At 33.5% G+C, this 57,661-nt stretch carries 47 protein-coding genes (1 of these 47 running past the window's edge); 31 read left to right on the top strand and 16 right to left on the bottom strand.

Translation table 11 applies throughout. The features are described 5' to 3' along the window. The 6 genes from HX049_RS09365 to HX049_RS09390 all read left to right on the top strand — a co-directional run. On the top strand, position 1 holds a 1-nt sliver of the coding sequence (locus HX049_RS09365) for a nucleotide pyrophosphohydrolase (protein ID WP_006257219.1). It extends 326 nt beyond the left edge of the window; only 1 of the gene's 327 nt is visible here; the start codon falls outside the window, past its left edge; only part of the stop codon is in view: it crosses the left edge, with 1 base visible at position 1. 7 nt (positions 2-8) lie between these two features. Further along, entirely contained in the window at positions 9-1,235 is a 1,227-nt protein-coding gene (locus HX049_RS09370) for a 3-phosphoshikimate 1-carboxyvinyltransferase (RefSeq protein ID WP_286415553.1), read from the top strand. Positions 1,236-1,369: 134 nt separating this feature from the next. Next, positions 1,370-2,419, top strand: a complete 1,050-nt coding sequence (queA, locus tag HX049_RS09375; RefSeq protein WP_006257217.1) for a tRNA preQ1(34) S-adenosylmethionine ribosyltransferase-isomerase QueA — start codon at positions 1,370-1,372, stop codon at positions 2,417-2,419. Positions 2,420-2,573: 154 nt separating this feature from the next. Beyond that, entirely contained in the window at positions 2,574-3,851 is a 1,278-nt protein-coding gene (kynU, locus tag HX049_RS09380; protein WP_286415554.1) for a kynureninase, read from the top strand. Positions 3,852-3,977: 126 nt separating this feature from the next. Continuing rightward, entirely contained in the window at positions 3,978-5,063 is a 1,086-nt protein-coding gene (locus HX049_RS09385) for an agmatinase family protein (protein WP_286415555.1), read from the top strand. A 305-nt stretch (positions 5,064-5,368) separates the two neighbouring features. Continuing rightward, a complete protein-coding gene (locus HX049_RS09390) occupies positions 5,369-6,703 on the top strand; it encodes an FAD-dependent oxidoreductase (protein ID WP_286415556.1) in 1,335 nt (444 codons plus the stop codon). 44 nt (positions 6,704-6,747) lie between these two features. On the opposite strand, the gene HX049_RS09395 is transcribed toward HX049_RS09390, so the two are convergent. Then, entirely contained in the window at positions 6,748-8,286 is a 1,539-nt protein-coding gene (locus tag HX049_RS09395) for a helicase HerA-like domain-containing protein (RefSeq protein WP_286415557.1), read from the bottom strand. Positions 8,287-8,625: 339 nt separating this feature from the next. Between HX049_RS09395 and HX049_RS09400 the strand changes: the two genes are divergently transcribed. From HX049_RS09400 to HX049_RS09435, 8 genes are all read left to right on the top strand, one after another. Then, complete coding sequence (locus HX049_RS09400; RefSeq protein WP_006257212.1) at positions 8,626-9,465, top strand: MotA/TolQ/ExbB proton channel family protein; 840 nt, start codon at positions 8,626-8,628, stop codon at positions 9,463-9,465. A gap of 82 nt (positions 9,466-9,547) precedes the next feature. After that, a complete protein-coding gene (locus HX049_RS09405) occupies positions 9,548-10,177 on the top strand; it encodes an ExbD/TolR family protein (RefSeq protein ID WP_286415558.1) in 630 nt (209 codons plus the stop codon). A gap of 18 nt (positions 10,178-10,195) precedes the next feature. Next, positions 10,196-10,735, top strand: a complete 540-nt coding sequence (locus HX049_RS09410) for an ExbD/TolR family protein (protein ID WP_006257210.1) — start codon at positions 10,196-10,198, stop codon at positions 10,733-10,735. Between the two features lie 24 nt (positions 10,736-10,759). After that, positions 10,760-11,614, top strand: a complete 855-nt coding sequence (locus HX049_RS09415; RefSeq protein WP_286415559.1) for an energy transducer TonB — start codon at positions 10,760-10,762, stop codon at positions 11,612-11,614. Between the two features lie 334 nt (positions 11,615-11,948). Further along, on the top strand, positions 11,949-12,905 hold the full coding sequence (locus tag HX049_RS09420; RefSeq protein ID WP_286415560.1) for a PstS family phosphate ABC transporter substrate-binding protein: 957 nt from the start codon (positions 11,949-11,951) through the stop codon (positions 12,903-12,905). Positions 12,906-12,937: 32 nt separating this feature from the next. Beyond that, entirely contained in the window at positions 12,938-14,593 is a 1,656-nt protein-coding gene (locus tag HX049_RS09425; protein ID WP_286415561.1) for a tetratricopeptide repeat protein, read from the top strand. A gap of 116 nt (positions 14,594-14,709) precedes the next feature. Further along, on the top strand, positions 14,710-15,342 hold the full coding sequence (locus HX049_RS09430) for a 7-carboxy-7-deazaguanine synthase QueE (protein ID WP_286415562.1): 633 nt from the start codon (positions 14,710-14,712) through the stop codon (positions 15,340-15,342). A gap of 39 nt (positions 15,343-15,381) precedes the next feature. Continuing rightward, positions 15,382-15,786, top strand: a complete 405-nt coding sequence (locus HX049_RS09435; protein WP_006257205.1) for a DUF2059 domain-containing protein — start codon at positions 15,382-15,384, stop codon at positions 15,784-15,786. A gap of 48 nt (positions 15,787-15,834) precedes the next feature. Here the strand turns inward: HX049_RS09435 and HX049_RS09440 are convergent, their stop codons facing one another. Beyond that, positions 15,835-16,545, bottom strand: a complete 711-nt coding sequence (locus HX049_RS09440; protein ID WP_286415563.1) for a class I SAM-dependent methyltransferase — start codon at positions 16,543-16,545, stop codon at positions 15,835-15,837. A gap of 63 nt (positions 16,546-16,608) precedes the next feature. Between HX049_RS09440 and HX049_RS09445 the strand changes: the two genes are divergently transcribed. After that, the gene (locus tag HX049_RS09445; RefSeq protein ID WP_286415564.1) at positions 16,609-17,106 is read left to right on the top strand and encodes a YkgJ family cysteine cluster protein; all 498 of its coding nucleotides are present in this window, start codon (positions 16,609-16,611) and stop codon (positions 17,104-17,106) included. 3 nt (positions 17,107-17,109) lie between these two features. Here the strand turns inward: HX049_RS09445 and HX049_RS09450 are convergent, their stop codons facing one another. From HX049_RS09450 to HX049_RS09480, 7 genes are all read right to left on the bottom strand, one after another. Then, positions 17,110-17,316, bottom strand: a complete 207-nt coding sequence (locus HX049_RS09450) for a hypothetical protein (RefSeq protein ID WP_041889138.1) — start codon at positions 17,314-17,316, stop codon at positions 17,110-17,112. Positions 17,317-17,426: 110 nt separating this feature from the next. Then, on the bottom strand, positions 17,427-18,188 hold the full coding sequence (locus tag HX049_RS09455) for a LytR/AlgR family response regulator transcription factor (protein ID WP_286415565.1): 762 nt from the start codon (positions 18,186-18,188) through the stop codon (positions 17,427-17,429). Positions 18,189-18,325: 137 nt separating this feature from the next. After that, positions 18,326-19,654, bottom strand: coding sequence for a RagB/SusD family nutrient uptake outer membrane protein (locus tag HX049_RS09460; RefSeq protein WP_286415566.1), 1,329 nt, complete (start codon positions 19,652-19,654; stop codon positions 18,326-18,328). Between the two features lie 12 nt (positions 19,655-19,666). Further along, positions 19,667-23,029, bottom strand: coding sequence for a SusC/RagA family TonB-linked outer membrane protein (locus tag HX049_RS09465; protein ID WP_286415567.1), 3,363 nt, complete (start codon positions 23,027-23,029; stop codon positions 19,667-19,669). A 33-nt stretch (positions 23,030-23,062) separates the two neighbouring features. Beyond that, complete coding sequence (locus HX049_RS09470) at positions 23,063-25,654, bottom strand: zinc-dependent metalloprotease (RefSeq protein ID WP_286415569.1); 2,592 nt, start codon at positions 25,652-25,654, stop codon at positions 23,063-23,065. Between the two features lie 105 nt (positions 25,655-25,759). Further along, positions 25,760-27,271: a histidine kinase gene (locus HX049_RS09475; protein WP_286415570.1), complete on the bottom strand. Its 1,512-nt coding sequence runs from the start codon at positions 27,269-27,271 to the stop codon at positions 25,760-25,762. Between the two features lie 58 nt (positions 27,272-27,329). Continuing rightward, positions 27,330-28,547, bottom strand: coding sequence for an exo-beta-N-acetylmuramidase NamZ family protein (locus tag HX049_RS09480; protein ID WP_286415571.1), 1,218 nt, complete (start codon positions 28,545-28,547; stop codon positions 27,330-27,332). Positions 28,548-28,554: 7 nt separating this feature from the next. Between HX049_RS09480 and HX049_RS09485 the strand changes: the two genes are divergently transcribed. Beyond that, positions 28,555-29,790 (top strand): ABC transporter permease, encoded by a 1,236-nt coding sequence (locus tag HX049_RS09485; RefSeq protein WP_286415572.1) that lies wholly within the window; start codon positions 28,555-28,557, stop codon positions 29,788-29,790. A 236-nt stretch (positions 29,791-30,026) separates the two neighbouring features. Here HX049_RS09485 and HX049_RS09490 read toward each other — a convergent pair whose 3' ends face one another. After that, on the bottom strand, positions 30,027-30,386 hold the full coding sequence (locus HX049_RS09490; protein ID WP_286415573.1) for a winged helix-turn-helix transcriptional regulator: 360 nt from the start codon (positions 30,384-30,386) through the stop codon (positions 30,027-30,029). An 87-nt stretch (positions 30,387-30,473) separates the two neighbouring features. Here HX049_RS09490 and HX049_RS09495 point away from each other — a divergent pair, with 87 nt between their 5' ends. Continuing rightward, positions 30,474-31,853: an MFS transporter gene (locus HX049_RS09495; RefSeq protein WP_286415574.1), complete on the top strand. Its 1,380-nt coding sequence runs from the start codon at positions 30,474-30,476 to the stop codon at positions 31,851-31,853. A gap of 14 nt (positions 31,854-31,867) precedes the next feature. On the opposite strand, the gene HX049_RS09500 is transcribed toward HX049_RS09495, so the two are convergent. After that, entirely contained in the window at positions 31,868-32,479 is a 612-nt protein-coding gene (locus HX049_RS09500) for a DJ-1/PfpI family protein (protein WP_286415575.1), read from the bottom strand. 101 nt (positions 32,480-32,580) lie between these two features. Further along, entirely contained in the window at positions 32,581-33,585 is a 1,005-nt protein-coding gene (locus HX049_RS09505) for a GlxA family transcriptional regulator (protein ID WP_286415576.1), read from the bottom strand. 270 nt (positions 33,586-33,855) lie between these two features. On the opposite strand from HX049_RS09505, the gene HX049_RS09510 reads away from it, so the two are divergent. The 10 genes from HX049_RS09510 to HX049_RS09555 all read left to right on the top strand — a co-directional run bounded on the left by HX049_RS09510 (position 33,856) and on the right by HX049_RS09555 (position 50,220). Beyond that, positions 33,856-36,684, top strand: coding sequence for a TonB-dependent receptor (locus HX049_RS09510; RefSeq protein ID WP_286415577.1), 2,829 nt, complete (start codon positions 33,856-33,858; stop codon positions 36,682-36,684). Positions 36,685-36,696: 12 nt separating this feature from the next. Beyond that, positions 36,697-37,920 carry a DUF4876 domain-containing protein gene (locus HX049_RS09515; RefSeq protein WP_286415578.1) on the top strand — a complete coding sequence of 408 codons (1,224 nt, stop codon included), beginning with the start codon at positions 36,697-36,699 and terminating at the stop codon, positions 37,918-37,920. Between the two features lie 10 nt (positions 37,921-37,930). Next, positions 37,931-39,448, top strand: a complete 1,518-nt coding sequence (locus tag HX049_RS09520) for a DUF6850 family outer membrane beta-barrel protein (RefSeq protein WP_286415579.1) — start codon at positions 37,931-37,933, stop codon at positions 39,446-39,448. Positions 39,449-39,464: 16 nt separating this feature from the next. Beyond that, positions 39,465-40,595 carry a cytochrome-c peroxidase gene (locus tag HX049_RS09525; protein ID WP_286415580.1) on the top strand — a complete coding sequence of 377 codons (1,131 nt, stop codon included), beginning with the start codon at positions 39,465-39,467 and terminating at the stop codon, positions 40,593-40,595. A 305-nt stretch (positions 40,596-40,900) separates the two neighbouring features. Further along, on the top strand, positions 40,901-43,642 hold the full coding sequence (locus tag HX049_RS09530; protein WP_286415581.1) for a TonB-dependent receptor plug domain-containing protein: 2,742 nt from the start codon (positions 40,901-40,903) through the stop codon (positions 43,640-43,642). A 4-nt stretch (positions 43,643-43,646) separates the two neighbouring features. Next, a complete protein-coding gene (locus HX049_RS09535) occupies positions 43,647-44,879 on the top strand; it encodes a DUF4876 domain-containing protein (protein ID WP_286415582.1) in 1,233 nt (410 codons plus the stop codon). Between the two features lie 12 nt (positions 44,880-44,891). After that, a complete protein-coding gene (locus HX049_RS09540; protein ID WP_286415583.1) occupies positions 44,892-46,421 on the top strand; it encodes a DUF6850 family outer membrane beta-barrel protein in 1,530 nt (509 codons plus the stop codon). Between the two features lie 28 nt (positions 46,422-46,449). After that, positions 46,450-47,595 (top strand): cytochrome-c peroxidase, encoded by a 1,146-nt coding sequence (locus HX049_RS09545; protein ID WP_286415584.1) that lies wholly within the window; start codon positions 46,450-46,452, stop codon positions 47,593-47,595. A 243-nt stretch (positions 47,596-47,838) separates the two neighbouring features. Then, on the top strand, positions 47,839-49,584 hold the full coding sequence (locus HX049_RS09550; protein WP_286415585.1) for a nuclease-related domain-containing DEAD/DEAH box helicase: 1,746 nt from the start codon (positions 47,839-47,841) through the stop codon (positions 49,582-49,584). 201 nt (positions 49,585-49,785) lie between these two features. Next, entirely contained in the window at positions 49,786-50,220 is a 435-nt protein-coding gene (locus HX049_RS09555; protein ID WP_286415587.1) for an FKBP-type peptidyl-prolyl cis-trans isomerase, read from the top strand. A 224-nt stretch (positions 50,221-50,444) separates the two neighbouring features. Here HX049_RS09555 and HX049_RS09560 read toward each other — a convergent pair whose 3' ends face one another. Then, positions 50,445-51,320 carry a helix-turn-helix domain-containing protein gene (locus tag HX049_RS09560; RefSeq protein ID WP_286415588.1) on the bottom strand — a complete coding sequence of 292 codons (876 nt, stop codon included), beginning with the start codon at positions 51,318-51,320 and terminating at the stop codon, positions 50,445-50,447. A gap of 525 nt (positions 51,321-51,845) precedes the next feature. Between HX049_RS09560 and HX049_RS09565 the strand changes: the two genes are divergently transcribed. Then, entirely contained in the window at positions 51,846-52,160 is a 315-nt protein-coding gene (locus HX049_RS09565; protein ID WP_286415589.1) for a winged helix-turn-helix transcriptional regulator, read from the top strand. Here HX049_RS09565 and HX049_RS09570 read toward each other — a convergent pair. Next, positions 52,146-52,673: a GNAT family N-acetyltransferase gene (locus HX049_RS09570; RefSeq protein WP_286415590.1), complete on the bottom strand. Its 528-nt coding sequence runs from the start codon at positions 52,671-52,673 to the stop codon at positions 52,146-52,148. The two genes, HX049_RS09565 and HX049_RS09570, sit on opposite strands and share 15 nt — an antisense overlap. 263 nt (positions 52,674-52,936) lie before the next feature. Between HX049_RS09570 and brnQ the strand changes: the two genes are divergently transcribed. Then, complete coding sequence (gene brnQ / locus HX049_RS09575; protein ID WP_286415591.1) at positions 52,937-54,262, top strand: branched-chain amino acid transport system II carrier protein; 1,326 nt, start codon at positions 52,937-52,939, stop codon at positions 54,260-54,262. Between the two features lie 55 nt (positions 54,263-54,317). On the opposite strand, the gene HX049_RS09580 is transcribed toward brnQ, so the two are convergent. Continuing rightward, on the bottom strand, positions 54,318-55,259 hold the full coding sequence (locus tag HX049_RS09580) for an MBL fold metallo-hydrolase (RefSeq protein WP_286415592.1): 942 nt from the start codon (positions 55,257-55,259) through the stop codon (positions 54,318-54,320). Positions 55,260-55,370: 111 nt separating this feature from the next. Next, the gene (locus HX049_RS09585) at positions 55,371-55,712 is read right to left on the bottom strand and encodes a cupin domain-containing protein (RefSeq protein ID WP_286415595.1); all 342 of its coding nucleotides are present in this window, start codon (positions 55,710-55,712) and stop codon (positions 55,371-55,373) included. Between the two features lie 177 nt (positions 55,713-55,889). Between HX049_RS09585 and HX049_RS09590 the strand changes: the two genes are divergently transcribed. Both HX049_RS09590 and HX049_RS09595 read left to right on the top strand, forming a co-directional pair. After that, positions 55,890-56,885 carry an LLM class flavin-dependent oxidoreductase gene (locus HX049_RS09590; RefSeq protein ID WP_286415593.1) on the top strand — a complete coding sequence of 332 codons (996 nt, stop codon included), beginning with the start codon at positions 55,890-55,892 and terminating at the stop codon, positions 56,883-56,885. A 49-nt stretch (positions 56,886-56,934) separates the two neighbouring features. Beyond that, a complete protein-coding gene (locus HX049_RS09595) occupies positions 56,935-57,477 on the top strand; it encodes a hypothetical protein (protein ID WP_286415594.1) in 543 nt (180 codons plus the stop codon). Positions 57,478-57,661 lie beyond the last annotated feature (184 nt).

Consider the following 57,661-nt stretch of genomic DNA (forward strand, 5'->3'; position numbering starts at 1 on the left):
GAGAATACGTGAATATTAAGCTGTTAAAAAGTAAAGTAGAGCATGACAAGACACTTGTTATCTCTGGTAGTAAATCTGAAAGCAATAGACTGTTAATATTGCAGGAGTTGTTTCCATCTTTAACGATAGGGAATGTATCTGATTCTGATGATGTATGTGCCATGCAGGGTGCGTTAGTATCTACGGGCGATGTAGTAGATATACATCACGCTGGGACTACTATGCGATTTTTGACAGCTTATTATTCGTTGTGTAGTACTCGCGAGCTTACTCTGACAGGGAGTAGTCGTATGCAAGAAAGACCTATCGGTGTATTAGTGGAAGCACTAAGACAGTTAGGGGCTGATATCACATATAGTAAGAAAGAGGGATATCCTCCACTTAATATAAAAGGACAAATCTCAGTAGGAGGTAAGGTAGAATTACCTGCGGATGTGAGTAGTCAATATATAACAGCACTACTATTAGTAGGAACTAGGTTAGAGAAGGGAATAGAACTACACCTGGTGGGTAATATTACTTCTCGTCCTTATATAGAGATGACTCTACAGTTGTTAAGCCAATTAGGGGTAGAGAGTACTTTTAATGGGAATATCATTAGTGTAAAACCTTTAGTCAAGGCTATTACAGAACAGTTTACAGTAGAATCAGATTGGTCATCTGCCTCTTACTTCTATTCTTTTGTAGCACTGTCACCTATAGGAACCACTATGCAACTGAAGAGTTATAAAGAGGATAGCTTACAAGGGGATAGTCAAGTAAGTCAACTGTATAGTATATTAGGTGTAGAGACTACATACTTAGAAGATTATACTATAAAATTAGAAAAAGTAAGGGAGACAGACTCTGCGTTTAAAGCAGACTTGATAGAGACTCCTGACTTGGCACAGACTATAGCTGTGACTTGTTTTGGTTTAGGCATTCGTTGTGAAATGACGGGGCTACATACTTTAAAAATAAAAGAGACAGATCGCTTAGTAGCTTTATATAATGAGCTAACTAAATTAGGTGGTGAGATTGATATTACAGAAGAATCTATTGTTATTCATCCTTCTGGAGGGATGAGAGAAGGAATAGAGATTGAGACTTATCAAGACCATAGAATGGCTATGGCTTTTGCTCCATTAGCTCTGAAAGGAGAGATAACTATTTTAGAAGCAGAGGTTGTAACTAAGTCATTTATAAATTACTGGGATTGTTTGGCTGAAATCGGTGTAAATATTGTTAAAAAATAGAGCTGTAAAATTAAATATGGCTAAATACTTGACAACCCCTACTCTGAGGTTGTATATTTGTACTCAATTTGGACATCTATACTCTTAGATTTCCAAATTAGTTTAGTATTATTTTCTAACAAAACACATATTCAATGAAGTTATCAAACTTTAATTTTGATTTGCCTGAAGAATTATTGGCAGAGTTTCCAGCAGAGAACAGAGATGAGGCACGCCTAATGGTAGTAGATCGTAAAACTGGAACGATAGAGCACAAATTATTCAAGGATTTAATTGACTATTTTGACGAGGGAGATGTGATGGTGTTAAATAACACGAAAGTATTTCCTGCACGTTTATACGGTAATAAAGAAAAAACAGGTGCGAGAATTGAAGTATTCTTGTTGCGTGAGTTAAATGCTGAACAACGTTTATGGGATGTATTAGTAGACCCAGCTCGTAAAATACGTATCGGTAATAAATTATACTTCGGAGATGATGATTCATTAGTAGCTGAAGTAATTGATAATACAACTTCTAGAGGAAGAACTTTACGTTTCTTATACGATGGTTCTTACGAAGAGTTTAGATTTAAATTACAAGAATTAGGAGAAACTCCGATTCCTAAGTACATTAATCGTGAAGTAGTGCCAGAAGATGCTGAGCGTTACCAAACTATCTATGCTACTGAAGAAGGAGCTGTAGCTGCACCAACAGCAGGATTACACTTCTCTAAACACTTATTAAAACGTTTAGAGATAAAAGGTGTTGAATTTGCTAATGTAACATTGCATATCGGTTTAGGTACTTTTAATCCAGTAGAGGTAGAAGATTTGTCTAAACACAAGATGGATTCAGAAGAGATGTTTGTGAATCAAGAAGCTTGTGATATTGTAAATGCAGCTAAAGAGAGAAAGAATAGAGTATGTGCTATCGGTACGACAAGTATGCGTGCATTAGAGAGTTCTGTTTCTTCTAGTCAAACGTTAAACCCATTCGTGGGATGGACGAATAAATTTATCTTCCCTCCTTATGATTTCAGTATTGCTGATTGTATGGTGACTAACTTCCACATGCCTAAATCAACATTATTAATGATGATCTCTGCATTCTGTGGACATGACTTAATGATGAAAGCTTATAAAGAAGCGGTAGAAGAGAAATATAAATTCTACTCTTACGGAGACGCAATGTTGATTCTGTAATAGATCAATCAAAATAAATTAGAAAGCCTTTGAGATTCTCAAAGGCTTTTTTTGTGAATAGGATGGATTGGACTTTTATCTTATGTTTAGGAATTTATTTGTTTAAAAAGAAGTAAATTTACAGTTAATACTTAATAAGAAATACTCCTATATAATGACTTTTGAAAATACACTTGCTTATGCAAAGAGCTTAGATGAAAAAGATCCTTTAGCTAAGTACAGAGATGAGTTTAACTTTCCAGAGGTAAATGGAAAACAGGTTATCTATTTTACAGGTAATTCACTTGGACTACAACCTAAGAGAGCTGTAGAGTATGTCAATGAAGTAATGAAGGATTGGGGGGCGTTAGCTGTAGAAGGACACTTCTATGCAGAGAAACCATGGTGGGATTATCACGAACGTTTAAGTGAACCATTGAGTAGAATAGTAGGAGCTAAGTCGTCAGAAATTACTGTGATGAATACCTTGACAGTTAACCTTCACTTATTGATGACTACTTTTTATCGCCCTACGGCTAGTAAGTATAAGATTATATGTGAGGAGAAAGCATTTCCGAGTGATCAATATCTGATACAGTCTCAAGTAAGGTTACATGGACTAGATCCTAAAGAAACTATTATAGAGTTGAAGAAAAGACCTGGAGAACATAACTTTAGACTAGAGGATATATTAGAAAAGATAGATGAAGTAGGAGAAGAGATCGCTTTAGTGTTAATAGGAGGGCTTAACTATTATACAGGTCAAGTGTTCGATATCAAAACTATTACAGCTCATGCTCATCAATATGGAGCTAAGGTAGGATGGGATTTAGCTCATGCTGCTGGTAATATAGCGTTGAAGTTGCACGAGTGGAATGTGGATTTCGCTGCATGGTGTAGTTATAAGTATATGAATGCTGGGCCAGGTAGTGTATCAGGCTGTTTCATTCATGAACGCTATCATACAGATAAAGATTTGATTCGATTAGCAGGATGGTGGGGACATAATAAAGAACGTCGTTTTTTGATGGAGAAAAAATTTGATGCAGTAGAGAGTGCACATGGATGGCAGATTAGTAATCCTTCTATTCTTAGCTTAGCTCCTTATTTAGCATCTATAGAGATGTTCGATGAAGTGGGAATGGAGGCTTTGATAACAAAACAGAGAGAGATTACTGCTTACCTTGAGTTTATAATGGAGGATGTGGCTAAAGCTGTTAATGCTAATTATGAATTAATCACGCCTAAAAAAGAAACCGAAAGAGGAAGTCAACTTTCTGTTTTTCTTCATGGAAAGGGGAAAGATCTGTTTTCGTATTTAATGAATGAAGGAGTAATTGTAGATTGGAGAGAGCCTAATGTGGTTAGGCTAGCACCAGTTCCTTTCTATACTTCTTATGAAGATATATATCGTTTTGGAGAAATTCTAAAAAAGGCAGATAGTCTTTTTTAGACTATTAGTATGATATATTTACAAGTATAGAAAAGAAGATAAGGAGAGAATAGTTATTTAATAGAATTTAATTTGCCTGATTTGTCTATCGTTTAAATTAAATTACATTTGCAAAAAAAAAATACGATGTCAACTAAACAAAATAAGATAGATAATTTCGATCCATCTCAGCCAGGATTAGCAGATGCGACAATATATGGATTGCCTTTTACAGCAGAGGAAAGTGAGATTATAGTGGTACCAGCACCATGGGAAGTAACAGTAAGTTATGGAGCAGGGGCGTCAGAAGGACCAGAAGCTATATTAGAAGCTTCTTATCAAGTAGACTTATTACACCAACAATATCCTGATTTATGGAAATTGGGAATTTATATAGATGAAGCTCCAGAACATTGGGCAACAGATAGTGCGAAGTATAAAGAAATGGCTCAGCCAATCATTGAAGCACTTGAGAATGGTGAGAATATTGCAGACTTACCAGAGTTACAAAAAGATTTAGATGCAATCAATGCAGTATGTGATAAATTTCACAAAGAAGTAGAAGAGAAAGTATCTTATTGGATGGCAAAAGGAAAACGCGTAGTATTATTAGGAGGAGATCACAGTACACCGTTTGGATATTACAATGCTTTGGCAAAACATCACGATTCTTTCGGTATTTTACACTTTGATGCGCATATGGATTTAAGAGATGCTTATGAAGGGTTTACTTATTCTCATGCGTCTATTATGTTCAATACTTTAAAATTACCTCAAGTAAAAACAATTGTGCAAGTAGGTATTCGTGATTTCTGTGAGCAAGAAGTAGCAACAGTAGTAGAAGCTAATGGACGAGTATTAGTACATACTGATGCAGATTTGAAGAAAGACGAGTTTGAAGGAATGAGCTGGAAAGATAAATGTGATCAAATTATCGCTTCATTACCAGAGAAAGTAGCAATCAGTTTTGATATTGATGCTTTATTAGCTTGGTATTGTCCAAATACAGGAACACCTGTACCAGGGGGATTGACTTATGAGCAAGCAACTTATATGATTACACGTTTATCAGAATCTAATAAGTTAATTATAGGAATGGATTTAGTAGAGGTAGCACCAGGAGAGGATGATTGGGATGGTAATGTTGGAGCTAGATTATTGTTCCATATGTGTGGAGCATTTGCAAAATCACAAAGCTTAGCAGTAGGACAAAAGATAGAGTTTAAGAAATAAACAAAAATAAAGAGTCTCGCGAGACTCTTTATTTTTTTATAGGTTTGTCACAAAAGAATATATTATACAAAGAAAGTATAGTGGCAGCAAATAGCAATATAGAGACTAAAATATGTTCTATATTGAAGACGATGTAAAAGAGATACCACCCTGTTAAAAGAAGTATCACTAGGATCCATATTAAATCTTTCATAGGGAATCTGTTAGTTGTGTTGTTGCTTAAATATACTTAGAATATTAGAGTTAAAATATAAGTAATCAAAGAATTTGTATTTTAATTTGTTAAAAATAAATTAGTTAGCGTCATGGTAAAAGATGTCTCAATAGTTGGTAGTGGATTAGTAGGTGTGGTGTTGGCAATCAGCTTAAAAAAGAAAGGCTATATAGTAACAGTATATGATAAGAGTGAGGATATTCGAAATATAGATTTTAGAGGGAGGTCTATTAATTTAGCTTTATCAGATCGAGGGTGGCGTATATTAAAAGAATTAGGAATAGAAGATGAGGTAAGGGAACTAGGTATTCCAATGTCTGAAAGAGCAATCCATACTGAGGATGGTAATGTCAAATATCAACCTTATAGTATAAAAGGAGACTCAATATGGGCAATATCAAGAGGAGGGTTAAATAAAGATTTGATTTCTATTGCAGAAAGAGAAGGAGTGGTATTTAAGTTTGATACTCCTATCTGGGATGTTAATCTAAAAGAAGGGGTCTTGTATACAGCAGAGAAAGAGAGTGATCAGTGGAATGAGATTAAAACTGATTTGATCTTTGGGGCTGATGGTGCGTATTCTAGAGTCAGAGCTAAAATGCAGAAGCAAAGTCGATTTGAATATCAACAATCCTATCTACATTTAGGATATAAAGAACTTCGTATAGAGGCAATGCCTAATGGGGAACATCAGTTATCTAAGAACGCATTTCATATTTGGCCAAGAAAAGATTTTATGTTTATTGCTTTAGCGAATGTTGACGGTTCTTTTACTTGTACATTGTTTATGCCATATGAGGGGGAAGTCTCTTTTAAGACTGTTCAAACAGATGAGGAGATTAGAAAGTTCTTTGGTGCTTATTTTAATGATGTAGGTGCTTTGATACCAAATTATTTAGAGCAATTTAAAGAGAACCCAGTGAATTCATTGGTAACCATGAAGTGTTTTCCTTGGGTGTCTGAAGATAAGGTTGCTCTTATCGGTGATGCCGCACATGCAGTAGTTCCTTTTTATGGGCAAGGATTAAATGCGGGATTGGAAGATGTATATGTGCTAAATCAAATAATAAATCAGGTAGGAAATAATAGTTGGTTTGATGTACTAAAAAAATACCAAGAAGAAAGAAAGCCTAATGGAGATGCTATAGCAGAACTGTCCTATCGCAACTTTAGAGAGATGAGTGAAGATACGGCCGATGATATGTTTTTGTTAAGAAAAAAGATTGAGGCAAAATTTGCAGCTGAATATCCTAGTCTATGGTTGCCTTTATACGATAGAGTTACATTTAGTACAGAAAGTTACGTATCAGCTTTAGCAGAAGGAGATAGACAGGCAGGTATTATGGATGAGGTAATGAAAATGGACGGAATCATACACAAATGGGATAGTGAAGAAGTGATGAATAAGATAAAGTCTCTTTTATAATATAATGAAGAAGGGTATATGTGATCACATATACCCTTTTGAATTTATTTACGTTTACCCTTAGAGTTCCCTCCTGATAATATTTTATTTAAGATACCAAAAGCACCTCTTATAAAAGTAGCGCTAGTTACAACTTTAATAATTCCTTTTGTAACATCGCTATTTCCTTGTTGTGTTTTAGTAGTGCTTGTTTTTGTAGTCGTTTCTTTTACCTTTTGTTCTTCTTGTTTTAGAGCTTCTAGTTTTGCATTTAATATTTCATAAGCACTTTCTCTGTCAAAATACTCATTGTATTTTTTAGCAAGAGAAGATTTGGTTATAAGGTCATTTATTTCTTGATCAGATAAGATATCCATTCTACTCATAGGTGCACGCATAGTACATACTGCAAGTGGGGTAGGGATACCTTTTTCGTTTAGAGCAGTGACTAAAGCTTCTCCTGTTCCCATAGAAGTAATAATCTCATCAGTCTTATAATACTCAGTAGAAGGGAAGTTTTCGGAAGCAGTTTTGATTGCTTTGCGATCTTTTTCTGTGAATGCGCGTAGAGCATGTTGTATTTTTAGACCCAGTTGCGCTAGTACACCATTAGGAATATCTGTTGGATTCTGTGTGATAAAGTAGATTCCGATTCCTTTAGAGCGTATTAATTTTACAATTGTTTCTATTTGATTTAATAGCGTTTTACTAGCTTCATTAAATATTAAGTGTGCCTCATCTATGAAGATTACTAGTTCTGGCTGTCCACTATCCCCTTGTTCTGGCATCTGAGAATAAACTTGTGCCAGTAGGTTTAGCATAAAAGTAGAGAAAAGTTTAGGCTTGTCTTGTATATCTGTCAGACGTAGAATGTTTACATATCCATAACCGTTCTCATCAATACGCATCAAATCCTGTATGTCAAAAGAAGGTTCTGCAAAGAATATATCTGCACCTTGCTGTTCTAATTCTATTATCTTTCGAATAATAGCTCCAGTTGAAGCTGCAGAGATACGGCCATATTCTGCCTCTATTTCTTCTTTTCCTTCGTTGGTTAAGTACTGAAGAGTCTTTTTAAAGTCTTTTAAATCTAGTAAAGGAAGTTGCTTATCATCACAATATTTAAACACAAGAGAGACGATACCTGACTGAGTTTCATTTAAATCTAGTATTCTACTGAATAAGATTGGACCAAATTCAGTTATGGTAGCTCTAAGTCTTACGCCATTTTGTTGCGAAATTGATAATAGCTCCACAGGGAATCCAGAAGGTGTAAAAGGCAAGTTCATCTTAGAATGCCTGTCTTTTATAAAGTCATTTTCTACACCACTCATCGCTATACCACTAAAGTCACCTTTAATGTCCATCATTAAAACAGGTATACCTTTAGCCGAAAGTTGCTCAGATAATACTTGTATTGTTTTGGTTTTACCAGTACCAGTTGCCCCTGCTATAAGTCCATGTCTATTAATGGTTTTGAGCGGAATATTGATAAAGTGATCGGCTAGAATCTCACCTTCTAATTTTGCTGCACCTATAGTAATATAATCTCCTTTAAAAGAATAGCCTTGTTGGAGATTAGTGCTGAAGTTTTCTTTATTCATAGTTGTCATTTTGTAAAAAACATCTTTAAACTTTAACAAAGATAATGTATTCGCAAAATAAATTATATATAAATTTGAAATGTTAAATTTGAAGGTAATGTAAAAAATGCTTTAGTTTATTTCATTTAGAGTTGTTATCTTTACCTTAGCTTAACATTTCCTTTTAATACGGGGTGTTAAATTTCCTCTGTGTTAAATCAAGAAAGAAAGAGTTGAAAAAAATCATTATAAATTTTTTTATTTGATCTAAAAACATAAATTTGCGACTCTCATTAGTTTTAAAAGAGAAAATAAGTAATAAGTAATAATTGAAAAAAAAAGAATTAAATTTTTAAAAAGATGACAAAAGTATCAAACGAATCAGTTGAGAAAAAAGGATCTAGTTCAGGAGCAAGCAGAGTAATTGCATCACTAGCAGTAGTATTTTGTATTGTATTTGGTTACATTATCTGGAAATTTGTAATGGGTAACCCAGCTAACTTTGAAAACGGTGATCCAGAAAACGGACATCCACTACCAGGAAACTTCATGGGAATGGTTTATAAAGGAGGAATTGTAGTAGCGGCGTTAATTGGATTATTAACAATGACTGTAGTTTTCTCAATCGAGAGATTCTTTGTAATTTCTAAAGCATCAGGAAAAGGTAACGTAGGTAAATTCGTACAAGACTTACAAGGAAACATCAATGCTGGAAGAATCAGCGAGGCTATGGATGCATGTGACGCTCAACAAGGGTCAGTAGCTAACGTAGTAAAAGCTGGATTAATCAAGTATGAAGAAATGAAAAAAGAAGGATTCAATAGCGAAGAAGCTACTGAAGCAATTCAAAAAGAAATCGAAGAGGCTACTACTTTAGAGATGCCAATGTTAGAAAGAAACATGATCGTATTAGCTACATTAGTATCTATTGGTACGTTAGTAGGATTATTAGGTACAGTAACAGGGATGATTAAAGCGTTCTCAGCTTTAGCAACTTCTGGTACTCCTGACTCAGCTGCATTAGCAACAGGTATTTCTGAGGCGTTAGTATGTACTGCAACAGGTATTGGTACTTCTACATTAGCTATTGTTATGTATAACTCATTTACAACTAAAATTGATAGATTAACTTATTCAATTGACGAAGCAGGATTTGCTATTACTCAATCTTACAGAAGATTCAAAGGTTTAGTAAAGTAATTAGAATAAGTAAATAATAATAATACTAAGCCTGTGTAGACTTAGAATCAATACAGGTTTAGTTTATAAAAAAACACTATCAATGGCAAAAGGTAAAATGAAAAAGAAAAGTATGAGAGTGGATATGACCGCAATGTGTGACGTGTCGTTCCTACTTTTGACTTTCTTCGTATTGACTTCTACTGCTAAAATGCCAGAACCATTACCTGTGGATACTCCATCTTCAACAGTACAAACTAAATTACCTGAGGTAAATTTAGCTACGGTTACTATCGGAGGTGAAGAAGGATCAGAAAAGGTTTTCTTTGGGGTTTTAGGTAGAGAGGATCGTATCGCAACCCTTGAAAAAATGGGAGAGCGTTACAATATAGAATTTAATGATGAAGAGAAAAAGACTTTTTCATTCTTAGAAGGTGTTGGTACACCAATGCAAGATTTGAAAAGTTTCTTAAATCTTCCGCCAGATGTTAGAAATAAAGTTACTTCAAACCAACCTGGGATTCCTACAGATTCTGTAAATAACCAATTAAAGGATTGGGTTCAGACAGCTCGTATCGTAGCTAAAGACTTGAACAATAAAGTTCTTGAGGTAGCAATTAAAGCTGATGCAACTGTAAACTATCCAAAAGTGAAAAGCGTTATGGATGTTATGCAAGAGCAACGTCTAAACAAGTTCTACTTGGTAACAGGTCTAAGAAATGAGGATTTTTAATCATTAAACAAACTGTAAATGGCTGAATTAAATACAGGTGGAGGCGACAAGGATAAAAAAGTAAGAAGTAAAAAGCAGAATGCTGGAGTGGATTTAACTGCGATGGTGGATCTTGCTTTCTTATTGATTACTTTCTTTATGTTGACTACATCAATGAATAAACCGCAGTCGATGAACTTAGCTATGCCAGACAAGTCTGAAGAAGCAAAGAAAGAAGATAAAACGAAGGTAGATGAGAATCGTACGATGACTGTCTTAATCGGTGCGGATAATAAAATTAAATGGTATATGGGGATGCCTCATGAACCATTAGTGGGACCTACAGATAGTTCATACGGTCAAAACGGGATAAGAAAAGTAATAATGGAGAATACCAAAAAAGCTTTGGCTTATTCTCAAAATCCTGAAGATGGCTTAATTGTAATTATCAAAGCTAGTGAGAAATCAAATTATCGTAATCTAGTAGATATCTTAGACGAAATGGCAATTACAGGTACTAAAACTTATGCTATCGTTGATATCTCTGATAAGGATTTAGAGTTCTTAGGTGAGAAATAGTTAACGTCTAAATAATAAAAAGAAATGTCAAAATTAAATATCTTTAAAAAAGATTGGATTGATATTGTTTTCGAAGGACGTAACAAATCTTACGGAGCTTATCAATTAAGATCAGAAAACCCAAAGGTTACTACAGTAGCTTTGTTTGCTGGTATGGCTCTTTTTGGATTAGCAATTGCTTCTCCAATGTTGATAGACATGGCAAAAGGTACTTTTGGAGTTAAAAATGTGGAGAAATATGATGTGCCTTTAGAAATTAAGGAGATCGATCTTCCACCACCGGTAGAGGAATTACCTCCACCACCAGAAGATGTTCCACCACCACCTCCACCACCAGTAGAGGAAGTGAAGAACGTGAATGATACTAAAAAATTCGTTGAACCTGAAGTAGCGAAAAAAGAGGAAGTAACTGAGAAGTTAACTACTCAAGAAGACCTTAAAGACGCAGATCCTGGAGTGAAAGACGCTAAAGGAGATAAGGAAAAAGGTGAAATCAAAACTGGAGAAGGTACAGGAGAAGCTGATAAAGATAAAAAACAAGAAGTATCTGGAGATGGAGACCCTAATAAGGTATTCGTAGCAGTACAAGTTAGAGCAGAATACCCAGGTGGTATGGCAGCTTTTAACAAGCAGTTTATCAGTAGATTCAGAACACCAGATATTGATTCAGGAGTGAAAAGAATCCAAGTTATCGTTCAGTTTATTGTTGAGATAGATGGTTCATTAACTGATATTAAAGTTGCTCGTGACCCAGGTTACGGTGCTGGTAAAGAAGCTGTACGTGTACTGAAATCTATGCCTAAATGGAAACCTGCTATTCAAAACAATAGAAGTGTTAGATCACAATTTACATTACCAATTACTATCCAAGTACAATAGGTATGTTTAAAAATAAATTTCAACAGAAATCGCTAGTTCAGCGATTTCTGTTTGTTTTCGGACTATGCTTCTTTTTGCTTTATTTAGGATTAGGTTGCATGTTTTTGTTTTGGGATAATATGCCTATAGCCCTTGAATACACACATAGAATGCTTTTTGGTGGACTATTAATTGTGTATGGAGTATTTAGATTTATAAGACTTTGGAATCAGGACTGATTCTTAAAATATGAAGCCGCTTTTAGCGGCTTTCTTTTTTTGTTCAAATCTTAACAATGGAAGTTATTTGTTTTTTCTATCTTTATAAAATAAGATTTTTAGATACTACTTATTAAATGATAAAAAGAGGTTTTAGAGTTTTAAGCTATGTTTTGGCTTTGACTGCATTTTCAGTTATTTTCATACAATGTAAAAAGAAAGAAGTACAATCTACCCAAAATAATGTTGAGATAGATTATAAAGCATTAGATGAAACACCAGTTTCTGGTTATACACGTATTCTTGTTGATGAATCAGTTTATCCAATAGCGAATGAAGTGAATGAAATATTTATGTATGAGTATAATAGAGTGAAAGTCGATTTGGTTAAGAAAGCAGAAGGAGAAGTGTTGAATATGCTAATGAATGATTCTATTCGTGTAGCTGTGTTACCTCGTAAACTTACAGAGAAAGAGGTAGTGCATTTTAAAGGTAGAGTAAAACCTAAGATGACTCATTTTGCAACAGATGCAATAGTTTTTGTGACAAGTAAGGTTTTTAATGACAGTGTTATTGATTATGGACAGGTGTTAAGTAATTTGCAAAAACCTAATTCTGAACCAAGAGATAATCATATACTTGTATTTGATAATGTTAACTCTAGTATAGTTTCAGCTTTCAAAGAAAAAGCCAATGTAAAAGAGTTCGTGAAGGACTATGCATATTTTGGTGGTGATACAGAAGGAGTGATTGATTATGTAGTGAAAAATCCAAATGCTATTGGGGTTATTGGTTTGAATTGGCTAACACAACCAACTTTGGAATTGGAAGAGAAATTATCCCAACTAAAAGTACTATCAGTTAAGAATAGTAAGGATGGTAAGTATTATAAACCATCACAAAATAATATTGCGGAAGGTACCTATCCATTAACTAGAGATCTTTACGTGGTGGATATTCAAGGGAAGTCTGGTTTGGGTGTGGGGTATGCTTCTTATATCGCTGGATATAAAGGACAGCGTATTGTTTTAAAATCTAAGCTTGTTCCCTTTAAAGTTCCACCTAGAGAATTGAATGTGAGAAAAGAAATTTAGGAAAAATCGTTAAATCAAATTATATCTAGATTATGAATAAAAGAAATCTAAAATCATTACTAGCAATAGCTCTAATTAGTGTTTCAAGCTTTGCTCAAGACTTAGAAACAGCTAAGAGAGCTATTCAGGATGAACAATATGATAAAGCAAAGGCTATTTTAAAGTCTTTAGTTGAAAGTAAACCTAATGATGGTAAAAACTATTATTATCTTGGGGATGTGTTCTTACTAGAAGATGAAGTAGAATCTGCTCGCTCTTATTTTGAGAAGGGTATAGCAATTAAGAGTAAAGGTTTTCTTAATTATATTGGATTAGGACAATTAGCCTTGGAAGAAAATAATATCCCTTTAGCTAAAGAAAATTTAGATAAGGCTTTAAATAGTATTCGAAAAAAAGACTATGATGAAAAGTTATTAGTTGCTTCAGCATATATTTCTTCAGAGAATAAATTACCGAAAGAAGCAATTGCAATAGCTCAGGATGTTATTAACGCAGATTATACTAATGCAAACGCATATAATATTTTAGGTAAGGCTTATTTGGCTGAGAATAACTTTAATGAGGCTTTCTCTGCATTTAGAAATGCAATATCATACGATGAGTCATTGTTAGATGCTAAATTACAATTGGCTATTATTACTAAGAGAGGACGTGGTTTTGCTGAGGCTATAAAAGCATGTGAAGAAATTTTAGCTGTTAATCCACAGTATGCTCCTGCATTAAGAGAAATTGCTGATAGTTACTATTTATGGTCAGTTCAGGATAGTTCTAAGAAAGAGCAAAATATGGCTAAAGCTGAAGAATATTTTCAAAAGTATATTAGTGCATCAGATAACTCTCTCGAGGCTAGAATGAAGTATGCTGATTTTCTTTTGGTAACTGGAGAGTATACTAAGCTAGAAAGCTTAGCTAATTCTCTTAAAAATGAAGAAGGAGTAAATAATCGTATTTTTAGATATTTAGGTTACGCTGGTTATCATAATGCTAATTACACTGTAGCTGTAGAAGGTTTAGAGAAATATATTTCTAAAGCAAAAAAAACCATTGGTAGAGATCATTTGTATTTAGGTATTAGTTATTTGAATGTAGCTAAAGATAATAATGGGTATTATGCTAAGGGTGTAGAAAGTCTGAAACAAGCTGTCAAAGTGGATCCTGAAGTAGCAGAAGAGTTCCATGCATTAGGCTTAGAATTATTCAGAAAGAATAATTTAAAAGAAGCTATTGATGTATTTGTGATTTCAGGTGCTATTAAAGGACAAAGTAATTACGTGTATGATAATTATTACGCAGGATATTGTTATTATGTAGTAGGAAGAGATGATGAAAGTGGTAATAATGAGCAAGCTTTAAAGGAAGCTGATAAATATTTTGCAATTGCAATTGAAGGTGATGTAAAGTTAGCTGAAGCTTATTTCTTTAAGGCTAGAGCTAATCGTCTTCTGAAAGATGATGAGGCTTATAAGAAAGTATATGAATCGTATTCTGGTTTTATTAAACAGCTTACAGAAGCAGGTGTTTTAGATAAAGCTGATAATAAAGACAGAGTAATTGAAGCTTATACTTCTTTAGCTACTTATCATGCTAATCAAGAGGAAAATGCTGAATCTATTAAGTTCTTTAATAAAGTATTAGAGTTGGATCCCCAAAATGAGTTTGCGAAGAATACTATTAAAGCATTACAATAATAAGAATATTAAATATCAAGAAAACTCAATTGTGATTTTACAGTTGAGTTTTTTTAGTTATTGTTTATTAGAATGTTATTATCATTTATCTTTGTTGTCTTAATGTAAAAAATAAAATGACGAAAGATTACGATAAAGAAGCATTAGATGAAGGGAGAATATTACCTCTAATGGAAGAGTTTTATACTATTCAAGGGGAAGGATTTTATTCTGGTCATGCAGCGTATTTTATTAGATTAGGTGGATGTGATGTTGGATGTCATTGGTGTGATGTAAAAGAGAGTTGGGACGCTGAATTACATCCTTTAACTGATGTTCAGCTGATAGTGTCACGTGCACGTGAAGAAGCTAATTTAGCTGTCATAACAGGAGGCGAGCCTTTGATGTATAACTTAGATGTGATTACAGCTGAACTTAAGAAAGCAGGGCTACGAACGAATATAGAGACATCTGGTGCTTACGAATTAACAGGGAATTTTGATTGGATATGTTTATCTCCTAAAAAAAATAAATTACCTACTCAAAGTGTGTATGACGCAGCTAATGAGTTAAAGGTAGTGATATATAACAAGCATGATTTTATTTTTGCAGAGGAACAAGCAGCAAGAGTGAATGAAAATGCGTTATTGTTGTTACAAGTAGAATGGAGTAAACGCGCTGAGATGAACTCTCTTATTGTTGAGTATGTAAAGAGAAATCCTAAATGGAAAATCTCTGTTCAAACACATAAATATTTGGATATTCCTTAAATAGCTTTAAATTTACAAGAAGGTTTAAAAATAAAAACTATGAGAAAAATAATACTTGCTTTTGCAATGGTATTAGTAGCTCAGTTTTCTTTTGCACAAGATGCATTTAAAGCTGATACTAAAAAGTATATGGATTTGAGCGGACAATTAAAGACGTTTGAATTGTTAACTAAAGAATTGTCATTAAATGTAGAGGAAACTAAACGTGCAGATTTTGAAAAAGAATTAAAAGCAAGCATGGTTGTTTTAGTTGATAAGATGGCAGAGATGTATATGACAGAATTTAGTCATGAAGATGTTAAACAACTTATTCAGTTTTATGAGTCTCCTGTAGGTAAAAAACTTAGTGATAAGAGTGAAGTGCTTTTTGAAAAAGGTCAAAAAGTAGGAGAGGAGTGGGCAGTAGGACTACAAGGTATTATGATGAAGTATATGCAAGAATAATAATAAAAAGCTCTATGTGACAACATAGAGCTTTTTTTATTGTTCGATTTATTGAACACTCAGTCTTGCTAGATAATCACAGTTATCACCTTCTGTAATAAGTTCACATTCTAATCCGTTGCTATGCGCAGCATTTTGAAGTGTGTTATAATCAAGATAAAGCCATTCAAGGGGATCATCAATTTCTCCTTTATATTCTACAGTAAAGGTTAATTCTCCATAATAATCTTTATTTTCCATGAGTATCCATTTACCTCCATCTTCGTCTTCATCAAACATATAGATTAGATCAGAACTATCAATTAGTATTTGCCCACCAGGGTTTAATAAAGATTTTAAGTGCTGTAGATATTTAGTTGTATTTATTAATCTTCCGAAGATACCTGTACCGTTCATTAATAGTAGAATAGTATCGAATTTTTCGTTTGTTAAATCTAGTAAGTTTTGAACTGATGCATTTTTAATTCCTCTTAGTTTACAAGCTTCTATAGAGTTAGGAGAAATATCTATAGCTTTTACATCAGCTCCTTTTTCTTGTAGATAAAAAGAGTGAGTACCAGCTCCACATCCTACATCAAGTATTCTTCCTTTAACCATATTAAGAGCTTTCTGTTCGATCTTTGGCATCTCTTTATAACTTCTAAATAGATAAGCAATATCCATTTCTTCTGCTTCAGAGATATCTGTTTCGGTGATTACATTCTGTGGATGATTATTTGTCTGAAAATCTAAAATAGCTTTTCCTAAAAGGTCTTTCATTATTTAATCTTTCTTTTAAAATTAAAGTAGAGTTGTTGTAATTTTGTATCCAAAATAATATAAATGGATAAAACACTTTCACAACTTCCTAAGTTGGCCAAAGATAAGCATAATGAAAATAAGAAGTATTTTGATAAACTAAAAAAGAAGGCACCTAAAGATTTAGATTATCAAATGCAAGAAATCCATGACAATGTGTTTAAGAAGACAGATTGTTTGAGTTGTGCTAATTGTTGTAAAACAACTGGGCCTCTTTTTACGAATGCGGATATAGAACGTATCGCAAAGCATTTAAAAATAAAACCCCAGCAATTTATAGATAAGTACCTATATATTGATGAGGATCGTGATTATGTCTTACAGAGTCTCCCTTGTACATTTTTAGATAATGAAAATTACTGTATGATATATGAAGTTCGACCTAAAGCTTGTCGTGAATATCCTCATACTGACAGAAAGAAGTTTAATCAGATATCTAATCTTACACTTAAAAATGTAGCAATATGTCCTGCTGCTTATGAAGTAGTAGAGGAGATGAAGAGACGAATTATATTAAAATAAGTATTAGATGAAGAAGTGCTCTTCTTCTAATGCTTTCAAATTCTCTTCTGTGATATCTTCTACCTGTTCAGTAAAATACTCAAGTAGTTCTATGATTTTGTTTTTTAGTTTTTCAAAAAAAGCTACAGCATTTTCTAAATAGCCTTTTATAGCATTAAACATATCTAATATCGTATCAACAAAGTTGATTAAGCGCTCACCTAAATCCATATTTTTTTAGTTTATGTTATTGTGTTATCTCAAATATAACAATTATAAGTACTGAATTATCTTAAAAGAATTAGAAAATTTAGCCTTTATAATAATGAGTGTAACAATAATTAACTCAACCAAGTTTTAAGCTCTAGTATTTGGTTTTTACTTACTAAAATAGGTGCTTCGTCTTCAGGCTTAGGAGTAATCTTAAGTTCTATTTTTTGACTATTATGTTTAATAATATCAGCTACTGATTTTATATTAATGATATACTTTCTATTTATTTTGAAGAAGGTTTTACTATCTAGTTTACTAATGATATCTTTTATCGTATCATCGTAGATGTATGAATTGTTGTCAAAAGTATATAGGAATAAATGTTTACCAGAAGCAACAAAGTATGCTATTTGATCTTTTTCTATAGATTTTAATTTATGTCCATTATTTACTAGAAAACGTTCTTTGATTGAAGAATCATTCCCATTTTCTATTTTAGCTAAACTATCTAAGGTAGGAGTAATCTCAAATTGTTTACTAATCTCTTTAAACTTAATTAGAGCATCATCTAATTCTTCACTAGTAAATGGTTTCAGTATATAATCAATCGTGAATTGCTTAAACACTTGTATAGCATAAGAATCATAAGCAGTAATAAAGATAATAGGTGTTTTTATCTCTATATGTTCAAATATTTCTAAACTCTTTCCATCACCTAAATGGATATCCATGAAAATCAAATCAACTTTATTTGCTAAAAAGAAGACGGTAGCTTCCTTTACAGATGATAGGATAACTATATCATTTATAGAAAGGTGTTCTTGTCTTAAAAGCAAAGAATTTAAGTAATTTGAAGCTAAGCTTTCGTCTTCTACTATAGCAATTTTCATGTGGTGATAAATTTGTACAAAAGTATAAAATATAATTTATACTTAGCACGTAGAGCTCTAGGCTATAATTAAGGGAAAGGATATTAAAAAAGCCACTCGATATCGAGTGGCTTTTTTGTTTATGAGTCTGGCGAAGACTATAGATTTGGGTTGTTTTCTCTTGCTTCTTTTGGGAATGGGAGTGTATATCTCAAGTCATTTTCTGTTAGAGTAAACGTATCATTACCAAATTTGTGTACTATTTTCTTTTGGTTAAGACGTCTTAAGTCAAACCATCTATGACCTTCTAAAGCGAACTCTTTATTTCTTTCGTCAAGTATAAAAGAGATAAATCCTTTTTGATCTAAACCAGAAAGTTGCTGTATTACCTTTGCAGCAGCTTCTGGCTTATATCTGCTAACTATCAATTTTTCTATTGTACTTTTAGCTTCTGCTAATCTGTTTAAGTGACCTAATGCTTCCGCTTTGATCATATATAATTCTGAAGTACGGAATGATGCTTTCATTTCTCCATTTCCTGTTTTCTTACTAATGTAGAAATCCTTTGCTAACTCAAAAGAAGCATCAAAACGCAAGTCATTCTCTCTATCATAAGTATTGTACAGTTCATCTGACAACAGAGCTGTAGTTCTTAGATCAGAAGTAAGACCTTCTTCTAAAGCTAAGATTGATTCTACTGATTTAAAGCTAGCTACAGAAGTTTTTGTATCCTTATTTAGATCTTGTATTTCATTCTTATATCTTAATGCTTGATCCACACTTGTTAAAGCTGCTTCATATTCTTTTTGATATAAGTTTACTTTAGCTTCTAATGCATAGATAGCAGCTAATGTAAAGCGGTAGTTTAGCCCAGCTTCATAAGTAGTTACTCTTAGGTGCTTTTTAGCATTTTCTATATCAGAGTGTATTTGTGTATAAACTTCAATTATTGTGGACTTCTTTTTTTTATATTCTATTTCATGCTTTAGCTGTAAGACAACTCCCGGTTCAGTTGTAGCGGTATTTTTGTCAAAAGGTTTAGCGTATAAGTTTAATAAATCAAAGTAAGCTAAAGCCCTTAATCCGTATGCTTCTCCAAGTAATTGTTCTTTCTCATCACCAACTTGCATTGATTGTGATCCATTATCAATTAAATCATTTGTATAAAATATCGTTTCATAGAACTGTAGATATCCAAAACTTTTAGTCTGTTTAACAGGATTTAGATCTTGGAATGTATATACATCTTTTACTCCCATGAAGTTAGTAGATTCAGGATCTAATATGATTTTAACTTCGTCTGTACGGAAATTTGTAAGTGACTTATGACTTGGATATTTGCCATAAGCAGAAACCATAATTCTTCGATAATCTTCAGTTGTTTTTGGAATTATCTTTCCTGTCGGTTCTATATCCAAAAAATTATCACAGCTAACAGTAGTTAATCCAAGGAATAAACCACTTAATAATAGTATTATTTTTTTCATGATGATTCGATATTAGAATGTTACATTTAATCCTAAAGTAAATGACTTTTGGATTGGCTGTGCATAGATATTACCATAGGTCTCAGGATCAAAGTAACCTTTATAGTCTGATCCGAATACAAATAGGTTACGACCTTCTACAGTGAATCTAATGTTGTCTACATTCAGTTTTTTAAGTAGATCCTTAGGAAGTGTGTATCCTAAACGAATACTACTAATACGTAAGTAACTTATTTCTTTTGTCCAGATATCTAAATATCTGTATGAGTTTCCATTATCACCACCAGCAAACCATTTTGCTAACATCCAGTTGTCATTATCAGCTCCCCAATTACCATCATTATCGTCAGCTATTAAGCCAGGTAATGTTCCATTAGGGTTGTTTGGTATCCACATGTTAAGTAGATCTGTGGTATAATTTTTACCAGGATCTATTTCTGCTGCTTTATAAGAAGGTGTTTTCTGAATTGTTTGTTTTAAATTAAAAGCTGCTGATATTGTTAAATCAAAGTTCTTAAGTTTAAATGTATTTATTAATCCTCCTGTGTATTTAGGATCTTTATCTCCAGCATAAGAATATAAATCTCTATATTCTTGAGGTGTAAGAGTAGATTCAACCATGTAACCTGGCATGAATTCTTCCATTGGATCCCTTAGTTTAAAGAATTCTTTACCAGTAACCTTTTCACCGTCTTTCCAGAATAGAATGTTTCCTTTGTCATCTAGTCCTGCTGTTTTGATTACAAAAACTGAGTTAACAGGTAGTCCTTCTCTTGATGGTAAAGTTTCATTATCATAGATTTGTATTTTATCTACTTTACTTTTGTTGTGAGCAAAGTTAAAAGTAGTAGTCCAAGAGAAATCAGGAGTAACAATATTTCTAGTTGTTAACGAGATTTCATACCCTCTATTTGTCACTTGAGCCCAGTTCATATTTGTCCATTCAAAACCTGTTTCAAGAGGTAATGCCTTAAGCCCTATTAAGTCCGTACCTTTTCTATTGTAGGCATCGAAAGCAACAGAAATTCTGTTATTGAATAAACCTAGGTCAAATCCAACATTTGTATTTGTTGTTTTCTCCCAACGCAATGTTCCATTTGGGGCATTGATTGCTTGTATATTTCCTTCAGGATAACCAGGAAGTATAGTAGATATATTATATTCTCCTAATAGATAAGGAGATGTTGTTCTATCTATATTTCCTTGTAGTCCATAAGAAGCACGTAAACGTAGATTACTTACGAAATCTAAGTTCTCCATAAACTTCTCTCTAGATACTAACCAAGAACCTGATACAGCCCATAGAGGAACATATCTATATTTAGGATCTACACCGAATAAGTTAGATCCATCAGCACGTACACTTCCGAATACTGTATATTTTCTATTGTAAGTATAGGATGCAGTAGCAAAGAAAGAGGCATAAGCATTTTCATTCTGTGTTTTTTTGTATTGCTCATAGACTTTATCATTAGCATCTGTACTTCCTACTGGAAATATGATGGGCTTAGTTGTTAATGAGTTAGGGTCATAACCAAACCCTTTAGATTTGATGATTGTCTGATCTGTTTTTCTAATCTCCATACCAGCCATTACATCTACTTCGTGCATATCATTAAAGATTGCATTGTATGTAGCTTGAGTTTTCCAGTTGTATTGGAAACTATCATCGTTAAAGTTCTCTATAATTCCACCATCAGGTAAGAAGTATTTAAAATCTTTAGCAGCGCTATCCCAATATCTAGTTTTTTCTCTGAACTTACGAGTAGAGTAAGTTTCTTTACCTAAGTATTTTTCAGTGTCACTCTTGTCAAGTTGTAAACCTAATTGAGAGGTTAATTTTAAATCATTAAATAATTGGTATTCTAAATCGAATACCGCTTTAAAAGATTTATTAACTAACTCATAGCTAGTATTCGCTCTTTCTTCTGCGAAGTTAAAAGGTACATATCTACCACTGAATCCATCAATATCTTTATCATACATATAGCTACCATCTGTATTATAAGGTGCTAAGTAAGGGTTGGCATTTCTTGAGTAATTAGAAGGGTTGATAGCAGCATCTGCATCCGTCACAAAGTTTTTCTTTTTAGTTTGAGTACCAAATAAAGCTACACCTACTTTAAGTTTGTCGCTTACTTGATAGTTATCTTTTAACGTAATGTTGTAACGTTCGAAACCTGTACCAATAGTTGCACCTTCCTCATTATAGTAACCTAAGGAAAAGTAGTAATCATTCATATCATTACCTCCAGAAAGGCTTAAGCCATACTGCTGGTTAAAAGTAGGACGATAAATCTCTTTACCCCAGTCTGTATTTGTTTTTCTAAGGTTGTTAATAGTAGCTTGAGTAGCAGACGATAATGCATCAAAGCCACCGTTTCTATACATATCTAATTCATTACTTCCATTCAAGATACGCATTACTTCGCCTTGATTACTTCTACTGTTAAAGATATCAGATCTACCTGCTAACATTAATTCAAAGTCAACTTTTTGATCCGAGTTCATTAAGTTCAATTTCTTGAAATCTGGGCTAGAGTTGATGAATGTATTAGCCGTGAAGTTCACTTTCATATCACCTTTTTTACCCTTTTTAGTAGTAATTAATATTACTCCATTTGCTGCTCTAGCTCCGTAGATAGCAGTAGCAGAAGCATCTTTTAGGATTGTAATATCTTGTATATCGTCAGGATTTAATCCTGCGATAGAGAAGTTTTGAAGCTGGTCGATATTATCTTTATCATTAAAGTTAGGAATATCGTTTCCTTCTAGTGGCATACCATCTAGTACCCATAGAGGATCTTGTGGACCATTCAATGAAGCAGTACCTCGTATTCTAATTTTAGCTGGTCCACCTGGAGCACCAGTTAGAGGTGCTACTGCTACCCCTGCTATTTGCCCAGCTAACATCTGATCCACACTAGCTACACCATTTTGGTTGATCTCAGCCATACTCACTTGAGCTACTGATGATGTAAGCTTTCTTTTTTCGATTGTTTGGTATCCAGTGATAACCACTTCGTTTAAAATATCAGGGTCAGCACCTAAAGTTACTACATAATGACCTTTAGTGTTCAAAGTGATTAATTTAGATTCATATCCTATAAAACTGATACGAATGCTTTTAGTATCTTGTGGTACTTCTAAGGTAAAGTTACCATCAAAATCAGTCATAGTACCAATACTAGTACTTTCTACGATACCTGCTTGCGATGTAGCATTAGACACTGTCTGTGTCTCTACAATTACTGAGGCACCAGGCAATCCTAGCTTATCCACGCTATCTTGGACAAGACCAGTGATCACTCTTTTCTCTTGCGCGAAGGCAAGAGAAATAGTAAGGAGTGAGAAAAGGAGAAAAAGTTTTTTCATGTTTCCTTTAATAAAATTGGGGTTAGTTTATTTCTATAGATTTAAAGCTTCGTTTATTCTATTAATTAGATCAGCATAGTGTGTACGAGTAGCTTTATCTCCGCTATTTTTCTTTTTAGTAAGTGTATTTTTAATGTTCATTAACTCACCTTTTTTGTAAGAAGTAACTTCTGATACTCGCTTCATTACAGTATAATTAATGTTTCTCAACTTGTTATCCTCTTCTATATGATTACATAGAGTAGGGAACTGAAGAGAGTGCGCAGTTAGTAAACCTTTTTTACTAGTCTTTTCGAATAGCTTGTTTACATCTATGATTAGAGCATCTACATAGTTCTTTTGAGTCATACGCTCTAGGATAGATAAACTCTTTCCTTTTTTTGTGGGTGCAAAAATCTCACTATTAAGCATTGAAAACAAATCATTTATCGTAAAGTTTTTCTCTTTACCTAATTCTACTTGTTGTACTTCATTTTCTAATAGACGTAATAAACGTTCATCCATTAGGGTGTAGTACAGTGTAGAATATTGTAGTTCTCTAGCTAACGAATATGGTGAGTATTCGAATGGACCTACAGGAGAGTCTTTTAAGCTATATGTGTTTTCAACTACTTCATTAAAGAACAACCATGTTGGAATTTGTAAAGCATTTTTAGCCAAATACTCTACTGCTCTTTTTTGTTTCTCGTAAGGGACAGGCTCGTATGCTTTTTTGTTGTTTCCGTATACTGCATGGTTTAGATAAACCCCTCCGATATTGTTTAACACATGTTGATTATACATTTGCCATTGTCCTATAGCTCCCATGTATAATTTACCAGCTTCATAGTAATCCTCTCCTTCTTCGTATGTCCAAGGAATAATATTATCTACTACTATTTTTAAATTCTTTAATCCGTATTCACTAGCTTTCATAGCATCATCTCCTAAATCTTCTGATTGAGAACGAGGATCTACGATGTTTAGTGAACTTTGTTGCTCTCCATAGAAGTACATAGGATCATCCTGATGATCTTCTATCATTTTGCGAAGTGCAGTTTTTTCTTCTTCTTGATTTGGATACCAACGGTAACCCCACTCGATAGCATACTTGTCATATAGACCGATCTGCGGAGTGATAGCAGTTACACCATCTTCTGGTTGTGCTACATAGTTATAACGAGCATAATCCATAATAGATGGAGCAGTACCTCCCATTTTATCAGTGAATTCTTTTGAACGTAGCGAATCTACTGGGAATGCATAAGAAGAACCCATATTGTGTTTTAGACCAAAAGTGTGTCCTACCTCATGAGATGATACGAAGCGTATAGCTTCTCCCATATGCTCATCAGTGAACTTATTTGCTCTAGCCTTAGGGTCAATAGGTCCTGTCTGTATACGCATCCAGCTATGTACAGAAGTCATTACATTATGCCACCAGATGATATCAGATTCGATAATCTCTCCACTACGAGGATCTATTACAGATGGCCCCATAGCATTAGATTTAGGAGATGCAGCATACGTTATTACAGAATAGCGTACATCATCGATATCAAAATCTTTATCTTCTTCAGTAGGTTCTTTAGCAATAATTGCATTCTTAAAACCAGCTTTTTCGAATGCTACTTGCCAATCGTGTACCCCTGCTATAATTTTAGCTCTCCATTGGGGTGGAGTAGCAGGGTCTATATAGTATACGATTGGTTTTTTAGGTTCTACTAGTTCACCTCTTAAATATTTTTCTACATCTTCTTCTTTTGGTTCCATGCGCCACTTCGTGATGAACTCTTGTTCTTTCATTTTGTGTTGCGCATCACTGAAGAACCAATGTTTCTCTGTGAAGTAACCTACTCTTTTATCAGCTATACGCGGTTGCATAGGTTTCTCTGATAGTAATACGATATTACTCGTTACTCCTAAAGATACAGGTAAGTCTCCAGACCCTTCATTAACACTAGTTGTTAATAAAGATTTAACTACGATATTCTCAGGGAATGTCTTTACTCCCTCTATATAAGATAAGTTTGTTTTAATAGACGTAGGAAGACCTAGTCCATTTAATACATCATTAAAACTCTTTTGATTTCCGTCAAAAACTTTATTTACTTTAATTACAGTAGCTGTAGAGTCTGGACTTTGAGCTTCAATGTCGAATACTTCTAGTACTGATTCTATAAAGTTTGTTTTTACTGATTTAGTAATTGCATCATCAGCAGGAGAAGAAACTCTAGGGGTGATTGTTTTAACCCATACTTTTTTTGCAATCGTATCTTTGTGAAATGTAATCAGTTTATTCTCATAGTTCATACCAGTATTTGCACCAGCATCATTCACTTCTAAAGGAACTTGAGATAATTTATTAACGATTAAAAATTGACGGTTTAGTAAGCTGTCTGGGATTTCAAAATAGATATCAGTTTTTACCTGAATCGTATTAAACATCCCTTTAGTATAGACTCCCTTTTTGATTAGGTCAGCATAGTCATCTTTTTTACTATCTGTTGAGTCTTTTTCTGTGGTTACTGTTTTTTCAGTTTTTGGGGTGTTCTTTTTCTTAGCAGCATAGGCTGGTGGTACCTGTGCCAGGCAGTAAGAAAATATTAAAGCACTGATACTTAGTTTAACCGTGTTTTTATCCATTGTTATGTTAAGTTATTATTAAGTCACTATAAAACTAACTGACTTACCTCTATGCTTAAAATTTTTGGGAGTGAATGGATGGAATAGGGGAGTGAGTGGATAACTTTAACATTTGATCAAAGGCAAAATGCAAATAAATTTACCTTCTTCACATTTGGTCTCGTACCCTAGAACGTTATAATAGTTATAGATTGAATCTAAGTATTTTAGACCAAAAAGCTCACTCTCTGAAGTAGTTTTTTTAGGTTGATAATTATTTGTGATAATTACTTCATCATCTTGGATTAATATCTCTATAAATAAAGGATGTTCTGTAGTAGCTATATTGTGTTTAAGCGCATTTTCTACACAGATTTGCAATCCTAAAAACGGAATTTTTTGATGTGATTTCTCTGTTCTTTGATCGAGTAAATCAAAGTGTAATTCTTTCGTAAATCTGGTTTTCTGTAGCGTGATATACTTTTCTATAAACTCTATTTCATTCTCTATGTCTACAATGTTTTCTGCAGGAGGTGTTATTAAGTAACGGTAAGTTTTACTTAAATTTAATGTAAACTTCTGTGCTGTTTTAGGCTCTAGCTCTATGAGCATATAGAGAGAGTTCAGCGAGTTAAATAAGAAATGAGGGTTGATCTGATTCTTTAATTGTTGCAATTGAATTAAAGCTTTCTCTTTACTAATCTTCTCATTTTCTACAGCTAATAACTCTTTCTCTAGATAGGCTTTCTTATTCGCCATACTGAAGATATAAAACAGGGAGAATAGAATAGTTACGGTTGTCAGAAAGATAAGAATCGTATTGCGTCTGATCGGTTTGATATTATCATCTACGTTAAACTTGGGAAAGTTGACTGTAATATAACCAGAGAAGTTTTCGGATTTAAAAGGACTGATAAATCGGAATACCTCTAAGTTTAAGTACTCAGAGTTAACGATAGGAGGATTAGCAGGATCTGTTTTGCGAACTGTATCTTGAGCAGAGAAGTTACTAAGCTCGAATACATTTTTACCCATCAGACTATCTTCCGGATGATAAATGCACAACCCATCTTTAGTGAATATATAAGCGTAGTTCGGTGTCGTCACATCTATATTCGTTAGGTATTTATGATATAGCGCCATATCTACCACGATACCGTAGATGAGTCGTTCGTTATTAGCGATAGGCGTACTGTGATACATCAGCCAGTATTGGAAACCATTTTGTTCTACAAAAGTGTTTTTATGAGAATGATCAGGGTTCGCTAAGATTATTTTATTGAATATATTATCCTTATCTATCTCTCTATCTCTACCTATATGAGCCTCTATAATCTCATTGTTCTGATTTACTCTGAAGTACCAGTTTAGAGAGACTACACCATCTAGATTATACATCTGATTAAGCGTTTCATACTTTAGAGAAAGTTGACCTATCGGAGTGTTTTTAGTAATATGGTCTAGAGAGTTTAGATGACGATCTATTTTATTAAACTCTAGTTCTAACGAACGTAGCTTTTGATAAAAGTTTTTAGAAGTGATATACTTATAAGTGTCCTCATTGCTCTGATTAATAGAAGAACTCAACATATATATAGCACCTATCGTAATCATTAGAATAACGATTCCGATAGCCATAAAGGTTTTGCGCGATATAAATATTTTGTTCTTCAATGTCCTTGCTGAAGTTTATAAGTTAGTTGTGATATAGTAAATAAGGCTGACGTGTAATCTTAAATTTGTCTAGCCCACTTTGCCATGATTGACGAATTTCTTTCTCTGTTTTACCAGCTGTGATTTGAGCTTTTAAGTCAGCAGTACCCGCTAGTTTTATAAAGAAGTTAGTAAAGAATTTATCTTTATTCGTAGAACTATTATATGCTTTTAGCAACCATTTTAGTTCTATTTTAGACACCTTATTTTCTTTAGATAGGTTTTCTCCATAGCACAGTTTACCATTGTTCATAGGGTCTTTAGCACCAGCGTTAGGCTTAGGAGTGAACTGATAAGGCATTTTCGTTAAGAAAGGTGAGCCATATATCTGAAACTGTAAGTCTGTCCCTCTACCAGAGCTAACATTAGTCCCCTCGAAGAAGCATAAACTAGCATATAGATTTATAGCCTGATCATTAGGTAGATTAGGTGATGGTGCTACAGGTAGTGAGTAGCTCATCTGTCTAGTATAGTTATCTACAGGGATTACAGTCAGGTCACACTGTATTCCATTCGCTAACCATTTCTCCCCATTGATCATTTTAGCATATTCACCTATTGTCATTCCATGCATCGCAGGAATAGGGTGCATCCCTACGAAGCTTTTATTCTTCATATCTAGTGTAGGACCATCTATAATCGCGATATTAGGATTAGGTCTGTCTAATACGATCACAGGGATATTCTGTTCTGCACACGCCTCCATTAGATAGTGTAGAGAAGAAATGTAAGTATAAAATCTCGCTCCTACATCCTGTAGATCGAATAACATAATGTCAATGTTTTTTAATTGATCAACAGAAGGTTTTTTATTATTTCCATATAGAGAAATGATAGGTAAGCCTGTCTTTGTATCCTTGCCATCTTTTACAAGTTCACCAGCATCAGCTGTACCTCTAAAGCCGTGCTCAGGAGCATAGATTTTCTTTACATTTACTTTGTTTGCTAACAAGAAGTCCACTGTAGAGGTATAAGAACCATCAGCATTTTTAATCACTCCCGTCTGGTTAGTCAGTACTCCTACATTTTTGTCTTTTACTAATTCAAAGTAAGCAGATAATCGTTCGGCTCCTACTGAGATAGCATTGTTATTATCATGTTTATTAGATGTGTTTTTTGCATAAGTATTAAAATTAACACTTAGTGCTAATAGACAGACTAAGAATAATAATGTATTTTTGAAACTTGAATTCGATATCATATTTATTTTGAAATTAGAATATTTTATAACTAAACGACTTGTCACTACTAAGAACTATAAAAGTAGTGTATCTGCACCAATTATTAAAATTGCAATTACAGCTATTGCATTAGGCATGATTATGATGCTTATCTCTGTTGCAACAGGTTTAGGATTGAAGTACAAAATTAGAGATAAAATTTCAGCTTTTAGTGGTCATATTGTAATAACTAATTATGATAGTAATGTTACAGATATTACACTTAAGCCGATAGATGTAAGTGTAGTACAGTCTGATGATATTAAGAATATAAAAGGAGTAAAGAAAATACAGTCTTATGCTTCTAAGGCTGGTATTATACGTACAGAGGATTCTTTTGAAGGAATTATTTATAAAGGAGTAGACTCTCTTTATGATTTAAATGAGATTAAGGATTACCTAATAGAAGGAAGATTGCCGAAATCGGTTGATGGAATGAGTAATGAAGTACTGCTGTCTCAATATATAGCAGATAGAATGCACTTTAAAGTAGGCGATAAAATCACGACTTACTTTATGAAAGAATGGGGGAATAAGATTCCAAATGTTCGTCAGTTTGAGATAGTAGGGATTTATAATTCGGCATTACAGCAGTTCGATGCGAATATTGTGATAGGAGATATAAAGCATGTACAACGTCTGAATAGGTGGAAACCAAATGAGGTAGGAGGGTTTGAGGTAGTACTAAATAGCTTTGATCAGATCGAACAAAAAGGCCAAGAGTTCTATATGAATTTGCCTTCTACAGTAGACAGTAAGACTATTGTAGACAAGTATAGTAATGTATTTGGTTGGATAGATATGTTTGACTTTAATATAAAGATTATCATTATTATCATGATTGCGGTAGCGTCTATTAATATGATAGTAGCTTTATTAGTACTAATACTAGAGCGTACACAGATGATCGGAATATTAAAAGCTATGGGTGCTGATAACTGGACGATTAGAAAAGTGTTTTTATACAATGCGACTTACTTGATAGTAAAAGGGTTGTTTTATGGTAATCTTATAGGATTAGGGTTATTGTATATACAACAGTATTTTGGTTTGATTAAGTTAGATTCTACAGCATATTATGTACGAGAAGCTCCTGTATTGATTCGATTTAGTGATGTATTTTTATTAAATTTAGGAGTAGTAGTCATCGCATTTTTAGTATTGCTTATTCCATCCTATATGATTACTAAGATTAGTCCTATAAAAGCGATTCGTTACGACTAATAATAAGGATTTAAAAAATATATAAATAGCTTCTAGTGCTTCTATTTAAGAAGTATTAGAGGCTATTTTACTTTTGGAGTGAGTGCGTTTTTTTTCGAGGTAAGTCCGTTATGAGTCCGTTATGAGTCTGTATTGAGTCCGTTCTTTTGCCTTAAATAACGGACAGATGATGGATATATAGCGGGAGTATACTATTTTTATCTCAAAGAAAACTGTATACTAATCCAAGCAAAGTATCATTCAGTGGTATGCCATTTTTCTAATTGATCAAGTATAGGTAATACTCTTTTTCCTTTTTCTGTTAGCATATACTCTACTCTGGGTGGTACTTCGGCGTAGACCTCTCTATGTAATAGACCATCTTGTTCTAATTCTCTTAGTACAGTAGTCAGTGTGCCTTGAGCTACATTGTCTAACTCTTTTTTTAGTATTCCGAATCTCTTAGGGCATTGAGCAGCTATAGTTTTGAGGATTGATGTTTTCCATTTACCAGAGATCGTTTTAAGAGCTTGTTGTACAACACAATTATTTTCAAAATAGTTTAAATTATTTTCTAATGTATTGGGCTCGTTTTCAGTATTAGTATTGTTTTTCATACTTAGTCTTTAATTTTTACCTACTTGACTGTAAGTGATATATCTGTCACTTTTGCAAAGATAATTATAAAAAATAGTAAGTAATCAATGCAAAATATTTCAACAGTCAAAAAGAGAATTATGTTATTCTTGATCTCGATGTCTATTTTTCTAAGTGTGTTAGATTTGTTTATTGTCAATGTAGCTATTCCTAAGATAAAAGTAGCTATGGAAGCAAGTGTAGCTGATATACAATTTATCATAGTCTACTATGTGATAGGTTATGGAGCATTTCTGATTACATCAGGCAAAGTAGGTGTAAGATATGGGCATAAAAGGATATTTGTCCTCTCGATGTTTAGTTTTGGTTTGTTTTCATTATTATGTGGCTTAGCTTGGGATATGCCTTCGTTGAACATCTTTAGGTTGTTTCAGGGAATAAGCGGAGCATTTATGATACCTCAGGGAGTGACTTTACTGTCTAGTATCTTTGTAATAGAGGAAGAGAGACGTAGAGCGTATTCTATCTATGGGGCGATAGCGGGGATATCTTCAGTATTAGGACAAGTACTAGGAGGGTTGCTCCCCGATCTTGATTTAGCTTTTGGGGCTTGGAGATTAATATTTCTAATTAATGTACCGATAGCATTTGTGGTAGGTGTATTAGCATGGATAGTTTTAATAGAAATAGAGCGCAAACGAGATTTGAAAATACAACCCTTAGCTCAGTTATTGCTGGTTTGTTTATTAGTGATGTTAATGTATAGTTTAGTGACTGGAGCAGATTATGGTTGGACGACTACTTTATTGTTAGTATTAGTGAGTGCTATCATAGGCATTGTGTTATTTTTAGTGATTCAGTTTAAAAATTATAAGACATCTATCAATGTACTTATAGATTTTAAACCTTTTACCTATAGGACATTTACAGTAGCTTTAGTTGCCTTAATATTTTTCTCTTTAGTACAGGATTCTTATTTCTTTATTTATGCCAATCATTTTCAGTTAGAATTAGATTATACAGCTACGCATACGGGATTTTTATTTGCATTTCAAGGAGTTGGGTATGTCATTGCCTCTTTTTTATCTCTAAAGTTTTTGTCTAAATATCAAGAGCGATTTATGCTTTTAGGTTTATTGTTGATGATAGTAGGGTTGGCAGGACACTACTGGTTATTGAACAGGGAGTATATTCCCTTTTATGAAATAGCGATATTGCTGTTTGAGTATGGGATAGGATGTGGAGTCGTTCTTCCTTCTCTATTTACTTATGCACTGAGCAGCCTACCTACCGACATAACTTCTATTGGCTCAAGTTTATACCTTACTTTACAACAAATAAGTATCGCTTTAGGGGTAAGCATTGTAGGTCAGTCATACTTTGGGAGTATAGACGGTCATTTTAATTCGACCGTGATTATGATTGTATTATTGCTTGTGACCTGCTTTGTATTATTTATGAGTTATAAAAGGCGACTTAAGAACTAAATCGCCTTTGTCTTTTATCCTTTGTATTCAAATAATTGTTTAATAGTCTGACCTATATCTTCACCAAGTTGTTTACTGACTAAATATAGAGCACCATCTATACCTGCTGTGATACCTGCTGTCGTTAGTACTCTTTCTTGGTCTATGTAGCGCACACCTGTGCGAACTATAGCCTTTGGCAGCGCTTGTGCTAATGCTTCTATTCCCATAAAGTGTGTGGTTATTTTTAAACCATTAAAAAGTTCTGTATTGCTCAGAAGTAAGCTACCTGTACATACTGTAAATAACAGAGCACCTTGCTGGTGTTGATTTACTATCCAAGAAGTATAAGTGTTTTGGAAATACTCGTCTTGTAGATAGTTCATGACGATGTCTGGGTTAGCTCCTGGTAATACGATGACATCCGGTGTAGGACAGTCTTCAAAATTGTACTGAGGTAAGATTTGAGTTGTATTGGCTTCTGTTTTGACTACTTCTTTCGTAGCAGAGACTAAGTAGTGATTATAGCTGTTGGGTTTAAGCACATTTGCTTTAACGAATACGTCTAATGGGCCATTAAGGTCTAACACTTCCACTTGATCAAAAATGATAAAGGCTACATTAAGGGGGCGGTTTGTTGTTGTCATATTTTATTGTTGATAGAAGACAATAGAGGATCTGTCGAAGGCTGGCTTCGATATCGGTATTGTCTTGGGTTATTTGTGATTACTTAGTTGGTAATTAAATGCTAAAGGTTAATTCTCGTAGATTGGAACACACTTCTATAATGAGTAGGAGTGACTTTGACTAGTTTGACAAATGCCTTTCTAAATACATGATCAGAAGTATATCCTACTTGACTAGCTATTTCTACTATAGAGTATGTCGTAAATTCTAATAGACGCTTAGCATATTCTACCCTCACACAGTCATTAAAAGCACCTGGAGTCATTCCTGTTTCTTTCTTAAATACTCTAGAAAAATTGCGTTCACTCATATAGACATGATCTGCAAGTTCTGCAATAGTCACCGCTTGTTGGGTTAGATGATCTGTGATATACTGTTTTACTTTTCTAACTAATGGAGTGAGGTCTATATCGGCAGGGATTAATGTACTATAGAGCTCTTGTGTGTTTGTTCTTTTTAGATTCACTACTAGATATCTTGATACATCAGAGGCTAGTGTATATCCATTGTCCTCTTCTATTAAGGCTAGAGCTAAGTCTATACCAGAAGTAATTCCTCCAGAAGTATAGATATTGTCATCTTTGATATAAAAATGATCATAGGTTAACCGAATAGAAGGGTAAGTATCTTGAAGCACTTTAGCATACTGCCAGTGTGTAGTTGCTTTTTTATTGGTTAGTAATCCTGTTTTGGCTAGTAAAAAAGCTCCTATACAGATAGAGCCTATACGCTTTACAGTAGGTTGTATACCCTTTATCCAATGTAATACAGCTGGATCATAGTCATGCGTTAGGTCTGCCTTAGACCCAGCGATGAGTAACGTATCTAATGGAATATGATGGTCATAAATGGTATAATCACACTGTACACTAATGCCTGCACTAGTAAGTACACTTTTGTCTACTGTTCCGGAGATTAAGTGGATTTGATATTGAGTAAGTGCAGATGTAGCTGTGCGGATCATGAGTTGATTAGCAGTATTGAATACATCACTCGGTCCTGCGAAGTCCAGTAATTGTACTTGAGGTAATAATAGAAATCCGATATGATGTAGTGGGGTATTCATACTGCTATCTTGTTTTATGATAAGACAAAGGTAAGAAGGCTTTATGATGTATAAATGACATATAACGTACTTTTTCTGCCAAAACAGAAGATGTCTTAATAAATGAATCGTTGTTTTATTTAGATTGATTTGAGTTAAAATGTTAATTTTTGTCAGTTAAAAGCTTGTTTGACTGTGTTTTGAGGTTTGTTATTTAAATTACTTCTAAATAATGTTGTTTAGAATGATTTTAGATTATACATTTGCCCCATAAAACATAATACAGTCGTGATGCTCAAACACTTTACTATTATCACACGACCAACCCAACTAACTATTATTATCTTATCGTTATTCATTCACTTTCTCAGTTATGGGCAGAATACACGTTCTCCTATCTCGATCAAAGTGCAGAATGAGTATGGTGTAGCTATTCCTACAGCTGTGGTGATGATAAAAAGTGATAAGGAGTCTGTCTTAGAACTTACAGATGAGGCAGGTGAGGTGGCTTTTAAATTAGTGCCTGATAACTATCTTTTAGAAGTACAGCACATCAGTTATTCTTTTTACAGCCAGAAACTAAATACCTTAACGCACAATAATTTTACAGTTGTCTTAAAAGCTGAAACGAATCAATTAGAAGAAGTCGTGATTACAGCTAAAGAAGGGACGGGGCTTACGAGTACTTCTGTGATTAATAGAAGGGCTATGCAACATCTACAGCCTTCTAGTTTTGCTGACTTAATGGAATTAGTACCTGGCGGTAGAGCACAAGATCCGTATCTAGGGGGTGTCAATAAAATACAGCTGAGAGAAGTAGGTAGAGTGGGGTCTAATATAGCAGGAGTAGGAAGTAAGCAGTATGACACTTCTTCTCTAGGGACTTTATTTGTAGTAGATGGAGCACAACTAAACTCGGGTGCAAACCTTCAGTATACTTATGGCTATATGGATAATGTTTCATCAGGTGTTAATAAGAATATCAATATTAGCTCAGGTGTTGATATGCGTACAATCTCAACAGATCAAATAGAGAAAGTAGAAATCATAAGAGGAATCCCTTCTGTAGAATACGGAAACCTTACTTCTGGTGTAGTAAAGATCACGAAAAAGAGTGGATATTCTAAATGGCAAGCACGTTTTAAAGCAGATGGATATAGTAAACTATTTGCGGTTAATAAAGGTTTTGAATCTAAGGATAGTAGCTTTAAGGTAAATGTAGGGTTAGATTATCTAAATGCTAAACCAGAACCTCGTAATGATTTAGAGAGTTATAAGCGTGTGACAGGTACTGTACGCGTGAGTAAGGATAAGAATTTAAACAATGGAGGATTGTTCTCTTGGGTGTCTAATCTAAGTTATACAGGGTCTATAGATGATGCTAAGTCCGATCCAGATATTGATTTGACAGGTGCGAATAAATATAAAGTGGATAATCAGTTCTATAGTCTGAGTAATATAGTGACTTATGAGAATAGAAATGAATCTTTCTTTAGAAGTATAGAATTACAGACTACGTTTAATCAACGTTTCGATAAGATTAACCAGACAAAGTTTGTACAGCTAGAGGCTGCTACAGCATTGCCACTTTCTACTGTGGATGGTGAGTACGATGGTTTTTTTCCTACGGCTAATTATATTGCAGAGAGTGTAGTAGATGGTAAGCCATTAGATATCTTCGCTAAGGTAGTAAGTGCATTTCGTTATAAGATGTCTGCTATTTCTACAGATATACGCGCAGGTATTGATTGGCAGTATAGTAAGAATAACGGTAGGGGTCAGGTCTATGATATCTATAAGCCTTTAGACCCTAAATCTACTTATAGAAATAGAGCATATAAGGATATTCCTGCTTATGTAACGACGGCTTTGTTTGCAGAGCATATTTCTTCTGCGAAATTTGGACAACACAGTCTAACATTAGCATTAGGGGCAAGAGGATCTATTATGCAAAACTTGTCTAATGATTTCACTATGAGTGGAAAGATGTATATCGATCCACGTGTGAATGTACAATGGACACTACCCTCATTTATGGTAGCGAATAAGGAAGCAAAAGTAGACTTAACGTTAGGATGGGGACAGCAGAGACTATTCCCTGACCTAAATCTTCTTTATCCTGAGAAATATTATAGAGACGTTCAGCAGTTAAACTATTTTCACAGTAATCCTGATTATCGTACAGTTAATTATAAAACGAGCGTTTTTGACCCACAGAACAAAGCATTGACACCTGCCTTAAACAATAAGTTAGAGGCTAGGTTAGATTTGAATTGGGGTTTTCATCAGCTGACTTTTACGGTATTTAAAGAAAGAATGAGCAACGGGTTTAGAACGATGAACCAGTATGGAATCTTTGATTATAAGAGATATGATACTTCTAGTATAGATCATGATCATATCACAAGTACACCTAATAAAGAAGATCTTCCTTATGAGCAGTTTAATGAAAACTTCTTATACAATGTCTCTCGTAATGGTAGTAGAACAGATAAGGAAGGAATAGAGTTTCAGTATAGTTCTAATAGAATTCCTGTTATTAATACACGTATTACAATTAGTGGGGCATGGTTTAGAACTGAATATGGCAATAGCTTACCAACTTATAGACGTGGTAACTCTAATGCTAATGTGAATGGTAAGCCTTATCCATACTTAGGACTATACGATGAAATGGAACCTAAGAGCAAATACGAACAGCTAAATAGTAATCTATTATTAGATACATATATCCCTAAACTAGATCTACAATTCTCTACTTCATTTCAGTTTAACTGGTACTACTTAGCAAAGAATGAACCGATGAATGGAATGCCTAGCTACTATGTAGGAGTAGATGGAGAACTACAACCTTATGATGCAGAAGAGGCAAAGGGAACATTGTTAGAACAATTAGTAATCCCACAACATAGCAATGCAGATAAATCTAGAAGAACACCTATGCTGATGGATGTGAACTTAAAGCTATCTAAGAGTTTTAGAAACAAGCAGATCACAGTGTCTATGTTTGCTAATAAGCTATTTACCTATTATGCTCCATATTCTGTGAATGGGACTAAGGTAAACAGAAAGGGACTAAGAGACCCTTACTTCGGAATGGAAATAAATTTTAATCTATAAATACTTATAAAAATGATAAAACGACTTTTACAATCATTAAGCTTACTACTAGTGGTATTAGGTTTTAATGCTTGTTCTTCTGATGACAATAGCAATATGACAGGGGATGAGCAGACTTTCGTAACATTCTGGATTAATGATCCTCAAGATGCGAAGATAGAAGAGATAAAACAGATGACTATCAAGTTGACAGAACTAAACTCTAATAAGAAAACAGAGTTAGTATATGAAGGAGATAAGAAAATACAGAAAGCACTTCCTACAGGTACTTATGATATCACAGTAGAAGGTGTAATCACACATAAGGTAAATGGTGTAGTAGAGGAGAGTAAAGTAGGTAACTTTATTAAAGGTGTAGTGATCTCGGGTAGAGAAATGACTAAGGCTATCGATATCGTATTTAAAACGAGTAGTACAGGTTTTGTAATAGAAGAGATATTCTTCGCAGGGACTAAGACACCACAAGGACTTCAGTATACGGATGACCAATACTTCAAAATAACAAATAACTCTGATGAGGTATTGTATTTAGATGGAATGTTATTTGTACAATCTAAGTTTATGACAAACGATAAGCAAGATTATACACCTAATATTATGGGTGAGGCATTGTCTGCTGGAGCTATTTTACAGGTCCCAGGTAAAGGAAAAGACCACCCAGTAGAGCCGGGCAAGTCAGTAATCTTTGCAGAGAATGCTATTAACCATAGAGAATTTAACAGCAACTCAATTGATTTGACTAACGCAGAATTTCAGAACTTTAGAGATGGTGTACATGATGTAGTAGGATTAAAAGCAGCTAAAATGATTACGATTCACGATGAATTAGTGGTTAATATTCAAGGAAGTTATGCTTATGCTTTAGTGAAAATGCCTGAGGGAATGACAACGGAGAAGCTAGTAGTAGATAATATATATGATTATGAGTACGAAATGATATTCGGAGGGGAAGCATATCCTAGTGTAGACTCTGCTATTAAAATTCCAAACTCATGGATAGTAGATGCTGTAAACTTAGGTATCGCAGATGAGTATATGTGGAATGTAACATCTCCATCAGTAGATATGGGATATACTTATATCACACAACATGTAGGGGATGAAGGAAGATATGGTAAGGCTGTAAGAAGAAATGTATTAGGTAAGAATGCAGCAGGGAACAATGTTCTAAAAGATACTAATAATTCGACAGTTGACTTTGCACCTGCAGTAAGACCGTCATTATTTAAATATTAATTAGTGTAGTATGAAGCACTTTCATTTTGGGTTATGTTTCTTGTCATTGTTGAGTACTGTATGGGGATATGGTCAGCAGTCAGATTCATTGGCAATAAAAGTAAAGGAGAAGCAAGATGTAATACGTCATTTTGAAGAATCTATTTATGTCAATCCATCTCACTATTTAGACTATAGAAAGTACAGTTTAACTTCTTTCGAAATCGCAAAGCAGAATAGTAAGAATGAAACAACTTTAGCTCAAGAGGGCAAAAACAGAGATGATTTGTCTTTTCAAGCGAATGCTTACCATAAATTAGATAAGCATAGTGCCGTGTGGGGTAGTGCTACTTATCAACAGGGTAAGCGAAGAGATGTAATGTGGAATGAGAGTGCAGATTACGACTTAATATTTCCGTATGTGGTAGCGGATAGTGTAGGTGGAGATATTAAGTATGAAGATTATCATATCGCTGGTGGTTATGTCCAACGATTAGGAAAGTACAATATCGGTATCTCTGGTTTTTATAAAGCAAAGATGGAATACCGTAATATAGACCCTAGACCTAAGAATCTCTCTGCTCGATTAGGAGGGAATATAGGTGTGAGTAGAGTATTTAAGGAGCTCTTTACTATAGGGGTAAATACCTCAATAGAGAAATATACACAGAAACACAAGATGGACTTCTATAGTCCTACTGGATTTCCTGTGATATATGAGATGAGCGGAATGGGAAACTTCAATAATCTATTGAAAGGAAAAAGAAGAGAGGCTTATTATGATGGTTGGAGGTATGGCACTTCTCTACAAGTATATGATACTTCTCAGATGAAGTGGTTTGCCACAGTGGGAATGAATATTTTTAGTTTTGAGAAGTTATTGTCTGATTTTGATGATTTGCAAGCTTCTAAAGTTAAGGATATAGAACATTTCTTCTCTGTAGGAAAGCTATTTGATGTACAGGCTACTCAGTTAGGTGTTCGTTTAGATGGGAACATGAAGACGAGAAAGGGTACAGAGAATTTGTTTGTCAATGTGAGCGCTACGAACTATTTAAAGATAGGACAAGAAGAACAATATAAGTACGAGAATAAGAGTCTTAGATTAAGTGGAGTATTTAAGTATGAAACTTTAAATAGTGTGTATAGTATCTTACCATATATAGGAATAGCTCAAGAGGTAGAACGTTATAAAAAGCCTTATTCTAAAACAGATATTCAGTATACCTATATGGGAGCAGATTTACAATGGATGTACACATTTAAGGATAGAAGTCTATTGACAGTAGCATCTAATTGGAAAGTAAGACAAACTGTTAAAGAAAAGGCTACTTTTAATTATGGAAATAGTAATGCTATAAATCAAATGTTGTTAAATAACTATGCTGTTCAGATAGCAGAGTATTGGGAAGGAAGCTTTAAGGTTCGATATGATTTTGCTTTGCCGAAAGTAATAGATGTATTTGTAGGTGGAGAGTATTATTTCCAAAACTATAAGCAGTTTCAAAACAACAGTAGTGTGATGATGAGTTTAGGGATTACGTTTTAAAAGAGAGAGAAGATAGATGAAAAAAAAGGTAGGTGTTATTATTGGGGCGGTATTACTATTTATAGGATACACTAATTTTGAGGTAAGATCAGTTTCAGAATACACAGAGATTACAGATCAATATAAAAAAACTATAAGCTATTGGCCTAGTCCGATAATAGATAAAAGTGTAAAATGGAAAGAGTTTGGGGCAATAGAGGTAGATACATTATATTATGAGACACAAGATTTACCAGAAGTAATATTAGGTAAAGCACTGTTCTTTGATCCTAAGTTATCAAAGTCTAATCAGATATCTTGTAGCTCTTGTCACGATCCTGAAATGGGATGGACAGACCATAGACAGGTATCACTAGGTAATGATCATTTATTAGGAGCTAGGAATACTCCTTCTTTATACAATATTGGTGAGCGTAGTTCTTTCTTTTGGGATGGTAGAGCATTAACGTTAGAAGAGCAAGCGATGGGACCTTTATCTGCTCATCACGAAATGGATATGGATGTCAAATCACTACCAGCGAAGCTAAGCAGGTATAAAGAGTACAAACCTTTGTTTAAAGAAACTTACGGAGATGATAAAGTGACCTATGAAAGAATAGTGGGTGCAATAGCTACTTTTCAAAAGACAATCAAAAGTCAGCCTAGTCGTTTCGACAAGTTTATGCAAGGAGAGTATCAGTATCTAACAGAACAAGAAATATATGGAATGCACTTATTTAGAACTAAGGCAGGATGTATGAATTGTCATCATGGAAAATATCTTACTGATGAGTCTTTTCACAATATAGGGTTGACGTATTATAAGAGAGAGTACGAAGACTTAGGATTATACTTACATACTAAAAAGGCAGAAGATGTGGGTAAATTTAAAACTCCTTCTTTAAGAGACCTATTAGTGACTAAGCCATGGATGCATAATGGGCTAATGGATGACTTAGAAGGAATAGTAAATCTGTATAATAGTGGGATGCACATGATAGATCCTACAGAGGAAGAGAAAGCATTAGATCCGCTCTTTCCTCTAACAGATCCACTGATGAAACCATTAAAATTAAATGAGAAAGAAATAAAAGCTATTGTAGCATTTTTAGAATCAATGTCAGGAAGTTACTATAAAATGGAACGTCCTATATTTCCAACGAAGTAACGCTTATTTACTTTAATTAAACGCAAAAAGCTTCTTTAGAACTCACTCTAAAGAAGCTTTTTTACATTATTAGAAGTATAAAGTATACTATTTATATAGTAGTAACTTGTAATGTGTTGATGAATTGTATATGATATTATGTTTTATTTGATGATAGTGTTTAATTATTGTATAAAATAAAGATTTAAACTTATTTACATTCATTCTTAAATAGATATATAGAATTAATTTGAATCAAGTCTAAATAACTTGGAAGATATAGGTTTTGTTGACTACTTTTGGCATCCGATTAATTAAGTTATTCAATGACACGCTTATATCAAGTTATTCAAGTTCTACTTATTACTTTCACAGTATTATGCTGTTCTTCTGTATTTGCACAATCTTCTAAGTTACAACTGAAGATCGTATTGCAAGATGCTCAAAATAAAAATATTACTAATGCTAGTATTCATGTAACTGGAACGAAAGAGTCACAGTTAAAGGTTAGTGATGATCATGGTATTGCTGTTTTTGATTTGAAAGCTGATATTTATACTGTTGAGGTATTTCATATTAGTTATGGAAGTTCTTCTACTGTAGTTAATTTACTTCAAAGTCAGACATTACCTATTACGTTGACAGCAACTTCTAATATATTAGAAGAAATGGTCATTACTGCTACGGAGAGTAAAGGACTTACAAGTACTTCTGTGATTAATCGTCAAGCGATGGAACATTTGCAACCATCGAGCTTTGCTGATTTAATGGAGTTATTACCAGGAGGACAAGCAAAGGATCCTAAACTTACGATAGCGAATGCTGCTTTAATAAGAGAAAATAATCCTGGTGAGAAATATGCAACAGGTGCATTAGGGGTACAGTTTATGGTAGATGATAATATTATCAATACAAATGCTGATATGCAGGTATCTGTAGGAGGTGCTAAGACTTCTCATATAGGAGTAGATATGCGTAGTTTGGCAACTAATGATATCGAAAGTGTTGAGGTTATTCGTGGTATACCTACGGCTGCCTATGGGGATTTGAGTTCAGGTCTGATTAAGATAAATAGAAAAATAGGGTATACTCCTTTACAAGCTCGTTTTAAAGTAGATGGTTTTAGCAAACTTTATTATGTAGGCAAAGGAATAGACACAAAGACAGGATGGAAGCTGAATGCGAGTATAGATTTCTTAGATGCTAAAAACGATCCTACAGATGTTCTTCAGAACTATAAGAGAATATCATCATCACTGAGATCAGATAGAACATTTTTAGTAGGAGGATATGACCTAAGTTGGAAAGCAAATTTTGATTATAGTGGTACTGTTGATAACGATAAGTTTGACCCAGATACAGGTTATGATAGAACAGATAGTTATAAAAATAAAAAGCAGTACTTTTCATTAGGTAACAATCTAAAACTTGACTTTGGCAAAGAGACTTTATTCAAGAATATAACTTTGAATGCTTATGTATCTCAAGGAATAGAAGATATTAAGGAGACTATCTTTATACAGCAGAATGGACGTATAGCTATTCCAGTAGGAAATGAAACAGGGGAGAATGAAGGTGTGTTTTTACCAACTTCTTATATAGCAAATTCTAAGGTAGAAGGACGACCTTTAAATATCAATACAAAGTTACAGTCAGAATTAGGTTTTTCAACTTTTGGGATTAAACATCATGGAGAAGTAGGGATAGACTTTAGATACTCAAAGAATAACGGTAGAGGAGAGTTATTTGATCCTTTGTTACCTCCTTCTGTAGGTACTATGAAACGTCCTCGTCCTTTTAACGAAGTACCAGCTTCTCAGATATTAGCTGCTTATGTAGGTGATCGTATGGAATATGATTTAGGCCTACATCATCTACAATTATATGCAGGAGTTAGAATGTCTAAATTATTAGGTGTTGGAAAAGAGTTTAGCATTAGTGATAGGGTATTTGCAGAACCACGTGTTAACTTCCAATGGGGACTTCCTAAACTGAAAATAGGACAGGAATACCTAAAAACGGATATTACAGTAGGATATGGAGAGCTGTATAAACAACCTACATTAGCATTACTATATCCACAAGATCGATACTTCGATATGGTACAAGTAAGTTACTTAGATCCTAAGACAGATAACGCATACGCACAGTTCTATACTTACAGAATGCCTTTAGCTAACCACAGTCTGATAGGGGCGAAGAATACGAAGAAAGAGATTCGTTTAGATTTAGAATATAAAAAACACAAGTTTTATATCACCTACTTCGATGAGAAGATGACAACAGGCTTTAGAGATATGACTCAGTTTATGGGGTTTGAGTATAAGCGATACGAGTCTAAAGATATAGTGTGGAGTGATGAGTTAGGCAAGCCGGATTTAGATCAATCCCCATATTCATACAGACAGGACATGATGCAGTATACACATACTGAAAATGGAAGCTCGACATTAAAAGAAGGAATAGAGTTTGGGTATTCTTCACCTCGTTTTGAAGGAATTAATACTCGTATTACTTTAAATGGAGCATGGTTTAAAACGACGTATTCTAATAGTGCTTCTATTCTTTGGAGACCTGGTATCTCTGTAAATGGACAACAGTATTTATACACTGGTATTTATGCAGATGACAATGGGAATAGAAGATCATCTCTAGTGTACAATGTAGTTGTAGATACTTATTTGCCTAGCTTAGATATGAATATATCTGCCTCTTTACAAGGAGATGTATTTAGAAGAAACCTAAACCTAAATAGAGTTGCTGCTCCTTATGCATACATGGGAATAGACAATGTAGTTCATCCTTTTACAGAAGAAAGTGCAAATGATCCATTGTTACAACATCTAGTTAGACCTGTTTCTAAGACAGATGGTATGGAGGAGAGAAGACCATTTACATTTAATGCTAATTTTAAAATATCAAAGAGAATATATAAATCAGTAAAGGCATCGATGTTTGTTAATCGATTATTCACACACTATTCTTCATATACATATAATGGAGTGAATGTAAATAGAAAAGATGATAGCGGACCTTACTTTGGAATGGAAATAAACTTCAATATTTAAGATAATGAGATTAAAGCATATATTTTTATACGGATTGATGATGACAATGAGCTTATTAATGAGCTCGTGTTTGACAGATGATAATGCGCTTGGGAGTAATCAGAATTCGACTGTGTCTATGGCATTTAAAGTAGATGGCATTAAAGAAATAAAAGAATTAGAAGTAGAGTTTGTTGAAGTTAATACTGGTTTGCGAATAATGGAGAAGGCAGTAGGCTCTCCTTATTTCTCTGTAGCTCTACCTGTGGGATCTTATAGAATGTCAGCAGAAGGGATAGGTGTACTAGAAGATAAAGAAGAAGTGGGATTAGGAAGTAAAAGCGAAATGCTAGACGTGACCGATCAGATAGTAAATATGACAATTGACTTATTTGTCAAACAACTTAACGATGACTTTATCTTTGAAGAAATATTCTTCAGTGGATTACAAACTACTGAATTAAAAGCATACCAAACAGGGAAATACTTTAAACTAGTCAATAATACGGATAGAGTACTCTATGCTGATGGATTATTAATTGCTCAATCTGAGTTTTTGACAACTAGAGATAATAAAGAAACACCAGATGTGTTGAACGAAGCTTTCGTTTTACAATCTGTAATGATGTTACCAGGTAGCGGTACACAGTACCCGGTAGAGCCAGGAGATTTTATTGTAATAGCAGATAATGCTCAGAATCATAACTTAGCCAATGTACCAGGGGCTGATTTATCTAATGCAGATTTTGAATTTCCGATTACTGAAAATCCTAAGAATACTCAACCAGATAATCCTAATGTACCTAATGTGATGATGATCTATACGAAGTTAAACTTTAGTATGTTCGCGATGCATGACCGTGGACAGACAGGATATATTGTAGCTCGTTTTCCTGAAGGAGAGAGTGCGGATACTTGGTTAGCCAATTATAAGTTTGATTATAGTTATTTGACCGCTGCGGGGAAAGAACAAAAGTTCAGCAGATATAAAATGCCAAATGCTTGGGTTATTGATGCTGTTAATGGAAGTATTCCTGATAAGTTTGAACGTTTAGTGACTACTCCTTCTTTAGATAGCGGGTACTCATACTGCGCAACATCAGAATCTGATAAAGCGCGTTATGGAAAGACTATCAGAAGAAAAGTCTTAGGACCTAATGAGCAAGGTCGTAATGTGTATAAGGATACTAATAATTCTTCAGTTGATTTTATTCCTCAGTCAGAGATGTCTCTAAAAGACGGAATACATCATAAATAAAATAGGAGTACATTGAGAAATAGATATATAAATATAGTTGCATTAATTAGTGTATTGTTTTGTGCTGAGGTTCAAGCTCAGGATAAAACAGATGCTAATTTATACGAGAGTAGACTAGCTCAACGGGATATGAATATCGTATTCGGACAAGACTTTTTTGCTAATCGTGCTTTTATGACATCGTATAGTCCTTTGTCTTTTTCTGAGTTAAGTCTGAATTATCTATCAGACCGTAAGGATGCTTACATGCTACAAGATGGAGATGGTTTAGATGCCTTTAAGGTTAACACTTCTTCTTATCAACGCTTAAAGAATAATGCTGTTCTATGGGGAAGTGCGTCTTATGCTACTCAGAAGCAAAAGAATATGAAATGGAATGAGAATCTGGACAGACATATCTTAGGGCCTTATGTGTTAGGTGATTCTATAGGTGGTACCATGAGACAAGAGATTTATCAGTTTGCAGGAGGGATGGCTAGACAATTCGATAAGTGGACAGTAGGAGGAGAAGTTAGTTATCAGGCCAAAAGCGGTTATAGAGAAGTAGATCCAAGACCTAAGAATACCTCTTCAGATTTAAATTTGCGCATTGGAGTAAACTATAATGGTTATAAAGACTACGAATTAGGTGTATATGCAAATTGGAATAAATATACTCAGAATAGTACAATTAAGTTTGTTAGCCTATTAGGAAAACCCATAGCCTACCATCTGACAGGTTTAGGAGCTTATAATTATTACTTTAGTTCTGCTGTAGATATGAAGATGATCTATGAAGGAACAGGATATGAAGTAGGAGGGACTATAGCTAAGAATAAAGGTAAAGACTTTTTGATACAAGGTTCATATGGGCAGTTTGATATCGAGAAGAACTTTGGTAGTAGTCCTTCAAAAGAAATGTCTGTACTTAAGACTAAAAAATATACACTAGGAGGAATTAAATATATTGATCTAGATGAACATCGTTTAGGAGCAAAAGTTAATTACTTACTAAGTGAATCAAGAGGAATAGAATCTTTTTATTCTAAAACAGAAAAGTTAGAGAGAAAGATAGGAGAGCAAGATCTGTATAAGTTCATAAGAAGTGATGTGTATACATCGTTATTTTATCAATATAGTACAGATGTAAGTAGAGTAGTAGTTTCACCTTCTTTCACAGTAGAACAGACAGAAGAAAAAAGAAGAGATACTCAGGCTAGACAGCGATTTACATATTTACATTATGGATTAGAAGTTGATTATATGCGACAACTTAATCAATCTAATATCATAACAGTAAGTCCTTATTTTAGAGTGCGTAATCTTAAAGAAGATACTGTCAATCTAATAGCATCTTATAAGAGTCCAGCGATGACTGAATGGGTACAACATGATTTAGCGATTCAGACTGCTAATTATCAGACTTATGGTATTACAGCTAGATATGATGTGAAGATTGATAATATACCAGCCATGTTTGCTCAGATTCAATATGAACAGACAAAGTATAATATAAACAAAACAAATAACTATATAGGAATTTCTTTAGGAGTTACTTTCTAAGTAGTTATTAACTAACAACAAATAAACAATGAAAAAGGTAGTTATTTTATTATCAGGACTCTTAGCTTTTGGCTTATTTAGTTTTAGCCCAAAGTTTGTAGGATTCTTAGGAAGCGACAATCCTGAGTATCAAAAAATAATAGAAAGCTATAAACAACCTATCTCACAATGGCCTGCACCTACTATAGATGAAGGAGTGGAATGGAGTGAAATGGCAAGCATTAAACGTGATAACGATTATTTTACAGAACAAGCGAAACCTGAAGTAATTTTAGGACGTATGTTATTCTTTGATCCTAAGCTTTCTAAGTCTAATCAGATATCGTGTAGTTCTTGTCATGATCCTGAGTTAGGATGGACAGATAGGCGTATGGTCGGCTTAGGTCATGATCACTTAAAAGGAGCACGTAATACTCCTTCATTATATAATACTGCCGAGCGTACTTCTTACTTTTGGGACGGTAGAGCTAATAGTTTAGAAGAACAGGCTAATGGACCATTATCTGCTCATAACGAAATGGCAATGGATGTAATAGATTTACCTGCCAAATTGAGTAAAGTGCAAGGATATAAACCTTATTTTATTGACGCTTTCGGTGATGAGAAAATTACCTACGATCGTATTGTAGGTGCAATAGCTACGTTTCAAAAAACAATTAAGAGTCAGCCAAGTAGGTTTGATGCTTTTATAGATGGAAAGTATAAAGCGCTAAATGATCAAGAGATTTACGGTATGCATTTGTTTAGAACGAAAGGTAGGTGTATGAATTGTCATCATGGGCAGTACTTGACAGATGAATCTTTTCACAATATTGGATTGACATATTATAAACGTAAGTTTGAAGACCTAGGTAGATATGAAGTAACCAAAGATCCTAACGATGTAGGAAAGTTTAAAACTCCTGGTTTAAGAGATCTTTTAAACACTAGGCCTTGGATGCATAATGGACTATTTGACGATCTAGAAGGTATCGTTAATATGTATAATAGTGGAATGCACATGATAGATCCTACTGCTGAACAAAAAGCTAAAGACCCGTTATATCCTGTGACAGATTCTTTAATGAAACCATTAGAATTAACTAAAGAAGAAACGAAAGCTATTGTAGCTTTCTTAGAATCTCTATCAGGAAGTAGATTTAAGATGAGAAGACCTGAGTTTCCTACAGAATAATATATTTATAAACGCCTATTTATTTCTAAATAGGCGTTTGTTTTTTGACTGATACCTTATGACATTTTCTAGGTTTATTTTTGCAGTAGAATAATGAAGATGAAGAGGGAGTTTTTCATAATTTAAATGTAAATGTTATTGAAGGATAAGCTATTTTTAGTTTATCCTTTTTTAATTGTAGAATATAGAGTAGAGTTGAGGTAAAAGGCGTAATTTAGATGTTCATCAAAAAAATGTAGAGTCATGGCTTTAAAGATTTATCCGGAGTACCCTCTAGATGAGCTCGAGCAACTTTTTATAAATGGGAACAAGGTTCCTTATGGAGAGTTTTTAATATATGGAGATATTGTAGAATCTCTGTCTAAAAGCCCTCATGATTGGTATGTATGGTATAGTATGAAACTTCCTTTTCATGATAACTCTAAGATAAAAAGGGCTAAAGCGGATGCTGAGCTTGACTTTATCATTGTTTCTAAATTTGGAATTATAGCGCTAGAAGTTAAAGGGGGAAATATTTTTGTTGACCAAGGACGTTTCTGTTTTAAGGATGGTAAGCGTAAAAAGTGGTTAAACCAAAATCCTTTTGAACAGGTAAAAGGCTATAAATACACTTTGATGAATAAAGTGTTCCCTAGCTTTAAGCATGTATTATTCTGTGAAGCAGTAGCTTTTCCAACTACTAAAATTGCCATAGAGAATACTATTTATGATAAGAATCTTATATTTAGTGACTATACTCGACGCAATAGATATAAGAATATTGAGAAATTTCTATTACATATATATGATTATTCTAGGCAAAAATTAGAGAATACACATCCTATTAGATTTAATCATTTATCGAAAGCAGAATTGGATAATATTGTGAACACATTTAGTCCAATGATTCAAGACACTAATGTATTCCAATCTAGAGATTCTTTAGAATGGTTGAAAGAACGAAATTTAGAGATACTGTACTCTCTAGCTGAAAACCCACGTCTAATGATAGAGGGGGCACCAGGTACAGGTAAGACTACTATGGCGATGGCTTATAGTGAGATGCAGGTAGGAAGACAAGGGATATATCTGTGTTGGAACTCACTCTTATGTGCTTATAACGAACAGAGATTTAAGGCGAGTAATGTTCGTATAGATTGTATTACATTCACACAGTTTGTGATGAAGTATTTACCAGATGTTACTGAGCGTGACCTATTATACATTGAGCCAGAGAAATTTGCAGATTATATTAGAAAGACAATTAGTCATTTAGAAGAGATTGACCAACTGCCTAACTATGATTATATGATTGTAGACGAAGCACAAGATTTGTTTGATCGTAATCTCCATTTAATGATGCATAAGTTATGTGGTAATCACAATGGAATGAAACAAGGAAATATTATGCTTCTTTATGATTTAGATCAAAGTTTCTCTCTTTTTGGACGTGATGTATCAGATTATGCTTATTTCTTAAAAGAATATTTTACGCATTTTAAGTTGCATAAAGTGAGACGTAGTGCTCAGAAATCTCAGATTCGTCTGATAGCAGAACATATTCAGACACATCCAGAAGATTGGGATGAGATTAGTGTTCATCAGCAAGAATATGACGAAATCGAATTGCGTTCATTTCACGATCAAGTGACTATTAAAGAGGCAATGGAAGAAGTAATACATAGTATCAATGATTCTAGTTCTTCATTAAATGCTGAGGATGTAATTGTATTAGTACAAAGTAAAGTATGGCAGAGAAGGAATAACGTAGCTGATTTAATTCTAGAATTGGGGATGGAAGAGCTTACAGTAGATAATCTAACATTAAAACCTAAGAAACTCCAGTATACTACAGCCGTTAAGTTTAAAGGATTAGAACGTAAGAATGTTATTCTTTTAGTAGATAAGCCTAATAAACTAACTCCTTATGAATGGTATGTGGGATGTACACGTGCTATGGATAATCTTAGTATTTGGCAACTACATACTTATAAAGAACATGAGGGCTAGTAAATATCTATTATTTTTGTAATTAAATTTAACCCAGAATATGAAATAGATGTATAAACAAGTAGTAATCATGTAAAATAACTTTGAATTAATGGCTTCAGTGTGCTATAGCATAGTTTTGTTACGATTATAAATGCATGAAATTAGAATTCATTGTGTATTGTATTATTGCTAGTTTAGGTTTAGAATAGAGAAATATTTATGAGTGTAGCAGAATTATTAAGGAAAAGAAAAGAACAGTTAGAAAAAAAGAATAGAGAAGAGGGGACTAAATATTTACAAGAATATGTGAATAAGGATGGAGTGATCTTATTACCTTCAGGTGTAGCTTATGAGATTATAGTATTAGGTAAAGGTGATAAAGTTGACCTTTCTGATCGTATAGTGTGTCATTATCATGGTACTAATATAAATGGAGAAGTTTTTGATAGTTCTATTAATAGAGGGAAGCCTGCTTCTTTCGATTTGAATAAACTAATTTTAGCTTATCAGCAGGTTGTCCCACTATTACCAATAGGAACTAAATTTAGAATGGTTACACCTCCAGAATGCGCTTATCGTGACCAACATATTAGTAAAGAGATAGGTCCATATAGTACTCTTATATTTGAAGTAGAATTATTAAATAAACTTTAATAGTAAATAAATCAAAAGCCACCCTTAAAAAAGGTGGCTTTTTAACAATAAAAAAGATTTAGGGCTACTATTCTTCATTTTTTTAGCTTGAAGATGAGCAATGTGTTTTTGCAGATATCTGCAATTGTAACTTTTTAGTAAAGTTGTTTTTTATGTTCTTGTACAAAGTTAGTATGAGTTATTTGATTGATTATAAAACAATTCAAACATCTTTGTATGATTATTTAATTTTTTCGATATTGATTAGGAGTGAGTAATGTATATTTCTTAAAAAAGCTAGAAAAGTACGTTGGGTATTCAAATCCTAAACAATAACCTATCTCAGCTACACTCCATGGTTTAGATTTTAATAATTTTTGTGACTCTATTAATATCCTTTCTTGAATACAATCACCAGTACACTTTCCTATTGTCTTCTTTAAAGTATGATTGAGATGATTTACATGCACATTAAGCACTTTTGCAAAGTCATTAGGTGTTTTCAATTTGATTACTGTATTTGTTTTTTCAATAGGAAATTGTTTTTCTAACAATTCTAAGAATTTTGAGCATAACCTCTGTGGAGCATTTACACCTTGGTCTACTGTATAAGTAGCATTTAGTTTATTACTCTGATGTATTATGATCTCAATGTAATTACGCATTAATTCATATTTCTGCGCATACTTCTGATTGCTTTCTTCTTCAATTCTTTTAAATACGTAAGAGATAAACTCATCTTGTTGTGGTGTCAAAAGGTAAATAGGATTCTCGTGTAAGTGAGCGAGAATACTTTTTAATAAATGACTTTTATACCCTAAGAAACTACTATTAAATAAACAGTAATATCCTTCTGGTTTCTCAGATACAGGCTCGAATGTATAGTGCGATACTGGGTTAGAGAAGAATAATGATGGTCCTTCTAACTCGATTACCTTTGTTCCATCAAAGAATTTACTCTTTGATTTAAGATAAGAAAGCTTGTAATAACTCCTTTTGTTGTAAGGAGAGATTTTCTTTGTTTGATCCCCTTGTTTAAAAATGATGAAATCATCTTTAGCTGGATTCTTGAACTCCACTATTTTAGAGGGAATAACGATTTTTGATGCTGTGCTTGTCATAATGTAGGTGATTTTTAATACGCAAACTCGGTAGGGGAATATGAGCTTTGTGTATTGTGTTTATACTAAGTTGTGTTTTTTAAAAGGCTAATCATACTTGAATTTTATGTTAATAATTTGTTGATGTTTTGTTATTGTAAAATTAAGAATATGAAATATATCAATGTTGTGTAAAAAGTGTTTTTTATTGTCTTTTTTACTTAAAATGAATTGATTATTATATTTATTGTGTTTTAAAATTGATTTTTATTCATTTGATTTGCTTATTTGCGTATTTTATTTTTAGGATTTATTACATAGGATTGATTATAATTTAATATTTGAAACATATTATTTTGTAATTTATATCATAAAAATTTAAAGTAAAAAATGAGAGTTTTTTGTAATTTGATTGGTTTGAAATGAGAATTTGTAATGAAATGATGCTATGTTTCAATGCTCAGTTTATTTATTTGAATATCAATTGCACTAGTTTTTTCATTATAAAGGGATTTGTGTAGCTTTGTAAGCAAATAAATATGGATTATGGCTAAAAGCGATGAGAGAACTACTAAGTGCCCAGCAGAAGAATTACTAAAGACTCTCGGGGGTAAATGGAAAGTTCATATCATTCATATTACGGAAGAGGAACCTAAAAGGTTTAGAGACTATATGCGCTTATTAGAAGGTGCTAATAAGCAATCAGTGTCTGTAGCCTTAAAAGAACTAGAAGAAGATGGATTCTTAATTAAGAGTGTAATTAAAGAAAGACCATTACATATCGAGTACTCACTCACTGAGAGAGCTAAACTCGTTATTCCTGTATTGGATAATTTATATAATGCATTACAGGTTACGTAAGGTTTCTTTTTGGTAGATTAATTTATAGGTGTTGTTTTTTAATACTTGCCTATCGTATAATGTATATCCCATTTTTTCTAATAGTCTACGTGAGGCTATGTTACATTCATATAGTTGTGCTATAAGTATTTTGGAAGGATGTTTGTGTTGTATAAAGAGCTCTAGGCCTTGTAGTAATTCTGACCCATAACCTTTTTTCCAATAATCTTTATACAGAATGTACCCTATTTCTATTTTTTCTTCTTTTTCTTCATATTTAAAAAATAGTACTTCTCCTATTATGTTAGTCTGAGAATTATAGTCTAACGAAATTTTATAGATACCTAAATTTTCTGTGTACAGTAAGTTGTTTTTGGCATATTTATCTATTAAAGTATCAGATTTCCAGTTGTTTGTGTTAGAAGGGATCCATTTCATCGTCTCAGGACAATTATGAATCTTTAATAGCTCATCTAGATCTTCTGTTAATTGAATTGTTTCTATTTTTAAGTTTTTGGTAGTAAAAAGAATCATTTTTTAGTTTTTTTTGTTTCTAATTTGGGTATTGGGGTTAATTATTTTAACATATTCTAGATGATGTTAAATTATCATTGAATCTAAAAAAATATGATGTAAAATATTGGTATGTATATATCTAAGCCGATTATTATTTTATATATTGTGCACCTCTTAAGTGAAAGTAAAGATCTTAAATGTTATTTTTAGATACAAATTTTAAGAAATTTTGCGGATCTACTATAGAATAAAACAAATGTTAACTACCTAAAATATAATGAATGAGTAAAAAATCCATCTTTGATGCAGTAACAATTGGTTTTGCATTGTTTGCCATGTTTTTTGGTGCTGGAAATATAATTTTGCCTCCTATTATCGGATTGTTTACAGAAGGTTCTTGGACTTCTGCTGTTACAGGCTTTTCTATCACAGCTATATTAGCACCCTTTCTAGGAATAGTAGCTGTATTGATTTCTGGAGACGAATTTACAGATTTAGGTAAACGTATCAATAGTACATTAGGATGGGTATTAGCCACAGCTATTATTCTTAGTATAGGACCATTAGTTGCTATTCCTCGTACAGCTGCAACTACTTTTGAGATAGGGGTATTGTCTGTCTTTCCTGAATTTAGTGCTGTATGGTCTTCTGTTATATTCTTCGGTATTACATTATTACTGTCTATATCGCCTTCTAAGGTAGTGAATATTATAGGTAAGTATCTGACACCTCTATTATTAGTTCTTTTAGTGACCATGGTAGTTATTGGTATTGTGAACCCGTTAGATACTTCCAAATTAGTAAATGTATCTTATCCAGATCCTTTTAGATTAGGATTTGCTGAGGGATATCAGACGATGGATGTATTAGCATCAGTTATTTATGCTGGTATCATTATTTCTGCTGTAAAAGCAGCTGGATATGTAAGTTTAAAAGAGAAAACAAAGGTTACTTATATGTCTGGTGCTGTCGCTATCTCTTGTTTATTATTTATATATGGTGGATTAGTCTATTTAGGGGCAACTGCGGGTTATCCTATTACAGATGATTTAAAGAGAACAGAGTTGCTATTACATATTTCGAACGGATTATTAGGTAGTCAGGGAACTTTAGCATTATCACTATGTATAGCATTAGCTTGTTTAACTACAGCGATTGCGCTAGTATGTGCCACAGGTACATTCTTTAGTCAATTAACAAAAGGAAAACTTAGTTATCAACTTGTAGTAGTCGTTACTTGTATATCTTCTGCCATATTAGCAGTGAAGGGAGTAGATAGTATTATCGATTATGCAGCGCCATTTTTAGGAATTATATATCCTATTACATTGACATTGATTATTTATATGGTAGCTTTTGGTAAATCTGTAACTAGAAAGGCTCCTTTTGTAGGAGCAATCTTAACCACTACAGTTGTTGCATTAATTCAATTTAGCTCTTTTATTGCTTTTAAATATGATTTTATAGAATATTCAAAGTCATCAGAAGAATTTATAAAGTCATTGCCTTTGAGTAGTTATGACGTACCTTGGCTATTACCATCTTTAGCAGCATTCGTTTTAGTATTTGTTGTTGATAAGATGTTCTTTAAACAAAAGTCAAATTAACAAGTGAAGTATAGAATATAAAAAAGAAGCCGTCTGATTAGACGGCTTCTTTTGTTTAATTTAAATTAATTTTTTGTCCTTGTACAGGAAAGATATAGTTAACTTTAAATTCGTTTTGATTAGCTAATTCTTGTTTAATAGTATTTATAGCTGTTCCGCTAGGTTTTAGATGGGTAATGATAATATTCAAATCTTTTAAGTTTTCTTTACCTACATGATTTGCTAGATTACCCAATTCTTCATTTAGTAGCTTCGGAGTTAAGTGACCGAATAATTTATCTTCTGGTTGACTATTCGGGAAAGACACTTCGATTAATATTGTCTTAAGATTTTTATTAATAATAAGTGGTGCAATGTATTCCCATATATAATTAAGCTTAGTAGTCTTTTCTACTCTATCCGCTCCGGTATCTCCGAAGTAGAGTACATATTCATCATTGTTTTTAATTAATATCGCTGAACTCAATTGCGGGTTGACATGACTCAATTCAAAAACTTCTGCAGATAAAGTTGTATTCTCTATATTAAAGGACTGGGACGGTTTTACTCTTGTATATTTATATTTGCCTAGAATAGGTTTTTCTCCTTCATTCCCGAAGTTTGCCCATGATGCATTTGTGAAGTAATTATTCTTGAATATATCAATGACGAAGGGTAATCCATAGATAGGCTTAGACGAGTCCTCAGGAGAGTTTATGATTAACCCTGATAAATGGTCTAAATGGCCATGCGATATAAAATACCCTTTGATATAATCACGTAGTACTGTACCATTATCTACTGAAAATGTTTTTGCTTCAATTGCTTTATTGATACCACTATGTATAGTACCAGCATCTAAAGAGAGATAGCTATTTGTGTTTTCTACACCTATAAGATAAGAAGACAAATTGCTTTCGTCTCCTCCACCATATACCCCTAGAGGGATGATTTCTAAATTTTGCGATAGACAGAGTGCGCTTGACAGTAACAGTATGCTAGTTATGATTTTTTTCATTTTTTTCTGATTTATGCAAATTTACTGTACTTATAAGGATTCTATGTTATTCAGGTGATAATATATTTTAGCTTATATGTGAAGTTACATAGATGTATATCATGATTATATTTAGTCCTTGATGACATTCATTACTCTAGTGACCTGATCAGACTTATGTAAGGTTAAACGTACTATACTATCTTCTAACGCAGTCAGATCATGTGGGATACCTGGGTCTAATGCGATTAAGTGACCTTCTTTTAGATCGTAAGGCTTTCCTTCTACGCCAAAAGTGATAGCTCCTTTTACGATTTCTACTACTATAGGAAAAGAAGTTTTATGCTCTTTCATTTCTTGTCCTTTTTTGAACACAATTCTGATTTCTTTAGAAAAGTCGTTGTCCACAAGTATTTTGATAGCAGGTTTTTTCTCACCGTATTCTATCTGTTCTAAGAGGTTTTCTATATGTATCATATTATTGAAGTAATAAATTGTTCTATAAATTTACTGATTTTTATTGAGATAAATTACTGTTTATAAGTTTATTAATAAGTTAAGGTATACTAGGTTGTTAATTTTTTATAACAGCGAATTGCATTCTATTTATTAATGTTATCTTGTGTCATATCATTTTAATTGAATATCTATATGAATCATAATATACCATACTCATTCTTAGATCTTGCGATTATAGGAGAAGGGACAACAACAACAGAGACCTTACAGAATGTTTTAAAAGTAGCACAACATATTGAAAAAGTAGGTTTTAATAGGCTATGGTTAGCAGAACATCATAATATGCCGCATATAGCATCTTCTGCTACATCTGTTTTAATAGGATATTTGGCAGGCGGAACATCTACATTGAGAGTAGGATCTGGTGGAGTGATGTTGCCAAACCATCCTTCTTTAGTTATAGCTGAGCAGTTCGGAACTTTAGAGGCTTTATATCCTGGTAGAATTGATCTTGGATTAGGTAGAGCACCTGGTACAGATCAGGCTACAGCTCTTGCTTTAAGGCGTAATGATGTGCATGCCGCTAACTTTTTTCCTCAACAAATAGAGGAATTAAAGCGCTTTTTTAAAGTGAATGAAGGAGCTAAGGTAAGAGCATTTCCAGGAGAAGGTTGTGATATACCGATGTGGATATTAGGTTCTAGTACAGATAGTGCCTATTTAGCAGCAGAATTGGGATTGCCCTATGCATTCGCTAGTCATTTTGCACCAGATCATTTACTCCAAGCGGCTAATATTTATAGAAAGAATTTTGTACCATCTGCACAATTAGACAAGCCTTATTTTATGCCTTGTGTGAATGCAATAGTTGCAGATACAAATGGAGAGGCTGAACAACTAGCTACATCATTTTACAAAATGTTTCTAGGAATCATCAGAAATGACAGAAAACCTCTTCAGAGACCTTGTGAATCTATGGAAGGCAATTGGACGGACTATGAAGAGTTCATTGTAAAGCAAAAAACATTCTTCTCTTTTATAGGAGACAAAGAAAAAGTAAAAAGTGATTTATCGGACTTCTTTAACACGGTCGAGGTTGAAGAGATTATGATCACTACTCCGATCTATGGAGTTGAGGAACGCTTAAGAAGTGTTGAATTGTTTTCAGAGATTATGAAAAATGAATAATTTTTTTGTTTCTTTATAGTTGAATAATATTAAAAATAACAGAATAGCGATGATAAGAAGCATTGTCATAATGATGAGCTTATTTACTTTCTTTTTGATTTCTTGTAGTGAATCTACAACATTTAAAGAAGTTAGTATTGATGACTTGGGAACGATTGAGGTTCCTAATGAACTCTCTCTTGCCAAAAACCTGAATAAAGATGCCATCCTTCAAATGGAAAATAAAAAGGATGATTTCTATGTGGTGATAGTAGAAGATGATAAAGTAGAGTTTAAAGAAATTGTAGAAGAAGTTTATGGCAATCCAGCTCCTAACTTTAAAGTATATGCTGAATTAGCGAATTCTTCTATCGCATCTAGTTTAAATTTAAAACAAGATACGGAGTTAGAACAGACTAGCGTGAATGGACTACCTGCTTATTTGACTAGTTATGATGGAGATTTAAATGGAACACTTGTTCATTATAAGTTAGCATGTATCGAAGGAAAAGATAGGTATTATCAAATAGTGATTTGGACTACGATGCTAAAAAAGCAGAAATATGAGAATGTGATGGAGTCAATGTTAGCATCCTTTAAAGAGAAGAAATAAATATAGGTTTGACCTCTTGTCACGAGACAAGAGATTTATTTATAAAAAAACATTATCTACAGCCCTGGCTTATACAGTCTAGGGCTTTTTTGTTGCTGTACTTTAAATAGTCTTGTTCAAGAGTGCTACAATATCTGTTCAAGATTGCTTCAATAAACAGGTGCTCAGGTAGAGTAATCTTGTA

It is taken from the genome of Myroides odoratimimus (assembly GCF_030326305.1).
In the GTDB taxonomy this organism is placed as follows: domain Bacteria; phylum Bacteroidota; class Bacteroidia; order Flavobacteriales; family Flavobacteriaceae; genus Flavobacterium; species Flavobacterium odoratimimum_A.

What these genes read in the sequence shown, in the direction of transcription:
- HX049_RS09550 (WP_286415585.1), top strand. Translation starts at nt 47,839, where the DNA reads ATGGCTTTAAAGATTTATCCGGAGTACCCTCTAGATGAGCTCGAGCAA.
- HX049_RS09450 (WP_041889138.1), bottom strand. Translation starts at nt 17,316, where the DNA reads ATGGATTTAGGTGAGCGCTTAATCAACTTTGTTGATACGATATTAGAT.
- HX049_RS09560 (WP_286415588.1), bottom strand. Translation starts at nt 51,320, where the DNA reads ATGACAAGCACAGCATCAAAAATCGTTATTCCCTCTAAAATAGTGGAG.
- HX049_RS09385 (WP_286415555.1), top strand. Translation starts at nt 3,978, where the DNA reads ATGTCAACTAAACAAAATAAGATAGATAATTTCGATCCATCTCAGCCA.
- HX049_RS09500 (WP_286415575.1), bottom strand. Translation starts at nt 32,479, where the DNA reads ATGACAACAACAAACCGCCCCCTTAATGTAGCCTTTATCATTTTTGAT.
- HX049_RS09425 (WP_286415561.1), top strand. Translation starts at nt 12,938, where the DNA reads ATGAATAAAAGAAATCTAAAATCATTACTAGCAATAGCTCTAATTAGT.
- HX049_RS09390 (WP_286415556.1), top strand. Translation starts at nt 5,369, where the DNA reads ATGGTAAAAGATGTCTCAATAGTTGGTAGTGGATTAGTAGGTGTGGTG.
- HX049_RS09505 (WP_286415576.1), bottom strand. Translation starts at nt 33,585, where the DNA reads ATGAATACCCCACTACATCATATCGGATTTCTATTATTACCTCAAGTA.
- HX049_RS09555 (WP_286415587.1), top strand. Translation starts at nt 49,786, where the DNA reads ATGAGTGTAGCAGAATTATTAAGGAAAAGAAAAGAACAGTTAGAAAAA.
- queA (WP_006257217.1), top strand. Translation starts at nt 1,370, where the DNA reads ATGAAGTTATCAAACTTTAATTTTGATTTGCCTGAAGAATTATTGGCA.
- HX049_RS09440 (WP_286415563.1), bottom strand. Translation starts at nt 16,545, where the DNA reads ATGAAAGACCTTTTAGGAAAAGCTATTTTAGATTTTCAGACAAATAAT.
- HX049_RS09595 (WP_286415594.1), top strand. Translation starts at nt 56,935, where the DNA reads ATGATAAGAAGCATTGTCATAATGATGAGCTTATTTACTTTCTTTTTG.
- HX049_RS09530 (WP_286415581.1), top strand. Translation starts at nt 40,901, where the DNA reads ATGACACGCTTATATCAAGTTATTCAAGTTCTACTTATTACTTTCACA.
- HX049_RS09430 (WP_286415562.1), top strand. Translation starts at nt 14,710, where the DNA reads ATGACGAAAGATTACGATAAAGAAGCATTAGATGAAGGGAGAATATTA.
- HX049_RS09460 (WP_286415566.1), bottom strand. Translation starts at nt 19,654, where the DNA reads ATGAAAAAAATAATACTATTATTAAGTGGTTTATTCCTTGGATTAACT.
- HX049_RS09510 (WP_286415577.1), top strand. Translation starts at nt 33,856, where the DNA reads ATGCTCAAACACTTTACTATTATCACACGACCAACCCAACTAACTATT.
- HX049_RS09525 (WP_286415580.1), top strand. Translation starts at nt 39,465, where the DNA reads ATGAAAAAAAAGGTAGGTGTTATTATTGGGGCGGTATTACTATTTATA.
- HX049_RS09400 (WP_006257212.1), top strand. Translation starts at nt 8,626, where the DNA reads ATGACAAAAGTATCAAACGAATCAGTTGAGAAAAAAGGATCTAGTTCA.
- HX049_RS09465 (WP_286415567.1), bottom strand. Translation starts at nt 23,029, where the DNA reads ATGAAAAAACTTTTTCTCCTTTTCTCACTCCTTACTATTTCTCTTGCC.
- HX049_RS09475 (WP_286415570.1), bottom strand. Translation starts at nt 27,271, where the DNA reads ATGGCTATCGGAATCGTTATTCTAATGATTACGATAGGTGCTATATAT.
- HX049_RS09495 (WP_286415574.1), top strand. Translation starts at nt 30,474, where the DNA reads ATGCAAAATATTTCAACAGTCAAAAAGAGAATTATGTTATTCTTGATC.
- HX049_RS09490 (WP_286415573.1), bottom strand. Translation starts at nt 30,386, where the DNA reads ATGAAAAACAATACTAATACTGAAAACGAGCCCAATACATTAGAAAAT.
- HX049_RS09535 (WP_286415582.1), top strand. Translation starts at nt 43,647, where the DNA reads ATGAGATTAAAGCATATATTTTTATACGGATTGATGATGACAATGAGC.
- HX049_RS09565 (WP_286415589.1), top strand. Translation starts at nt 51,846, where the DNA reads ATGGCTAAAAGCGATGAGAGAACTACTAAGTGCCCAGCAGAAGAATTA.
- HX049_RS09470 (WP_286415569.1), bottom strand. Translation starts at nt 25,654, where the DNA reads ATGGATAAAAACACGGTTAAACTAAGTATCAGTGCTTTAATATTTTCT.
- HX049_RS09580 (WP_286415592.1), bottom strand. Translation starts at nt 55,259, where the DNA reads ATGAAAAAAATCATAACTAGCATACTGTTACTGTCAAGCGCACTCTGT.
- HX049_RS09455 (WP_286415565.1), bottom strand. Translation starts at nt 18,188, where the DNA reads ATGAAAATTGCTATAGTAGAAGACGAAAGCTTAGCTTCAAATTACTTA.
- HX049_RS09415 (WP_286415559.1), top strand. Translation starts at nt 10,760, where the DNA reads ATGTCAAAATTAAATATCTTTAAAAAAGATTGGATTGATATTGTTTTC.
- HX049_RS09410 (WP_006257210.1), top strand. Translation starts at nt 10,196, where the DNA reads ATGGCTGAATTAAATACAGGTGGAGGCGACAAGGATAAAAAAGTAAGA.
- HX049_RS09405 (WP_286415558.1), top strand. Translation starts at nt 9,548, where the DNA reads ATGGCAAAAGGTAAAATGAAAAAGAAAAGTATGAGAGTGGATATGACC.
- brnQ (WP_286415591.1), top strand. Translation starts at nt 52,937, where the DNA reads ATGAGTAAAAAATCCATCTTTGATGCAGTAACAATTGGTTTTGCATTG.
- HX049_RS09570 (WP_286415590.1), bottom strand. Translation starts at nt 52,673, where the DNA reads ATGATTCTTTTTACTACCAAAAACTTAAAAATAGAAACAATTCAATTA.
- HX049_RS09545 (WP_286415584.1), top strand. Translation starts at nt 46,450, where the DNA reads ATGAAAAAGGTAGTTATTTTATTATCAGGACTCTTAGCTTTTGGCTTA.
- HX049_RS09435 (WP_006257205.1), top strand. Translation starts at nt 15,382, where the DNA reads ATGAGAAAAATAATACTTGCTTTTGCAATGGTATTAGTAGCTCAGTTT.
- HX049_RS09480 (WP_286415571.1), bottom strand. Translation starts at nt 28,547, where the DNA reads ATGATATCGAATTCAAGTTTCAAAAATACATTATTATTCTTAGTCTGT.
- HX049_RS09445 (WP_286415564.1), top strand. Translation starts at nt 16,609, where the DNA reads ATGGATAAAACACTTTCACAACTTCCTAAGTTGGCCAAAGATAAGCAT.
- HX049_RS09515 (WP_286415578.1), top strand. Translation starts at nt 36,697, where the DNA reads ATGATAAAACGACTTTTACAATCATTAAGCTTACTACTAGTGGTATTA.
- HX049_RS09420 (WP_286415560.1), top strand. Translation starts at nt 11,949, where the DNA reads ATGATAAAAAGAGGTTTTAGAGTTTTAAGCTATGTTTTGGCTTTGACT.
- HX049_RS09520 (WP_286415579.1), top strand. Translation starts at nt 37,931, where the DNA reads ATGAAGCACTTTCATTTTGGGTTATGTTTCTTGTCATTGTTGAGTACT.
- HX049_RS09590 (WP_286415593.1), top strand. Translation starts at nt 55,890, where the DNA reads ATGAATCATAATATACCATACTCATTCTTAGATCTTGCGATTATAGGA.
- HX049_RS09395 (WP_286415557.1), bottom strand. Translation starts at nt 8,286, where the DNA reads ATGAATAAAGAAAACTTCAGCACTAATCTCCAACAAGGCTATTCTTTT.
- kynU (WP_286415554.1), top strand. Translation starts at nt 2,574, where the DNA reads ATGACTTTTGAAAATACACTTGCTTATGCAAAGAGCTTAGATGAAAAA.